The sequence below is a fragment of the Pseudomonas sp. 9AZ genome (assembly GCF_902506525.1).
Classification (GTDB): Bacteria; Pseudomonadota; Gammaproteobacteria; order Pseudomonadales; family Pseudomonadaceae; genus Aquipseudomonas; species Aquipseudomonas peli.
Genome location: NZ_LR733840.1, coordinates 3,505,366 through 3,561,264, shown reverse-complemented (window position 1 = coordinate 3,561,264; position 55,899 = coordinate 3,505,366). Strand labels below are relative to the sequence as shown.

General features: G+C 60.3%; 52 protein-coding genes, 1 other RNA gene and 2 pseudogenes (1 of these 55 only partly in view). 30 read left to right on the top strand and 25 right to left on the bottom strand.

All coding sequences use genetic code 11. The features are described 5' to 3' along the window. Positions 1-2,211, bottom strand: the 5' portion of a protein-coding gene (locus ALTER154_RS16655; RefSeq protein ID WP_160088662.1) for a sensor histidine kinase. The gene continues 744 nt to the left of window position 1, outside the view; 2,211 of the gene's 2,955 nt are visible here — the first part of the coding sequence; it begins with the start codon at positions 2,209-2,211; the stop codon falls past the left edge of the window. A 60-nt stretch (positions 2,212-2,271) separates the two neighbouring features. Then, on the bottom strand, positions 2,272-2,448 hold the full coding sequence (locus tag ALTER154_RS16650; RefSeq protein ID WP_003244646.1) for a hypothetical protein: 177 nt from the start codon (positions 2,446-2,448) through the stop codon (positions 2,272-2,274). A 145-nt stretch (positions 2,449-2,593) separates the two neighbouring features. On the opposite strand from ALTER154_RS16650, the gene ALTER154_RS16645 reads away from it, so the two are divergent. From ALTER154_RS16645 to ALTER154_RS16620, 6 genes are all read left to right on the top strand, one after another. Continuing rightward, positions 2,594-3,832 (top strand): parallel beta-helix domain-containing protein, encoded by a 1,239-nt coding sequence (locus ALTER154_RS16645; protein ID WP_160088660.1) that lies wholly within the window; start codon positions 2,594-2,596, stop codon positions 3,830-3,832. Beyond that, positions 3,832-4,941, top strand: a complete 1,110-nt coding sequence (locus ALTER154_RS16640; RefSeq protein WP_160088658.1) for an SO2930 family diheme c-type cytochrome — start codon at positions 3,832-3,834, stop codon at positions 4,939-4,941. The genes ALTER154_RS16645 and ALTER154_RS16640 overlap by 1 nt, the downstream gene beginning before the upstream one ends. Positions 4,942-5,109: 168 nt before the next feature. Next, complete coding sequence (locus ALTER154_RS16635) at positions 5,110-8,400, top strand: DUF2126 domain-containing protein (protein ID WP_160088656.1); 3,291 nt, start codon at positions 5,110-5,112, stop codon at positions 8,398-8,400. 61 nt (positions 8,401-8,461) lie between these two features. Next, a complete protein-coding gene (locus ALTER154_RS16630) occupies positions 8,462-10,954 on the top strand; it encodes a circularly permuted type 2 ATP-grasp protein (protein WP_160088654.1) in 2,493 nt (830 codons plus the stop codon). After that, the gene (locus ALTER154_RS16625) at positions 10,951-11,850 is read left to right on the top strand and encodes a transglutaminase family protein (protein ID WP_160088652.1); all 900 of its coding nucleotides are present in this window, start codon (positions 10,951-10,953) and stop codon (positions 11,848-11,850) included. Before ALTER154_RS16630 ends, ALTER154_RS16625 begins: the two co-directional genes overlap by 4 nt. Before the next feature lie 55 nt (positions 11,851-11,905). Beyond that, positions 11,906-12,754: a mechanosensitive ion channel family protein gene (locus ALTER154_RS16620; protein ID WP_160088650.1), complete on the top strand. Its 849-nt coding sequence runs from the start codon at positions 11,906-11,908 to the stop codon at positions 12,752-12,754. A gap of 40 nt (positions 12,755-12,794) precedes the next feature. Here the strand turns inward: ALTER154_RS16620 and ALTER154_RS16615 are convergent, their stop codons facing one another. The 7 genes from ALTER154_RS16615 to ALTER154_RS16585 all read right to left on the bottom strand — a co-directional run bounded on the left by ALTER154_RS16615 (position 12,795) and on the right by ALTER154_RS16585 (position 18,834). After that, positions 12,795-13,736, bottom strand: a complete 942-nt coding sequence (locus ALTER154_RS16615; RefSeq protein WP_160088648.1) for a DUF808 domain-containing protein — start codon at positions 13,734-13,736, stop codon at positions 12,795-12,797. 850 nt (positions 13,737-14,586) lie between these two features. Further along, positions 14,587-15,498, bottom strand: coding sequence for a glycerophosphodiester phosphodiesterase (locus ALTER154_RS16610; protein ID WP_160088646.1), 912 nt, complete (start codon positions 15,496-15,498; stop codon positions 14,587-14,589). Between the two features lie 170 nt (positions 15,499-15,668). Then, a complete protein-coding gene (locus tag ALTER154_RS16605; RefSeq protein ID WP_160088644.1) occupies positions 15,669-16,241 on the bottom strand; it encodes a HupE/UreJ family protein in 573 nt (190 codons plus the stop codon). Between the two features lie 32 nt (positions 16,242-16,273). Next, positions 16,274-16,888 (bottom strand): urease accessory protein UreG, encoded by a 615-nt coding sequence (ureG, locus tag ALTER154_RS16600; RefSeq protein WP_160088642.1) that lies wholly within the window; start codon positions 16,886-16,888, stop codon positions 16,274-16,276. A gap of 19 nt (positions 16,889-16,907) precedes the next feature. Continuing rightward, on the bottom strand, positions 16,908-17,582 hold the full coding sequence (locus tag ALTER154_RS16595) for an urease accessory protein UreF (protein WP_160088640.1): 675 nt from the start codon (positions 17,580-17,582) through the stop codon (positions 16,908-16,910). Then, complete coding sequence (gene ureE, locus ALTER154_RS16590) at positions 17,579-18,079, bottom strand: urease accessory protein UreE (RefSeq protein ID WP_160088638.1); 501 nt, start codon at positions 18,077-18,079, stop codon at positions 17,579-17,581. Before ureE ends, ALTER154_RS16595 begins: the two co-directional genes overlap by 4 nt. 164 nt (positions 18,080-18,243) lie before the next feature. Further along, complete coding sequence (locus tag ALTER154_RS16585; protein WP_160090197.1) at positions 18,244-18,834, bottom strand: TetR family transcriptional regulator; 591 nt, start codon at positions 18,832-18,834, stop codon at positions 18,244-18,246. A gap of 207 nt (positions 18,835-19,041) precedes the next feature. On the opposite strand from ALTER154_RS16585, the gene ALTER154_RS16580 reads away from it, so the two are divergent. Beyond that, positions 19,042-20,157, top strand: a complete 1,116-nt coding sequence (locus ALTER154_RS16580; protein ID WP_160088636.1) for a ferredoxin reductase — start codon at positions 19,042-19,044, stop codon at positions 20,155-20,157. Between the two features lie 17 nt (positions 20,158-20,174). Beyond that, a complete protein-coding gene (locus tag ALTER154_RS16575) occupies positions 20,175-21,263 on the top strand; it encodes a fatty acid desaturase (RefSeq protein ID WP_160088635.1) in 1,089 nt (362 codons plus the stop codon). 66 nt (positions 21,264-21,329) lie between these two features. Here the strand turns inward: ALTER154_RS16575 and ALTER154_RS16570 are convergent, their stop codons facing one another. Then, positions 21,330-22,058 carry a bifunctional 2-polyprenyl-6-hydroxyphenol methylase/3-demethylubiquinol 3-O-methyltransferase UbiG gene (locus tag ALTER154_RS16570; protein WP_256665652.1) on the bottom strand — a complete coding sequence of 243 codons (729 nt, stop codon included), beginning with the start codon at positions 22,056-22,058 and terminating at the stop codon, positions 21,330-21,332. A 121-nt stretch (positions 22,059-22,179) separates the two neighbouring features. Between ALTER154_RS16570 and ALTER154_RS16565 the strand changes: the two genes are divergently transcribed. After that, a complete protein-coding gene (locus ALTER154_RS16565; RefSeq protein ID WP_160088634.1) occupies positions 22,180-23,070 on the top strand; it encodes a triacylglycerol lipase in 891 nt (296 codons plus the stop codon). Here ALTER154_RS16565 and ALTER154_RS16560 read toward each other — a convergent pair. Together ALTER154_RS16560 and ALTER154_RS16555 are read right to left on the bottom strand one after the other, a co-directional pair. Further along, entirely contained in the window at positions 23,067-23,393 is a 327-nt protein-coding gene (locus ALTER154_RS16560) for a Rieske (2Fe-2S) protein (protein WP_160088633.1), read from the bottom strand. The genes ALTER154_RS16565 and ALTER154_RS16560 overlap by 4 nt on opposite strands. 126 nt (positions 23,394-23,519) lie before the next feature. Next, the gene (locus ALTER154_RS16555) at positions 23,520-25,712 is read right to left on the bottom strand and encodes a TonB-dependent hemoglobin/transferrin/lactoferrin family receptor (protein WP_160088632.1); all 2,193 of its coding nucleotides are present in this window, start codon (positions 25,710-25,712) and stop codon (positions 23,520-23,522) included. A gap of 130 nt (positions 25,713-25,842) precedes the next feature. On the opposite strand from ALTER154_RS16555, the gene ALTER154_RS16550 reads away from it, so the two are divergent. Genes ALTER154_RS16550 through ALTER154_RS16510 form a run of 9 tightly spaced genes read left to right on the top strand, consistent with a single transcriptional unit; the run spans position 25,843 to position 32,751 of the window. Then, complete coding sequence (locus ALTER154_RS16550) at positions 25,843-26,547, top strand: energy transducer TonB (RefSeq protein WP_160088631.1); 705 nt, start codon at positions 25,843-25,845, stop codon at positions 26,545-26,547. A 21-nt stretch (positions 26,548-26,568) separates the two neighbouring features. Then, positions 26,569-27,639: a hemin-degrading factor gene (locus ALTER154_RS16545; RefSeq protein ID WP_160088630.1), complete on the top strand. Its 1,071-nt coding sequence runs from the start codon at positions 26,569-26,571 to the stop codon at positions 27,637-27,639. 1 nt (position 27,640) lies between these two features. Beyond that, positions 27,641-28,282, top strand: a complete 642-nt coding sequence (locus tag ALTER154_RS16540; RefSeq protein ID WP_160088629.1) for a MotA/TolQ/ExbB proton channel family protein — start codon at positions 27,641-27,643, stop codon at positions 28,280-28,282. Next, complete coding sequence (locus ALTER154_RS16535) at positions 28,279-28,710, top strand: biopolymer transporter ExbD (protein WP_160088628.1); 432 nt, start codon at positions 28,279-28,281, stop codon at positions 28,708-28,710. The genes ALTER154_RS16540 and ALTER154_RS16535 overlap by 4 nt, the downstream gene beginning before the upstream one ends. Beyond that, positions 28,697-29,596 (top strand): hemin ABC transporter substrate-binding protein, encoded by a 900-nt coding sequence (locus ALTER154_RS16530; protein WP_160088626.1) that lies wholly within the window; start codon positions 28,697-28,699, stop codon positions 29,594-29,596. Before ALTER154_RS16535 ends, ALTER154_RS16530 begins: the two co-directional genes overlap by 14 nt. Further along, positions 29,593-30,630, top strand: coding sequence for an iron ABC transporter permease (locus ALTER154_RS16525; RefSeq protein WP_160088624.1), 1,038 nt, complete (start codon positions 29,593-29,595; stop codon positions 30,628-30,630). Before ALTER154_RS16530 ends, ALTER154_RS16525 begins: the two co-directional genes overlap by 4 nt. Beyond that, positions 30,630-31,397: a heme ABC transporter ATP-binding protein gene (locus tag ALTER154_RS16520; RefSeq protein ID WP_160088622.1), complete on the top strand. Its 768-nt coding sequence runs from the start codon at positions 30,630-30,632 to the stop codon at positions 31,395-31,397. Before ALTER154_RS16525 ends, ALTER154_RS16520 begins: the two co-directional genes overlap by 1 nt. A 10-nt stretch (positions 31,398-31,407) precedes the next feature. Continuing rightward, positions 31,408-32,289 (top strand): ChaN family lipoprotein, encoded by an 882-nt coding sequence (locus ALTER154_RS16515; RefSeq protein WP_160088620.1) that lies wholly within the window; start codon positions 31,408-31,410, stop codon positions 32,287-32,289. A 54-nt stretch (positions 32,290-32,343) separates the two neighbouring features. After that, positions 32,344-32,751: a nuclear transport factor 2 family protein gene (locus ALTER154_RS16510; RefSeq protein WP_160088618.1), complete on the top strand. Its 408-nt coding sequence runs from the start codon at positions 32,344-32,346 to the stop codon at positions 32,749-32,751. Positions 32,752-33,027: 276 nt separating this feature from the next. Here ALTER154_RS16510 and ALTER154_RS16505 read toward each other — a convergent pair whose 3' ends face one another. The 5 genes from ALTER154_RS16505 to ALTER154_RS16485 form a co-directional block, all read right to left on the bottom strand. Beyond that, entirely contained in the window at positions 33,028-33,828 is an 801-nt protein-coding gene (locus tag ALTER154_RS16505) for a cyclic nucleotide-binding domain-containing protein (RefSeq protein WP_090256024.1), read from the bottom strand. 106 nt (positions 33,829-33,934) lie between these two features. After that, a complete protein-coding gene (locus ALTER154_RS16500) occupies positions 33,935-34,207 on the bottom strand; it encodes a TfoX/Sxy family protein (protein ID WP_090256025.1) in 273 nt (90 codons plus the stop codon). Positions 34,208-34,245: 38 nt separating this feature from the next. Then, positions 34,246-34,986 carry a class I SAM-dependent methyltransferase gene (locus ALTER154_RS16495; RefSeq protein WP_256665651.1) on the bottom strand — a complete coding sequence of 247 codons (741 nt, stop codon included), beginning with the start codon at positions 34,984-34,986 and terminating at the stop codon, positions 34,246-34,248. Between the two features lie 11 nt (positions 34,987-34,997). Beyond that, positions 34,998-35,342, bottom strand: a complete 345-nt coding sequence (locus ALTER154_RS16490; protein WP_090256027.1) for a pentapeptide repeat-containing protein — start codon at positions 35,340-35,342, stop codon at positions 34,998-35,000. An 84-nt stretch (positions 35,343-35,426) separates the two neighbouring features. After that, entirely contained in the window at positions 35,427-36,989 is a 1,563-nt protein-coding gene (locus tag ALTER154_RS16485) for a bifunctional aminoglycoside phosphotransferase/ATP-binding protein (RefSeq protein WP_160088614.1), read from the bottom strand. 118 nt (positions 36,990-37,107) lie between these two features. Between ALTER154_RS16485 and mrcB the strand changes: the two genes are divergently transcribed. From mrcB to ALTER154_RS16470, 3 genes are read left to right on the top strand one after another with little or no spacing between them, the layout of a single operon-like run. Continuing rightward, positions 37,108-39,426, top strand: coding sequence for a penicillin-binding protein 1B (gene mrcB / locus ALTER154_RS16480; RefSeq protein WP_160088612.1), 2,319 nt, complete (start codon positions 37,108-37,110; stop codon positions 39,424-39,426). A 16-nt stretch (positions 39,427-39,442) separates the two neighbouring features. Continuing rightward, complete coding sequence (locus ALTER154_RS16475) at positions 39,443-40,141, top strand: M48 family metallopeptidase (RefSeq protein WP_160088610.1); 699 nt, start codon at positions 39,443-39,445, stop codon at positions 40,139-40,141. Further along, positions 40,141-40,470 (top strand): YqcC family protein, encoded by a 330-nt coding sequence (locus ALTER154_RS16470; RefSeq protein WP_160088608.1) that lies wholly within the window; start codon positions 40,141-40,143, stop codon positions 40,468-40,470. The genes ALTER154_RS16475 and ALTER154_RS16470 overlap by 1 nt, the downstream gene beginning before the upstream one ends. Positions 40,471-40,484: 14 nt before the next feature. Here the strand turns inward: ALTER154_RS16470 and ALTER154_RS16465 are convergent, their stop codons facing one another. Next, positions 40,485-40,928 carry a DUF4124 domain-containing protein gene (locus ALTER154_RS16465; RefSeq protein WP_160088606.1) on the bottom strand — a complete coding sequence of 148 codons (444 nt, stop codon included), beginning with the start codon at positions 40,926-40,928 and terminating at the stop codon, positions 40,485-40,487. A gap of 407 nt (positions 40,929-41,335) precedes the next feature. Here ALTER154_RS16465 and ALTER154_RS16460 point away from each other — a divergent pair, with 407 nt between their 5' ends. Beyond that, on the top strand, positions 41,336-43,060 hold the full coding sequence (locus ALTER154_RS16460) for an acetolactate synthase 3 large subunit (RefSeq protein WP_160088604.1): 1,725 nt from the start codon (positions 41,336-41,338) through the stop codon (positions 43,058-43,060). Positions 43,061-43,062: 2 nt separating this feature from the next. Continuing rightward, positions 43,063-43,554: an acetolactate synthase small subunit gene (ilvN, locus tag ALTER154_RS16455; RefSeq protein WP_090256033.1), complete on the top strand. Its 492-nt coding sequence runs from the start codon at positions 43,063-43,065 to the stop codon at positions 43,552-43,554. A gap of 83 nt (positions 43,555-43,637) precedes the next feature. Here the strand turns inward: ilvN and ilvY are convergent, their stop codons facing one another. After that, complete coding sequence (gene ilvY / locus ALTER154_RS16450; protein ID WP_160088602.1) at positions 43,638-44,519, bottom strand: HTH-type transcriptional activator IlvY; 882 nt, start codon at positions 44,517-44,519, stop codon at positions 43,638-43,640. Between the two features lie 125 nt (positions 44,520-44,644). On the opposite strand from ilvY, the gene ilvC reads away from it, so the two are divergent. Further along, positions 44,645-45,661 (top strand): ketol-acid reductoisomerase, encoded by a 1,017-nt coding sequence (ilvC, locus tag ALTER154_RS16445; RefSeq protein WP_160088600.1) that lies wholly within the window; start codon positions 44,645-44,647, stop codon positions 45,659-45,661. A gap of 156 nt (positions 45,662-45,817) precedes the next feature. Next, positions 45,818-46,630, top strand: coding sequence for a CDP-diacylglycerol--serine O-phosphatidyltransferase (gene pssA, locus ALTER154_RS16440; RefSeq protein WP_090256036.1), 813 nt, complete (start codon positions 45,818-45,820; stop codon positions 46,628-46,630). Between the two features lie 245 nt (positions 46,631-46,875). On the opposite strand, the gene ALTER154_RS16435 is transcribed toward pssA, so the two are convergent. From ALTER154_RS16435 to ALTER154_RS16420, 4 genes and pseudogenes are all read right to left on the bottom strand, one after another. After that, the coding region (locus ALTER154_RS16435) for an enoyl-CoA hydratase-related protein (protein WP_178126367.1) at positions 46,876-47,246 on the bottom strand (371 nt) is incomplete at its 3' end. A gap of 36 nt (positions 47,247-47,282) precedes the next feature. After that, positions 47,283-48,890 carry a carboxyl transferase domain-containing protein gene (locus ALTER154_RS16430; RefSeq protein ID WP_160088598.1) on the bottom strand — a complete coding sequence of 536 codons (1,608 nt, stop codon included), beginning with the start codon at positions 48,888-48,890 and terminating at the stop codon, positions 47,283-47,285. Positions 48,891-48,908: 18 nt separating this feature from the next. Then, positions 48,909-49,439: pseudogene (locus ALTER154_RS16425) on the bottom strand (acyl-CoA dehydrogenase family protein); the annotation flags it as partial. A 231-nt stretch (positions 49,440-49,670) separates the two neighbouring features. Then, complete coding sequence (locus ALTER154_RS16420; protein ID WP_160088596.1) at positions 49,671-49,949, bottom strand: HU family DNA-binding protein; 279 nt, start codon at positions 49,947-49,949, stop codon at positions 49,671-49,673. Positions 49,950-50,093: 144 nt separating this feature from the next. Here ALTER154_RS16420 and ALTER154_RS21360 point away from each other — a divergent pair. From ALTER154_RS21360 to ffs, 3 genes and pseudogenes are all read left to right on the top strand, one after another. Beyond that, positions 50,094-50,870: pseudogene (locus ALTER154_RS21360) on the top strand (MCP four helix bundle domain-containing protein); the annotation flags it as partial. 153 nt (positions 50,871-51,023) lie between these two features. Further along, positions 51,024-51,728, top strand: coding sequence for a methyl-accepting chemotaxis protein (locus ALTER154_RS21355; RefSeq protein WP_372239960.1), 705 nt, complete (start codon positions 51,024-51,026; stop codon positions 51,726-51,728). Between the two features lie 104 nt (positions 51,729-51,832). Next, positions 51,833-51,929, top strand: an RNA gene (gene ffs / locus ALTER154_RS16410) — signal recognition particle sRNA small type. A 483-nt stretch (positions 51,930-52,412) separates the two neighbouring features. On the opposite strand, the gene ALTER154_RS16405 is transcribed toward ffs, so the two are convergent. Both ALTER154_RS16405 and ALTER154_RS16400 read right to left on the bottom strand, forming a co-directional pair. Then, entirely contained in the window at positions 52,413-52,700 is a 288-nt protein-coding gene (locus ALTER154_RS16405; protein ID WP_160088592.1) for a DUF3509 domain-containing protein, read from the bottom strand. Between the two features lie 70 nt (positions 52,701-52,770). Continuing rightward, entirely contained in the window at positions 52,771-52,992 is a 222-nt protein-coding gene (locus tag ALTER154_RS16400) for a hypothetical protein (protein ID WP_090256116.1), read from the bottom strand. Positions 52,993-53,453: 461 nt separating this feature from the next. Here ALTER154_RS16400 and dnaX point away from each other — a divergent pair, with 461 nt between their 5' ends. Both dnaX and ALTER154_RS16390 read left to right on the top strand, forming a co-directional pair. After that, on the top strand, positions 53,454-55,541 hold the full coding sequence (gene dnaX / locus ALTER154_RS16395) for a DNA polymerase III subunit gamma/tau (protein WP_160088590.1): 2,088 nt from the start codon (positions 53,454-53,456) through the stop codon (positions 55,539-55,541). 18 nt (positions 55,542-55,559) lie between these two features. Further along, positions 55,560-55,886, top strand: coding sequence for a YbaB/EbfC family nucleoid-associated protein (locus tag ALTER154_RS16390; RefSeq protein WP_090385942.1), 327 nt, complete (start codon positions 55,560-55,562; stop codon positions 55,884-55,886). Positions 55,887-55,899 lie beyond the last annotated feature (13 nt).

Genomic DNA, 55,899 nt, shown 5'->3' with positions numbered 1-55,899 from the left:
GTCTTCAACCAGCAGTACCAGGCCGCTGTTACCCGGCGCCAGTGGCTCGTCGATGGCTGCTTTGTGCAGGTTGAGCCAGCGCGTTTGGCCGTCCAAGGCCAGGCGCTGTTTGTGCAAGTGTTCGTCGGGCAGTTCGATAAACCGCTCCAGCAGCCCACGCCAGGGCTCGGCCAAAGTGTTCAGGCGTGAGCCGACCACACGCTGCGCGGGGATTTCGGTGAGTTCTTCCATGGCCTTGTTCCACATCAGGATCTCCTGATCCTTGGCCAGCGAGCAAACGCCCATCGGCAGTTCCTGCAGGGTCTGGCGGTGATAGCGGCGCAGGGTGTCGAGTTCGGCGGCGAGACCGGTGAGGCGCGAGTGGTAGTCCTCGAGGCGGTTCTCGATAAAGTGGATGTCCTCGGTGACGTAGGTTTCGCTGCCGGCTTTATAGGGCAGGAAGGTTTCGACGATGTCCTGGGCCACGCTGGGGCCCATCAGCCCGGACAGATTGGCCTCGATGCGGTCGCGCAGGCGGCGCAGGGCATAAGGGCGACCTTCATCGAACGGCAAATGCAGGTCGCGCAGGGCTTGCTCCACCTCGTGCTGGGCGGTCTTTGCGCCCAGGGGTTTGGCCAGTTGCGCAGCGAATTCTTGCGGTGAGGCCGCCAGCAGTTCGCGGCGTTGCGGGCGGCGCACGTTATCTACAGCGCAGGCTTCTGCGGCACTCTTTTCTTCCGGGCTAGCTTCGGTGAACAGTGACACCAGAGTGAACACCAGCACGTTAGCGGCCAATGAGCCGATGGCCGCCAGGTGCCAACTGCTGTCATCCAGCACATAAATGACGTTGAACCAGGGCAGGTACAGGCCCTGCAGGTTGCCGAGCATCGGCAACAGCATGCTCACCACCCAGACGGCGATCCCCGCCAGCAGCCCGGCGATAAACCCTTTACGGTTGGCGGCAGGCCAGTACAGCACCGACAAAACGCCGGGGAGGAATTGCAGGGTGGCGACGAAGGCGACGATGCCGAGGTTGGCCAGGTCCTGTTCAGCACCGAGCAGTAAATAGAAGCCGTAGCCGGCCATGATCACCAGCAGGATCAGGGCGCGCCGTGTCCACTTCAACCAGCGGTAGATATTGCCTTCCGATGGCGGTTGGTACAGCGGCAACACCACATGGTTGAGCACCATGCCGGACAGCGCCAGGGTGGTGACGATGATTAACCCGCTGGAAGCCGACAGGCCGCCGACATAGGCAATCAGTGCCAGGGTCTGGCTATTCACCGCGATGCCGACGCCGAGGGTGAAGTATTCCGGGTTGGTGGTTGCACCCAGCTTGAGACCGGCCCAGAGAATCAGCGGCACCGCCAAGCTCATCAGCAGCAGAAACAGCGGTAGGCCCCAGCTGGCGCTGACCATGGCGCGCGGGTTGAGGTTCTCGGTAAAGGTCATGTGGTACATGTGCGGCATGACGATCGCCGAGGCGAAGAACACCAGCAGCAGGGTGCGCCAGGGGCCTTCTTGCAGCGGCGTGTGCAGGCTGGTCAGCGAGGACTGGTTCTGCACCAGCCACGATTGCAGGTCCTGCGGACCGTCGAACACGCCGTACAGGGCATAAAGGCCGATGGCGCTGATCGCCACCAGTTTGACCACCGACTCAAAGGCGATGGCAAATACCAGCCCTTCATGCTTTTCGCGCGTGGCGATATGCCGAGCGCCGAACAAAATGGTGAACAGAATGATCAGCCCGCAATAGGCCAACGCCACGCGCTCCTGCACCGGCTCGCGGGTGAGGATGCCGATGGAATCGGCCACCGCCTGGATTTGTAGCGCCAGTAACGGCAACACGCCGACCAGCATAAAGACTGTCGTCAGGGCACCGGCCCAGGTGCTGCGAAAACGGAAGGCAAACAGGTCGGCCAGCGATGACAGCTGGTAAGTTCGGGTGATGCGCAGAATCGGGTAGAGCAATACCGGCGCCAGTAGAAATGCCCCGGACACCCCCAGGTAACTGGCGAGGAAGCCATACCCATACTGATAGGCCAGCCCCACTGTGCCGTAGAAGGCCCAGGCGCTGGCATAGACGCCGAGCGACAGGGTGTAGGTCAGTGGATGGCGAATTATCCAGCGCGGAATCAGGCCGTGCTCACTGATCCAGGCCACGCCGAACAGGATAAGAAGGTAGGCGGCGCTGATCAGAATCAGCTGGCTCAGGCTAAAGCTCGTTAGCATCACGTTGGCTCTGAAGCGAAGAAGGTTAAGACGCGGTCACGCAGGTTGCGCCGCAGCAGGTCAGAGTTCATCGGCATCACGCTGACTCTGCAGGATGAAGGTCACTACGATGAGGATCAGCCACAGCAGGTAGGGGCGGTACCAGGCCCCATTGGGGTCGATCCACCAGTCCATGATGGCCGGGGAGAACAGGTAGATCCCCACCACCAGGATCAGCACCAATCGGTAGATATACATGCCGCATCTCTTCGCTTAATTGCCGGCGATGGTAACGGATGCATAATGCTCTGGGCTATTGGTCGGCCGGCGTGTGCAGAGCTTGGCTTTTCCTTATTAGTTGGTACTATCGTTCCACTTGATAAGAATAACGCTGGAGATTGCCATGCGCCTTGCCTCGCTTTCCTTGCTCGCCCTGTCCGTGCTGCTTGCCGCGTGCGGCGAAGAACCGGCCCCGGTGGCCAATCTGGATTTCCAGAAAGACCTGCAGACCCAACTGATCAAGGCCAAGCCCGGCAGCGTGATCGAAATCCCGGCCGGCACCTATCAGCTCGACCGCAGCCTGAGCTTGAAGGTCAGCGGCGTGACCATCAAGGGCGCAGGCATGGACAAAACCATCTTGAGCTTCAAGGGGCAGAAGTCCGGCGCCGAAGGCCTGCTGGTGGATGCCTCGGATTTCACCATCGAAGACATCGCTTTTGAGGACACCAAGGGCGATTCGCTGAAAGTGGTGGGCGGTAAGAACATCATCATCCGCCGCGTGCGCACCGAGTGGACCAACGGTCCGGCCACCGAGAACGGCGCCTACGGTATTTACCCGGTGCAGACCGAGAACACCCTGATTGATGGCGCGGTGGCCATCGGCGCATCGGATGCCGGTATCTATGTCGGCCAGTCGCGCAACGTGGTGGTGCGCAACAGCCGTGCCGAGCGCAACGTCGCCGGGATCGAGATCGAAAACACCATCGACGCCGACGTGTATGACAACGTCGCCACCGGTAACACCGGCGGCATTCTGGTGTTCAACATGCCCAACCTGCCGCAGGCCGGGCGGGTGACGCGGGTGTTCCGCAACAAGATCGAGGGCAATAACCACAAGAACTTCGGCCACAAGGGTACGCCGGTGGCCAGCGTGCCGGCAGGTTCCGGCGTGGTGATCAACTCCAACGATGATGTTGAGGTGTTCGACAACGACATTGGCGACCACAAGACCGCCAACGTGATCATCAGCAGCTACTTCAGTACCGGTTATACCGACCTGTCCACAGCCGAGAGTTTCGACCCCTATCCAGAAGGCATCCATATCCACGGCAACCGATTCGGCCCCGCCGGCGACAGCCCGGATCACCTTGAACTGAAAGCGCTCAAAGTCAGCCAGTTTGGCTTGAATGGCCGCCTGCCGGATATTCTCTGGGACGGTTACGTCAACCTCGACATTCTGGTGGACGGAAAGCTGCCGGCGGACCGGGCGATCTGCATCAATAACGGCGAGGCGGGGATGATCAACGTCGACGGGCCGAACAACTACAAAAACATCAGCACCGATATGACCGACTACCGTTGCAGCCTGCCGCCATTGCCTGCCGTCAAACTGGCCTCGGCTGATGCCGACCAGGGGGCCTGATGCATCGTCTGTTACTGGGAGCGCTGTTGCTCCTCGCCGGCTGCGAGCAGCCGGCGCCGCTGTACTTGCCGCAAGGTGACAACTACCCAGAAACACTCAGCGAGTGGGGCATGCTGCAACGCGCAGACGGCTTTATCGCGCCGGTTGCCGAGGCCTTGCCCTATGACCTGAATACCCCGCTGTTTACCGACTACGCACACAAACTGCGTACCGTCTGGATGCCGGCAGGTACAGCGGCGACCTACGGCGACGCGCACTTCGATTACCCGGTTGGCACAGTACTGAGCAAAACCTTCTACTACCCCAAGGACGCCCAGGGCCGCCTGCTGCTTAACGAGCGGGATGACCGCGACCCGCAGCGTGGCCTGGAGCTGGCGCGGGTGCAGTTGATCGAGACACGCATCCTGCTGAAACAGCAGGACGGCTGGGTGGCGTTGCCCTATGTGTGGGATGAACAGCAACAAGAGGCCCATCTGGAATGGGCGGGTGACAGCCGCGAGTTGAGCCTGCTGAATGCCGAGGGCAAAACCCAGGCAGTGGCCTATCAGGTGCCGGACGCCAACCAGTGCGCCGGTTGCCATGAGGAAACTGCAGGGCAGGGCGTCAATCCGCTGGGGCCGAAGGCGCGCCATCTGAACAAGGATTTTGCCTACGCTGATGGCACGCACAATCAGTTGCAGCACTGGCAGCAGCAGGGTCGTTTGCAGGGGGGGGCGGCCGAGTTGCAGGGCGTGCCGCAGAACGCGTTATGGCCGACGCCGCGCGCTGGCGAAAGCCTGGAGAAGCAGGCACGCAGTTATCTGGATGCCAACTGCAGTCACTGTCACAACCCCAAGGGCCCAGGGCGTACCTCGGGCCTGCTGCTCGATCCGGCCACGGCCATCGGCATCAGCTATGGCCTGTGCAAACAGCCGGTGGCTGCGGGTAAAGGCTCGGGTGATCGTCTGGTGGATATTCACCCGGGGCAGCCGGATAAATCAGTGCTGCTGTTTCGCGTGGAAAGCGTCGACCCGAGCATCATGATGCCGGAGCTGGGTCGCTCTGCTGTGCATGCCGAAGGCGTGGACGTACTGCAACGCTGGATTGCCAGCTTGCAAGGGGACTGTTGAGCGGCGCGACCTGTTTTCGTGCGCGGCTGCAGGTGTGGGGCATGCCTGGCCCTGTTGTGGTGCGCGTCAGTAGTGGGTGAATGCGCGAGGCCGCGCCAGTGCTGGCTTGGATCACTGGCATAAGTCTTGCGCTGCCTGGTTATCGCCCAGGCTCGCAGGAGGCCCGCTGTGTCGATTCATATCGCCTTGCACCATGTCAGCCACTATCGCTACGACCGCGCGGTCAATCTTGGCCCGCAGGTCGTGCGCCTGCGTCCTGCGCCGCACAGCCGTACCCGGGTTCTGTCCTACGCGTTGAAGGTCGAACCGGGCGCGCACTTTATCAACTGGCAGCAGGACCCCCAGGGCAACTACCTGGCGCGACTGGTGTTTCCGGAAAAGACCCGCGAGCTGAAGATTGAGGTCGATCTAGTCGCCGAGATGGCGGTGTTCAACCCCTTCGATTTTTTCCTTGAGCCTTACGCTGAGAAAATCCCTTTCGCCTATACCGAGGGCGAGCAGCTGGAGCTGGCGCCTTATTTGGTCAAGCTGCCGGCCGGCAAACTTTTCGCCAAATACCTGGCCAGCATCGAGCGCACACCGCTGCCGAGCGTGGATTTTTTGGTGGCGCTGAACCAGCGCCTTTCCACCGATATCAGCTACCTGATTCGACTTGAGCCGGGCGTGCAGACTCCGGAAGAAAGCCTGGAGAAAGGCTCCGGCTCCTGCCGCGATTCGGCCTGGCTGCTGGTGCAGCTGTTCCGCCACCTGGGCCTGGCGGCGCGCTTTGTTTCTGGCTACCTGATCCAGCTTAAAGCCGATGTGAAATCCCTCGACGGCCCATCCGGCGCCGAGGTGGACTTCACCGATCTGCATGCCTGGTGTGAGGTCTACCTGCCCGGTGCCGGCTGGATTGGTTTGGACCCGACCAGCGGCCTGTTCGCCGGAGAAGGCCATATTCCGCTGGCCTGCAGCCCCGAACCGTCCTCGGCGGCGCCTATCAGCGGCGGCGTGGATGAGAGCGAGTGCGAGTTCAGCCACGAGATGTGGGTCGAGCGTATCTGGGAAGCGCCGCGGGTCAGCAAACCTTACAGCGAGGCGCAGTGGCAGGCGATTGTCGACCTTGGGCAGAAGATCGATGAGGACCTGCAAGCGCAGGATGTGCGCCTGACCATGGGCGGCGAGCCGACCTTTGTTGCCCTGGACTACCCCGACGATGCGGAGTGGAACACCGCCGCCCTGGGGCCGAACAAACGCCGCCTCGCCACCGACCTGTTCCATCGCCTGCGCGAGCACTACGCAGCGCAAGCGCTGGTGCACTTCGGCCAGGGCAAGTGGTACCCCGGCGAGCAGCTGCCGCGCTGGTCGTTGAACGCCTACTGGCGGCGTGACGGCGAGCCGATCTGGCACAACCCGGCGCTGTATGCCGATGAACAAAAAGACTACGGCGTCGATGCGGCCAAGGCCGCAGACTTTCTCACCCTGCTCGCAGAACGCCTGGGCGTGGACGCTAAATATTGCGTGCCGGCCTATGAGGACCGCTTCTACTACCTGTGGCGCGAGCGCAAGCTGCCAATCAACGTCAGCGCCGAAGACCCACGCCTGGCTGACCCGCTGGAGCGCGAACGGCTGCGTAAAGTGTTCGAGCAGGGGCTGGATAAAGTAGTCGGGCATATCCTGCCGTTGGCCCGGCAGGCCAAGCAGCTGGGCTGGCAGAGTGGCAGCTGGTTTTTGCGTGATGAGCACTGCCGGCTGATCCCCGGCGATTCGGCGATGGGCTACCGCCTGCCGCTGGATTCGCAACCCTGGGTCAGTGAGGCCGACTACCCCTACATTACCCCGGAAGACCCGAGCCAGCGTTTCGCTCCGTTGCCGGCTGCGGCGCAGATCAAGCCGCAGTCGCGCGGTGTCTGGTCGGGCAGTCAGACCAGTACGAGCAAACGTCCGCTGCTGGGCCAGTCGGCTGCCGCTGTGGTGCGTACCGCGCTGTGCGCTGAGCCGCGTGATGGCAAGCTCTATCTGTTTATGCCGCCGCTGGTGCGCCTGGAAGACTATCTGGAACTGGTGGCGGCCATCGAAGCCACTGCTGCCGAGATGAAGTGCCCGGTGCTGCTGGAGGGGTACGAGCCGCCGCTGGACCCGCGCTTGCAGTTCTTCCGCGTAACTCCGGACCCCGGCGTGATTGAGGTGAATATCCACCCGGCCGCCAGTTGGGATGAGCTGGTCGAGCGCACCGAATTTCTCTACGCGCAGGCCCGCGAGTGCCGCCTCTCCAGCGAGAAATTTATGATCGATGGCCGCCACACTGGCACGGGTGGCGGTAACCATTTTGTGCTCGGCGGCGCGACGCCGGCGGATTCGCCGTTTCTGCGCCGGCCGGATTTGCTGCGCAGCCTGATCAGCTACTGGCACAACCACCCGTCGCTGTCCTACCTGTTTAGCGGTCTGTTTATCGGCCCGACGTCCCAGGCGCCGCGTATCGATGAGGCGCGTAACGATGCGCTGTACGAGCTGGAAATCGCCTTCGCGCAGATGCCCGACGTGGGTCGCGACTGCCAGCCCTGGCTGGTCGACCGCCTGCTGCGCAACCTGCTGGTGGACGTGACCGGTAACACCCACCGCTCCGAGTTCTGTATCGACAAGCTGTACTCGCCGGACTCGGCCTCTGGGCGCCTTGGTCTGCTGGAGCTGCGCGCCTTTGAGATGCCGCCCCATGCGCAGATGAGCCTGGCCCAGCAGCTGTTGATTCGCGCGCTGATCGCGCGTTTCTGGCGTGAACCCTACAAGCCCGCGCGGCTGGTGCGCTGGGGCACCGAGCTGCATGACCGCTACCTGCTGCCGCACTTTATCGAGCAGGATTTTGCCGACGTGCTGCAGGAGCTCGATGGCTGCGGCTATCGCCTGCACAGCGAATGGTTTGCCCCGCACTTCGAGTTCCGCTTCCCCAAATCCGGCGATTTCAACGTCAAGGGCATCGAGCTGGAACTGCGTCAGGCCCTGGAACCCTGGCATGTGCTGGGCGAGGAGGGCGGTGGTGGCGGCACGGTGCGTTATGTGGATTCCTCGCTGGAGCGTATGCAGGTCAAGCTCAGCGGCCTGCCGAGTGATCGTTATGTGCTGACCTGCAACGGCGTACCGGTGCCGTTGCGGCCTACCGGCAAGGTCGGCGAGTTTGTCGGCGGCGTACGTTTCCGCGCTTGGCAGCCGGCCAACTGCCTGCACCCGACCATCGAAGTACACGCGCCGCTGGTCTTCGACCTGGTGGACAGTTGGATGAGTCGCTCCCTCGGCGGTTGTCAGTATCATGTCGCTCATCCCGGTGGACGCAACTACGACAGCCTGCCGGTAAACGCCTATGAGGCGGAGAGTCGGCGTCTGGCGCGCTTCTTCCGCCTAGGTCATAGCCCAGGCAAGCGCCCAACACTGGCGCCAATCAACAATAATGAATTGCCCATGACCCTGGATCTGCGCCTTGTTTAACCCCCTTCACCCATAACGGGGCGAGGGGCGCGCTGCCTGTGATCGTCTTATTGAGCCTGCCATGCCCGACCTGCTTGCCGACTACCCCCTGACACCAGGGGCTTACCATGAACTGTTCGACGCCGACGGTCAGGTGCGCCCGCACTGGCGCCTGTTGCTGGAGCGTTTGCAGCGCAGCAGCCCAGCGCAGCTGGCCCAGCGCCAGGCTCTGCTGGCGCGGCAGATTCAGGAAAATGGGGTGACCTACAACGTTTACGCCGACCCTGATGGCGCCGACCGGCCGTGGGAGCTGGACTTGCTGCCCAATCTGATTCCGGCCGAAGAATGGCAGCAGATCGCCGCCGGCGTGGCGCAGCGGGCTGGTTTACTGAATGCCGTGCTGGCCGACCTGTATGGCCCACAGCAGCTGCTGGCCGACGGGCTGTTGCCGGCTGAGCTGGTGTTTGGCCACAACAACTACCTGTGGCCCTGCCAGGGTGTGCAGCCGCCTGGCGGCACTTACCTGCATCTTTATGCGGTGGACCTGGCCCGTGCGCCGGATGGCCGCTGGTGGGTCACCGCCGACCGCACCCAGGCACCGTCTGGCGCCGGTTATGCCCTGGAAAACCGGCAGATCGTCTCCCGTGCGTTCCCAGAGCTGTACCGCGATCTGCGCGTGCAATACCTGGCCGGTTTCTTCCGCACCCTGCAGGACACTCTGGCGCGCCAGGCTCCGGCCGGCAGTGAAACGCCGCTGGTGGTGCTGCTCACCCCTGGGCGTTTCAACGAGAGTTATTTCGAGCACCTGTACCTGGCGCGTCAGCTCGGTTACCCGCTGGTGGAAGGCAGCGACCTGACCGTGCGCGATGCCAAGGTCTACCTGAAGACCCTGGCTGGCCTGCGCCGCGTGCATGCGGTACTGCGCCGTCTGGATGATGACTTCTGCGACCCGCTGGAATTGCGCACCGACTCGGCCCTCGGCGTGCCAGGCCTGCTGGAAGCGGTGCGCCAGGGCCATGTGCTGGTGGCCAATGCCCTCGGCAGCGGTGTGCTGGAATCCCCAGGTTTGCCGGGATTTCTGCCGGCCATTGCGGAAAAGCTATTGGGCGAAGAACTGCTGCTGCCGAGTGTCGCCAGTTGGTGGTGCGGCGAGCCGCCGGTGCTGGACAAGGCCCTGGAACAGCTCGACGAGCTGCTGGTGCGCGCCAGCTTTCCCTCGCAGAGTTTTGCCCCGGTGTTTGGCCGTGATCTGGATGAAGCCCAACGCGACGAGTTGGCCGAACGCCTCAAGGCGCGGCCTTATGCCTATGTTGCCCAGGCGCTGGCGCAGCTGTCGCAGGCACCGGTCTGGCAGCCTGAAGAAGGCCAACTGGCACCGCGCGCCATCGGCATGCGGGTATTCGCTGTGGCGAGTGCCGAGGGTTACCGGGTAATGCCTGGCGGCCTGACCCGGGTAGCCGCCGAAGCTGATGCCGAAGTGGTGTCGATGCAGCGCGGCGGTGCCAGCAAGGACACCTGGGTGCTCGGCGAGCGGCATGCCGGCGGCGAACCCTGGCAATGGTTGCGCCCGCTGGGCGTGGCCGATCTGGTGCGCAGTGACCCTTATTTGCCTTCGCGGGTGGTGGAAAACCTCTACTGGTTTGGCCGCTACAGCGAACGCTGCGAGGACGGTGCGCGGCTGCTGCGCATTATGCTGGCGCGTTATGTGGATGACGACGATGACCCCCAGGCGCTGCAAACCGCCCTGAGCCTGGCTGAAAGCTTGGGTCTGCTGCCGGATGCCGACAGCGGCGAACTGCAGCAGCGTCTGCTTGAAGCGCTGCTGGGTGAGGACTGGCCGGGCAGCCTGCGTGGCAATCTGCAGCGTTTGCAGTGGGTGGCCGGCAGCGTGCGCGGCAAGCTGTCCCAGGCCAACTGGCAGGCCCTGCTCGAATTACAGCGCGAGGCCCAGGGGTTGAGCAGCGAGCAGGCCGACTTCGGCGAGTTACTGGATTTTCTTGACCGCCTGCTGCTGTCGCTGGCGGCGCTCTCAGGCTTTGCTTTGGATGACATGACCCGTGACGACGGCTGGCGTTTTCTGATGATCGGCCGCTGCATCGAGCGTCTGCAGTTTCTCTGCGACAGCCTGGCCAACTTCCTCACCAGCAGCGCGGCGCAGGATCAGTCGGCGCTGGAGTGGCTGCTAGAGCTGGGCAACAGCAGCATCACTTACCGCACCCGTTACCTGGCTTCCGCGCAGCTGATCCCGGTGCTCGACCTGTTGCTGCTGGATGAGCAGAACCCGCATGCCGTGCTGTTTCAGGTGCGCACCCTGCTGCGCTCGCTGGCGCGCCTGGGCGAGCGTTTTGAGCTGCCCAGCGAGCGCCGGCTGAAACACCTGGAAGGGCAGTTGGCGCGCTTTAGTCTGGCCAGCTTGGAGAATCCGCTGTTTGGCGCGGCGAGCGTACAGGAGGTGCTGGATGGTTTGTCTGGGCTGCTGGAAAGCATCAGCCAGGCCAGTGCGGACATCTCCGACCGTTTAGGCTTGCGCTTCTTTGTGCATGTCGACGCCAGCCAGCGGACGCAATCCTCATGAGCAGCGCCTTTTACCAGATACTTCACGACACCCATTACCGCTACGCCAGCCCGGTGTCGCTGGCCCAGCAGCTGGCGCACCTGTGGCCGCGTGCTTGCCCCTGGCAGCGCAACCATGAACAGCAACTGCTGGTCAGCCCGCAGCCGTGCCAGCGCCAGGATGCCCTGGATGTGTTCGGCAACCCGCTGACCCGCCTGGTGTTCGAGCGCCCGCATGACGAACTCAAAGTCAGTGCGCGGCTGCAGGTTGAAGTGCTGGCGCGCCCAGCGTTTGATCTGCAAGCGTCACCGCCCTGGGAAGACGCCTGTACCGCGCTGCGCTACAGCGGTCAGGCGCTGCTGCCTGGGGTGCTCGAGGCGACGCGTTTTCGTTTCGAGTCGCCCTATGTACACCTCAAGCAGGTGTTTGCCGATTACGCGGCGGATTGCTTTAGCTCCGGGCGGCCGTTACTGGCTGCGGTGGACGGGCTGATGCAGAAGATCTTTGCCGAATTCAGCTTTGATGCGGCGGCGACCCAGGTGGCCACGCCGCTGCTGCAGGTGCTGGAGGAGCGCCGCGGTGTGTGCCAGGACTTTGCCCACCTGATGCTTGCCTGTCTGCGCTCTATGGGCCTTTCGGCGCGCTATGTCAGTGGCTACCTGCTGACCCAGCCACCGCCCGGCCAGCCCCGACTGATCGGCGCCGATGCCTCGCATGCCTGGGTCTCGGTGTTCTGCCCGCAGCAGGGCTGGGTGGATTTCGACCCGACCAACAATGTCCGACCGGCGCTGGAACATATCACCCTGGCCTGGGGCCGCGATTTTGCCGATGTCTCACCGCTGCGTGGGGTGATTCTTGGCGGCGGCAGCCATGACCCCGAGGTACAGGTGACCGTGCTGCCGATCCCCGCGATCTAGCGCTTATGTAACGGCGTGCTAGCGTTTTCCAGTGAACACTCACTGGAGCTGCGCCATGGAAGAAACCAACCTGATTAATCTCGGCACCGAAAAAGTTGCCGATCTCTACAACCTGGTCGCGCAGTACGGCGCGGCGTTTGCCATCAAGATCATCTCGGCAATTGCCTTCTGGGTGATTGGCCGCTGGCTGATCGGTTTTGCCGTCGGCATGGTGCAGCGTGCCCTGGGTCAGCAGCGGGTCGATCCGACCGTGCTGCGTTATGTCGGTAACTTTATCTCGGTGACCCTCAACATCATTCTGGTCATCGGCATTCTCGGCTACTTCGGCGTGCAAACCACCAGCCTGGCGGCGCTGATTGCGGCGGTCGGCCTGGCCATCGGCATGGCCTGGTCGGGGCTGTTGGCCAACCTCGCGGCGGGTGGTTTTATTATCGTGCTGCGGCCGTTCAAAGTCGGCGACTTTATCAGCGCGGGTGGGGTGACCGGCACCGTCACCGAGATTGGCCTGTTCGTCACCGCGATCAATACCCCGGATAACGTGATGACCCTGGTGGGTAATAACAAGATCTTCTCCGACAACATCCAGAACTTCAGCCATAACGCGTTTCGCCGGGTTGATCTGCAGGCGCAGCTGTCCGGCGCGGCGGACTACAAAGCCGCTGCGGCGCTGCTCAAGGAGCGTATCGCTGGCATTGCCAACGTGCTGAAAGAGCCGGCGGTGGATGTGGAAATTATCGAATTCAATCTGGTCGGCCCGGTGCTGGCGGTGCGTCCGTATTGCCACACCGACCATTACTGGCAGGTGTATTTCGATAGCAACAAGATGATCAAGGATGCCCTCGGTGAAGGCGGCTTCCCGGCGCCGATGCCGGCGCAGACGGTGATCATGCAGCAGGCGGGGTAACAGAGGGTGCCGGCCGCTGGGGGATGCGGCCGGCGCGGGATCAGGCGTGCGCCTTGTTCGGTTTCACGGCTTTCCAGAGGCGAGTCGCCAGGCTGACCAGCAGCAGGGCGATGGCCCCGGCGATAATTCCGGCGACGGCATTCAGCAGGGTTGGCAGCAAGGCCGCGAGCAGGCCGCTGCTGGCCGCCACGCTCTGCGCCATTTGGTCGATCCACGCCTGCGCAGCATGAACGCCGTGGGTGAGGATGCCGCCACCGACCATAAACATCGCTGCGGTGCCGAGAATCGACAGGGTTTTCATCATATAGGGCGCGGTAAACAGAATGCCGCGACCGATGCTGCGTTGCAGGCGGCCGCCCCGCTGATTGAGATAGAGGCCGGCGTCATCCAGCTTGACGATACCCGCCACCAGGCCATAAACCCCGACCGTCATCAGCAGGGCGATACCCGAAAGTACCGCGACCTGCTTGCCGAAACTGGCCAGGGCCACGGTGCCAAGGGTGATGGCAATGATTTCTGCCGAGAGGATAAAGTCGGTGCGGATCGCGCCTTTGATCTTGTCCTTCTCGAACGCCAGCATGTCCACTTCGGGGTCGGCCACAGCCTGCAGCAGTTCTTGACGCTGCGCCTGATTATCGGGCTTGCTGTGGAGGAACTTGTGCGCGAGTTTCTCGAAGCCTTCGTAGCAGAGGAAGGCGCCGCCAAACATCAGCAACGGCGTTACCGCCCAGGGTGCAAAGGCACTGATCAGCAGGGCAGCAGGCACCAGAATCAGCTTGTTCTTGAACGAGCCCTTGGCCACCGCCCAGACCACCGGCAGCTCCCGTTCGGCCTGCACGCCGCTGACCTGCTGGGCGTTCAGCGCAAGGTCGTCGCCGAGTACCCCGGCAGTTTTCTTGGCCGCCACTTTGGTCATTACCGCCACATCGTCGAGAACGGCGGCGATGTCATCAAGCAGGGTTAATAGGCTAGCGCCGGCCATGCGAGGGATTCCTTTCTTGGGTTTCTGAGGCGAATCGCCTGGCAGAAGGGCAGGCGACGGTGCGCAGATTTATACGTGAGTCAGCACGTATCAGCCATAGGCGGAAAACCCAGTTTTGCCGCAGTGCACGAAAAAACGGTGGTACGGGTTAGTCGCTGCTATTGCCGCACGATCCACTGGCGCCACTGGCATAGGCAGCGAGCAGGCTGCGTAACAGGTCATTGAGAGGCATGGTCGTATCTCCTTGATTGGTGGAGTGACGTTACGCCTGTGCCCGGCGGCTGGGCTGTTGATTGTCTCGATTGGGGTCATAGCCGGAAGCCGCTTTGGCGTTATGCACAGCCATTGCGGCGGTGCACAGTTAGTTGTGCACAAAGACTGTGGAGCGAGCTGTGGATAAGGTGGGCGTAGGTGCTTGCAGGCCTAGTCGTGTGGCTGCTTGCGGTCTTTGTACGCTTTTTGATCAGTCAATTATTTACCGTTAAAACAACAGGTTAGCCTGGTTGTTCAGGGTGTTATGGGGTAGCGCTGAAGTTGTCCACGACTACTGTGGGTAGAGCTGTGGATAACTCTGGTATGACTGCCTGCAAGGCTTATAAAGCCTGGTTTATCGCCCTTTGATCGATTTTTAAGCAGCTTGTAGAGGTCTCGAAATACGTCATTTACGCTCTGCCGAGTCAAGCAATAATCGCGTTATTTCAAGGGTTTGCCGCAGGGCTGCGGTGCGCGGTGGATAACTTATCCCAGGTTGCTGTGGAGCGATCTGTGGATAAGCTGAGCACGCATGCGTTCAGGCCACAGCAGGCGTGGTCTGAACGCGGTAGGTTGTTTTTTATACAGAGTGGCGCGTTTAGTCTTCCAGGGCGCTGATCTGCGTCGAACGGCCGAGCACCTGCAAGGCACGATCCGGGTAATCGGTGATCAGTGCGTTTGCCCCCAGATCAATCAGGCGGCGCATATCGGGCTGTTCGTTGATGGTCCACAGCTGCACATTCAGCCCACGTTGTGTGGCGGTCTTGAGCAAGCTCGGGCTGGCAATGGGGAGACCATCGTGTGCTTCAGGAATCTGCAGCGCCTGGTAGGACGGCGACAGCAGGCTGCCCAGGCCGACCCAGTTGAGCGCCACCAGCAGGCGCACCGAGCCGGGGCCTGCAGAGGTGGCAACGCCCGGGCACTGTTCGCGGAACAGCTGCAGGCTGCGGTCATAGAAGCTGCCGACAATCACCTTGTCGCGTTGCTGGTGCGCTTCAAGGGCATCACACAGCTGCGCTTCCATGCCGACATCCGGCACCTTGATTTCAATCACCTTGGGGATGCTGGGGAAACGTTCGAGCACTTCGGTAAAGGTCGGGATCCGCACGCCCTGGCCACGGTAGGGGTAGCTTTGGCCGCCATCGGCGCTCCAGCGGTAACCAGCGTCCAGCGCTTGCAACTGCGCCAGGCTGTGCGCGGCCACCGGGCCTTCGCCATTGGTGGTGCGATTCAGCGTACGGTCGTGGATCACCACCAGTTTGCCGTCACTGGACAGGTGCAGGTCCATCTCCAGCATGTCCACGCCCAGGGCGCTGGCACGCTCAAAGGCAAACAGGCTGTTTTCCGGCCACAGGCCTTTACCGCCGCGGTGGGCAATCACCAGCGGTCGTTCGGCAAAGCTGCTAAGCACTGCGGCTGTTTGGGCCGGTTTACTGGTCAGGGCCAGTACGCCGAGGGCGATGGCCAGTAACAGCAGTGGAACAGAGAGAAAGCGGGCAGCGCGCAGCATGGTCAGGGTCCAGGGCAGTCAAGGGAGAGGAGGTTTAATACGCCTCGACTATGACAAACCCATGGCGGCTGGGCGAGAGGCGAAATGCGCCAGCCTAGCGACCTTTGCGGTCATGGGCGGTTGGTGTGGCGGATGTGGGTGGACGTTGGCCGTCCACCCGAGCCAGTCACTTAGCCTGCCAGCAACCAGGCGCCGGTGACTGCCGAAGCCGCGCCAAGCACGCGCACCACCGGTGCAGCGGCCTGGGGCAGCAGACGCACCAGGGCGTAGCCGCTGGCGTGCAGAGCAGCGGTTGCGACCACGAAGCCGGCGGCATAGCCCCATGGGCTGGCCAGCGCCGGCAGTTCCAGGCCGTGGGCCACGCCGTGGGTCAGGGCGAACAGTGCAGTCAGGGCGATGGAAATAACCATTGGCAGGCGGATGGCTACAGCGACTAGAAGACCAAACGCCAACACTGACGCGGCGATACCGGTTTCCATCAGCGGAATCTGCAAGCCGTTAAAGCCCAGCAGGCCGCCGATCAACATCGTGCCAACAAAGGTCAGCGGCAGCGCCCAGCGCGCCGCGCCGGATTGCTGCGCAGCCCATAGGCCGACGGCGAGCATCGCCAGCAGGTGATCGAGACCGAATACCGGGTGCGCCAGGCCGGCCATTAGCCCTGAGTGATCGTGGCCAGCGTGGGCGAAAGCCACTGCGGGGCTGAGAAACAGGGCGAGGGCGAACAGGGATTTACGCAGGTTCATGGGGTGTCTCCTTGACTGAATGTGAGGCGCAATCAGGCTGCGTTGAGCATGCCGTGTTGTTCGATAAAGGCGATGATCTGCTCAAGCCCCTGGCCGATTTTCTGGTTGCTGAAGACGAATGGCTTGTCGCCGCGCATCTTCAGGGTGTCGCGTTCCATCACGTCCAGCGAGGCGCCGACCAGCGGGGCCAGGTCGACCTTGTTGATCACCAGCAGGTCGGACTTGCAGATGCCAGGGCCGCCTTTGCGCGGTAGCTTGTCGCCGGCGGACACGTCGATCACGTAGATGGTCAGGTCCGACAGCTCCGGGCTGAAGGTGGCCGAGAGGTTGTCGCCGCCGGATTCGACGATGATCAGGTCCAGGCCTGGAAAACGCCGGTTGAGCTGGTCGACCGCTTCCAGGTTGATCGAGGCGTCTTCGCGAATCGCCGTGTGCGGGCAACCGCCGGTTTCTACGCCGATGATCCGCTCAGGCGCCAGAGCCTCGTTGCGCACCAGAAACTGCGCGTCTTCCTGGGTGTAGATGTCGTTGGTCACCACCGCCAGGTTGTAGCGTTCGCGCAGGGCCAGGCACAGGGCCAGGGTCAGGGCGGTTTTGCCAGAACCGACCGGGCCACCGATGCCGACACGCAGGGGTTGGCTGTTCATCTTCAAGTCTTCCTTATCATCAAGAACGGAATAAACGGCTGTACTGACGCTCATGCGCCATGCTCGCCAAGGCCAGGCCAAAGGCGGCGCTGCCCCAGTGTTGCGGTTCTAACTCGCTAGCCTGGCGCTGCGCCTGATCGAGCAGCGGCAGCAGTTGCGAGGTCAGACGCTGGGCGGCTTGCTGGCCCAGCGGCAGGGTTTTCATCAGCACCGCCAGCTGGTTTTCCAGCCAGCCCCAGAGCCAGGCGGCGAGGGCATCTTGTGGCTCGATCTGCCAGGCGCGAGCTGCCAGTGCCCAGCCGACGGCCAGGCCGGGTTCGTCGAGTTCGCCGAACAGCTGCTGCGCCGGCTGATCCAACTCTGGTAAGCCAGTGAGCAGCTGCTGCAGGGAGTAGCCCATCTGCCGGCTTTCCAGGCGCAGCTCGCGGGTTTCCCGGCTGGCGCGTTGCTGTTCGGCCAGGTGACGCAGCTGAGCCCAGTCCTCGTTGGCAGCAGCCTGGCAATGGGCAAGCAGCAGCGGTGCCTCGAAGCGCGCGAGATTGAGCAGCAGCTGATCGGCAATCCAGCGCTGGGCGCTTTCCGCGTTATCCACCAAGCCCTGTTCCACTGCCATTTCCAGGCCCTGGGAATAGCTGTATCCGCCAATCGGCAGCTGCGGGCTGGCCAGCCGGAGGAGCTGCCAGGCTTTATTCACTTGCGCGCACCGAATTGATGCAGGCGCGGCGCATAGCTGAATTCGGCATCGCCAGCATGGGAATGGTGATGGCCGCCGCCGTAAGCGCCTTGCTCGGGCTGGTAGGGGGCTTCGATCAGTTCCACCGTGGCGCCGAGTTGTTCGAGCATGGCCTTGAGCACGTAGTCATCCGGCAGGCGCAGCCAGCCATCGCCGAGTTGCAGAGCCACGTGACGGTTGCCCAGGTGGTAGGCGGCGCGCATCAACTCGAAGGCGTTGGCGCAGGTGACGTGCAGCAGCGGTTCGGTGCGGGCGATGACGCGTACGATGCGGCCGTCTTCGGCCTGCAGGCATTCACCATCGTGCAAGGCTGGTTGGCCGCGCTCGAGGAACAGGCCGACATCTTCGCCTGTGCGGCTGTAGCAACGCAGACGGCTTTTGCTGCGGGCTTCGAAGCTCAGCTCGAGTTCAGCATCCCAGTGCGGCTGGGCGGCAATACGGCGGTGAATCACCAACATGGGGCAGTTTCCGGCAGGTCAATGCCGGTTATAGAGCAAGTGCCTTGCCAAGCTGCTGCCTGGCCGCACAACGCGGGCTGTGTGGCGAGTGGTGTGCGTAACGAATGGGCATTCCAGGCTGCGCTTTGGTGCGTGCGCTATTTGCGTGCGCGATAGTGGTGCGCTCAGTGGTTGTGCTGCCCCAGGCCTTGCCAGTGCTTGGCGCCGATAAAGATAAAGCGTAGCTGCTCGATCATCTTCGCTTCGGGGGTGGCATGCCGCGGCAGGGCGCGTGCCGGTGGGTCGATCAGCTCGGGCAGTGTGGCAAACACGGTCTTAACCACCAGGTCGGCCAGCACGTTCTGCGCCGGGGTGTCGAAATGCTGCAATTTCGGCATCTGCGCTAGGTCCGCCACCAGGTCAGCGGTGATGCGTTCGCGCAGTGCGCCCACGGCCAAGCGCACGGGCAGCGAGCCACCGTACTGCTCACGGGCGAGAAACAGAAACTGTGAGCGGTTGGCCGCCACGGCATCGAGGAAAATCCGCACCGAGGCATCAATCACGCCGCCCAGCTCGAATTCGTGGTGGCGTACCTGGCGAATGGTTTCGCGGAAGGTTTCCCCCACTTCGGCCACCAAGGCCAGGCCGAGGGCATCCATGTCGTCAAAGTGCCGGTAGAACCCGGTAGGCACAATACCGGCGCAGCGCGCGACTTCACGCAGACTCAAGCTGCCAAAGCCACGGCCGCTGTCCATCAGGCTGCGGGCGGCGTCCATCAGGGCGTGGCGGGTTTGCAGTTTTTGTTCGGCGCGCGGTTGTAGTGGTTTCAAACTTCGAGGCTCGGCATGGCGTTCAGCGCTGCACTCTAACAAAGCGGTGTTGCAGGCGTCGAACCGCAGCGTGTATGACTTTGAGTGTACGAGTGTTGACTGAGTGCTTGTGATTCTGCCAGTCTAGTGAACAAATGTTCACTGGAGTCTGTCATGACCCTGATCCCTTTTGCGTGGATGCGCGGCTGTACGCGCTTGCTTGCGCCCTTACGGGTGCTGGCGGCGCAGGGCTGGTTGCGCGAAAGCGATGTCGATGCTGGGCTGAAACTGCTGCACCCGGCGCTGCGCTTGAACCGGGTATTCGCCCAGGTCGTTCAGCGCCAGTGGGTGGCGGATGACATGCTCGAACTGACCCTGCAGGCCAACGGCAACTGGCGTGGCGCGCAGCCGGGTCAGCACCTGCAGCTGTTCCTTGAACGCAATGGCGTGCGCCTGAGTCGCAGCTACAGCCTGACGGCGGTGCGGTCGAATGGCTGCGTGCAGGTCGCCATCAAGCATCATGCCGGCGGCCGGGTGTCACCCTATTTACTGGAACACCTGGCGGTGGGTGATGTGCTGGAGCTGGGGCCGGTGTATGGCGAATTGAGTTGGCCAGAGGCGCAGGAGGGGGTGTTGTTGTTGGCGGCAGGCAGTGGCATCACGCCGTTGCTGGGTCTTTTGCGCAGTGCTCTGGCGCAGGGTTTCAGTGCGCCGATTACCTTGCTGCATTACGTGCGGGAGCAGGGCCAGCGCGGTTTTGTTGCCGAATTGCAGGCCCTGCAGGCGCAGCACAGCAACCTGCAGGTGCGTTGGTCACTGACCGCTGCCGGTGTTGGAGCGGAAGGATCAGTTGGGCGTTTTACGGATAAGCATTTGGCCGATATTGCACAGTTGGATCAGCGCCGCGTTCTGGCCTGCGGCCCGGCGGGTTTTGTCGGCCAGGTGCAGCAGTGGTGGCAGGCCGCCAAATTGCCTGGCTTGCTGCAGGTAGAGGCCTTCACCGCGCCCGTGCTGCGCGCTGATGTCAGCCTACGCGAAGTACGCTTGGGGTTTGCCCGCAGCCATCAGCAGGCGACCGCCAATAATCAGCTCAGCTTGCTGGAACAGGCCGAAGCCCATGGCCTTAAGCCGGCCTATGGTTGTCGCCAGGGTATCTGTGCCAGCTGCACCTGCACGTTGCTGAATGGCACGGTGCGCGATTTACGCAGCGGTGTGTTGTTTAGTGAGCCCGGGCAACCCATTCGATTGTGCGTCAGCGCCCCCCATAGCGACGTCGACATTGATCTTTAACCTGCGAGGGAATCCCCATGCGTCGTGATCGCGAACTCTCCCTGGATGAAATGAACGCCTTCGGCAGCGAGCTGGACGCCCTGCGTCAGCGCACCCTGGCCGATCTGGGCGAGGTGGATGCACGCTATATCCGCAGGATTCGCGCAGCAGTGCGGTTCTGTTGCTGGAGCGGACGTGGCCTGCTGATGCTTGGTTGGTTTCCGCCGACCTGGCTACTCGGCACCCTGCTGCTGGGGCTGGGCAAGATTCTGGAGAATATGGAGCTGGGGCATAACGTCATGCACGGCCAATACGACTGGATGAATGACCCGGAGTTTGCCGGGCGCAGCTACGAATGGGATATCGCCGGCCCGAGTGACTTCTGGCGGCACACCCATAACCACGTGCACCACACCTGGACCAATGTGCTGGGCATGGACGATGACGTGGGCTATGGCGTGGTGAGGCTGTTTCCCGAGCAGCGCTGGAAGCCGTTCTACCGTTGGCAGCCGCTGTGGGTGACGCTCCAAGCGCTGTTGTTCCAGTACTCGGTGGCGATCCAGCACCTGCGTCTGGACAAGGTCTACAAGGGCAAGCTGAGTAAGGCCGAAGTGCGCCCACTGATCAAACAGTTCAACGCCAAGATACTGCGTCAGTGGGGCAAGGATTACCTGTTCTTCCCACTGCTGGCGCTGCTGATCGGCGCCAATGCCATGGCAGTGCTCGCCGGTAATGCCGTGGCCAACCTGATCCGCAACCTGTGGACTTTCACGGTGATTTTCTGCGGTCACTTTACCGAGCAGGCGGCGGTGTTCAGCAAGGAGTCGGTGGTCGGCGAGAGCCGGGGTCACTGGTACCTGCGCCAGCTGCGCGGGTCCAGCAACCTGAATGGCGGACCGCTGTTCCATATTCTGACGGGCAACCTCAGCCACCAGATCGAACACCACCTGTTCCCCGATCTGCCGGCGCGGCGCTATGCGGCGATGGCGGTGGAGGTCCGTGAGATCGCCGAGCGTTATGGTCAGGTCTATAACAATGGCAGCTTGTGGAGCCAGTTTTCGACAGTGCTCAAGCGGATCTGGATCTACCGCAGTCGCCCGGTCGAGGCTATGCCGGCTGACGCTTAACTGCGCGATCCAAGCTGCGTAGGGTGGATGAAGCTGTTTTCATCCACCATTCACCTTGGGTGACAGTCAGCGCGTAAACACGCACGTCAGATAACGGTTGCTAAAGCCGTAGCGCAGCATCGAATACAGCCGGCTGATCAGGTACAACGGGCGTTTGCGGTAATACAGCAGCACCGCATTGCCGACCCCTTCGCTGCGGTGCTGTTTCTGTTGATCGGCCTGTTTCGAGAATAAACCTTTGAACTGCCACCACTGAATCTGTTCCAAGTGCTGCCGGGCATGCAGCCCTTGCTGGCGGAACAGCACATAAAAGCTGCGTTTGCTGAAGTCATGCAGGTGGTGCGGGTTACCGTCGAGGGTCGGGGTGATCGGCACCGAGGCGATGACCTTGCCGCCTCCGGCCAATAAGCGCGCATAGTTGGCCAGCAGCACCTGCGGACGCGGCAGGTGCTCGATGGTTTCCAGGCTGACGATGCAATCAAAGCCCTGCTCGCTGCTGAACTGTTCGGCATCGGCACATTCATAACGCAGGTTGGGCAGGTGGTAATGCTCGCGGGCGTAGGCAATGGCCGCCGGGTCGATGTCCACGCCGGTAACCTGTTTGTCCGGGTTGCGCTCGGCCAGCAGGGCCGTGCCATAGCCGCAGCCACAGGCCATATCCAGCACGCGCTGGCCGCTGAGGTGCAGGGCTGCGAACTCATAGCGCTGCATATGAATCTGCAGGCTGGCCTGGTCGTCCGGGTTCAGCGGATTGAGATCCTTCGGGTAAATCCGTTCGATGGTATGCATGGTCATGGCAGCGCAAAGAGAAGCCAGGACTATAGGCCAGGTGGCCCACTATTCCCACGCGCTGTATTGGCATGCTTCGTGGTTCAGTACTTTCTTTCTCGGCGGTATGACACAAGGATGGTTTGCAATGTCGACATCTTCTGCACCCCGTTATCCCCTGGTCCTGGTGCCAGGTTTACTCGGCTTTATCAGCCTGCTCGGTTATCCCTATTGGTACGGCATCGTCACGGCGCTGCGCCGCATCGGTGCAACAGTCTTCCCGGTGCTGGTGTCGTCGGTGCATTCCACCGAGGTGCGCGGCGAGCAACTGCTGCTGCGCATCGCCGATGTGTTGCAGCAGACCGGCGCAGAAAAGGTCCATCTGATCGGTCACAGCCAGGGCGCCCTGACGGCGCGCTATGCGGCCGCGCTAAAGCCCGAGTGGGTAGCGTCCGTCACTTCGGTGGCCGGGCCCAACCATGGCTCGGAGCTGGCGGACTTTCTCAAACGCAAAGCCCCGCACGGCAGCTGGCGCGAGCGTTTGTTGGCGCGTCTGCTACGTGGCGTGGCCCGTTGCATGGCCTGGCTGGAGCGCGGTTATAAAGGCGAGCCACTGCCGATGGATGTGGCAGCGGCGCAGCAGTCGCTGACCAGCGACGGCGTGGCAGCCTTTAATGTGCAGTATCCGCAGGGCTTGCCCGAAGTCTGGGGCGGTGAGGGCGCTGCCGAGGTTAACGGCGTGCGCTACTACTCCTGGTCCGGCACCATTCAGCCGGGTATTACCGATAAAGGCGGCAACCGCTTCGACGGACCGAATGTCGCCTGCCGGATGTTTGCCAAAACCTTTCAGCGCGAGCCGGGGCAATGCGATGGCATGGTTGGGCGCTACAGCTCACACCTGGGCACGGTGATTGGTGATCAGTACCCGATGGATCACTTCGACATCATCAATCAGACCTTCGGCCTGGTCGGCAAAGGCGCCGAGCCGGTAAAGCTGTTTGTCGAGCACGCACAGCGTTTGGCGGCTGCCGGACTCTAGAGTTCGTTTAGCTCGACCCAGATGCCCTGATCGTCTTCGCGGATGGCAAGCTCTTGCAGCGATTGCCCGGCGCAGGGGCCGGCGACGCATTCGCCGGATTCGATGAGAAACAGTGCGCCGTGGGTGGCGCATTGGATCAGGCTGGCGCTGTGATCGAGAAACTGGTCGGGCAGCCATTCCAGTGGGATGCCACGGTGCGGACAGCGATTGCGATAGGCATACAGCTGGCCGTCCTTGCGCACAGCAAACAGCTTCTCTCCCGCTATCTCAAAGCCCCGGCTCTGGCCTTCGGCCACTTCATCCGGTGCACATAAACGCAACATAGGAACCTCCCCGACAGGCCGGCATTATGCCGCCCTGGCGTGGAAGTGAAAGTGGAGGGCGCATCCTTGCGCCAAGTGGAACTCTGTTTCGCGACTAGTTGCTCGCGAGGTAGACGTGTTGCTGGGTCAGATTTCCCAGACCAGATTGACGGCCGCGTGGCGGCCCGGCTGGCTGAAGCGGCCAAGGCTTGGGCTGTTTTCAGTCAGGCCGCGCACATCACCCCACTGCCAGTACTCTTTGTCGGTCAGGTTGAACAGGCCGGCATTCACGGCGAAGGCATCAGTCATTTGCCACCAGCCATTGAGGTCGAGTACGCCATAACCCGAGGTCTGCGCATGGTTAGCGGTTTGGGTCATGTCGACGCGGGTTTTCGCCGCCACCAGGGTCCAGCTCAGTTCGCCACCAAACGTGCCGCTTGGCTCGCTGTAGCCCAGGCCGAACACCCCCTTGAGCGGGTCGACGCTGTTGATCGGTTGGCCTGTGCCTTCATCCTTGCCACGGGCATACGCCACGCTGCCACGGGCTTTCCAGCCAGCCGGCAGACCCAGTTGATCGAGGAACAGCTCACCTTTGGCTTCTGCACCGCGAATGGTTACGCGATCACGATTGACGTACTGGAACTCGCCGAAGGGGAAACCCGGCACGCTGGAGGGCCGGCTGACCTGCTCAATAAAGTCGTCGTACTGGTTGTAGAAGAGCGCCGCGCCAAAGCTGCCGATGGCGTACTGACCGCGCAGGCCCAGTTCGAAGCTGTCGCTGGTTTCCGCCTTCAGGTTGGTATTGGCCAGGGTGCGGTACATGCCGGGGTTGGCGAACTCGCCGAAGATCTCGATTGCCTGTGGCGCGCGGAAGCCTGCAGCGTACTGACCGTAGACGCTGTGGACGTCGTCGAGCTGGTAGGTCACGCCAAACTTGGGCGACAGCGCCGAATCCTTGAAGTCGCTTGGGTTGCGCTCGGTGGCCTGGCTGTTGAGGTACTTATTGGTGACGTGTGGGCTCATCTCATAGTGGTCGTAGCGCAGGCCCGGTAGCAGGGTCCAACGGCCGATGCTGATGCTGTCCTGAGCAAACAGGGCGTATTCCTTGGTGGTCGGATCGGGGAAGTCGCTGGTGGGTAGAACAGGCGTGGTGACGCCGGTGGCCAGTACGGTCTCGCCGCCTTCGCGCAGGTCCGCGTTCTTCAGGTGTTTGATATCCAGACCATAGACCAGCGCATGTTCTGTGCTGCCGATGCTGAAGGCCTTGTCCAGCTTGGTATTGAACGCCCAGAGTTTTTCTTCGTAGTACGAATCTCGTGTGCGGTAGCGTGGCTGCCCGCCGACCACGCGGTCCTCGAACGTTTGCTGACGCGTCTGGCTGTCCTGGTAGCTGAGCTGGCTGTGGATCTGATCCACCAGCAGGGTGTCGAGTTGCTGGGTATGGGCGAGGGAATAGCGCTCACGGTCGACGCGGTCTTCAGCATCCTGAGTACGGATGGTGGCCGTGTTGCTGTAGTTGCTCAGTACCTGGGTGTCGGTGTCGTCCTGGTGCCGCTCATAGGTCAGCTGCAGGCGGCCGCTGTCGCTGTAATCCCAGCCGAATTTGCTCAGCAGATTGTCGGTACGGTAATCCAGCGGATTGGCCTGCTCGCGGGTTGCGCCGATACCACCCTGGCCGCTGTGGGTGTCCGTGGCCTGGCCGCTGCGTCGACCCAGGTGCAGCAGGCCGTCGACCTGGCCCAGGCGTGCGGCAAAGGTGGCGCTGCGCTGCCAGCTGTCATCGCTGCCGTCATAACCGGTTTTCAGGCGGGCGTAAGCGTCATCGCCTTCGTCCAGGTAGTCGCCGGCATCCTTGGTCAGGAAGCTCACGGCGCCGCCAATCGCATCGCTGCCATACAGCGAACTGGCAGGGCCGCGGATGATTTCCACCTGCTTGACGGTGTCGAGGTCGACGTAATCGCGCTTGGCGCTGAGGAAACCGCCAAAGGAGAATGCGTCCGGCATACCGATGCCATCGACCTGGGTCAGTACGCGGTTGCCGCCAATGCCTCGGATGGTAAATCCCGACAGGCCGAAACGATCACCGCTGCCACCGACGGACACGCCGGGCTCGTAGCGCACCAGGTCCTTGATGTTCTTGATGTTCTGCTGGTCGATCTGCCGTTCGGTTTGTACCGACACTGTGCTCGGTACCTGGTCGAGGGTCTGCTCGGTACGGGTGGCCGTGACGGTCACGGTATCGAACTGGTTCGGCGCTTTCTCGGCGCCAAGGGCCAGCGATGGGCTGAGTAGCAGCAGGGCAAGCCAGGGGCGGCGGGCAAATGGAGGGTTTCTGTGCATGGAGACTCCAGGATCGTACGGGTGGTTTCTGTGACCACCGGGTTGGCATCGGCGGCAAACCTAAACGACATTGACATGCGAATGCAAATAATTATCAAATAGATCTAATTCGATTTGATTGGGCTTTTGCATGCTGCGTTTGTCGCTGTTTCTGCTGCTGTCGCTGGCGCTGCATGTCGCCGGTTGGCTGCTGCATGGCGAGGCGCAACCGCCTGCGTTGAGTGCGGCGCAAACCCGCGAAGCGCCCCAGGTATTACGCCTGGCTGCCGTGCTGCAACAGGCCGAGCCGGCGCCGGCCAAGCTGCCTGAGCAACCGCAACCGCAACCGCAACCGCAACGCCAGGCAGTCGTGCCTAGAAAGTCTCCGGCACCTAAGCCTGTCGTGCAGGCGCCAGTGGCCAAGGCAACGCCAGCGGTAGCGGCACAGCCAACTCAAAACCAGCCGGTGCAAGCGCAGCCAACCGAGTCAACCCGTCAGTCGGCTGCGGTGCGTGCAGCGGCTCAAGCCGCGCCAGCCAAGCCGGTTGCCACAAAGCCGGTTGCTGAAGTGCTTAGCCGCAAACCGAGTTTCCGCGAGCCGCCCCGTCAGCCGAATTACCCGTCCCAGGCGCGGCGGCGTAATCAGCAGGGTGTGGTGCTGGTCGAGGTGCGTCTGGATGAGCGCGGCCAGCAACGCAGCCTGAATGTGCTGCGATCTTCGGGTGTGGACAGCCTCGATCGCGCCGCCCTGGAGGCGGTTGCTAAGTGGCGTTTTCGCCCCGAAACCACCGGCGGTCAGGCTGTGCCTAGCCGTGTACAGATCCCTATTCAGTTCGCCTTGACGGCGAGCCGTTGATTAATCAGTGAGGAGTTTTCCATGAGTACACACGCCCAATCCGTCGCGCCCAGTAATGATCTGTATCTGGCCTGGCAGGTGCTGCGCAGCGAGCAGCCACGCCTGCGCGCTCGCGATGCCGCCGAGCGTCTGGCCGTCAGCGAGGCCGAACTGGCGGCCAGCCGCCTCGATGTCGATGCTGTGCGCTTGCAGCCGGACTGGGCGCAATTACTGCCGGCACTGGGCGAGCTGGGCTATGTGATGGCGCTGACCCGCAACGAGCATTGCGTGCATGAACGCAAGGGTCATTACCGTGAAGTGACGGTCACCGGTAATGGTCAGATGGGCTTAGTGGTGTCGGCTGATATCGACCTGCGCCTGTTCCTCGGCGGCTGGGCCAGCGTATTTGCTATCGAGGAGCAAACCGGCAAAGGCACCCAGCGCAGCATTCAGGTGTTCGACCGCCAGGGCATTGCGGTGCACAAGGTGTTTCTCACCGAAGACAGCCAGCTAAGTGCCTGGACGCCACTGGTGGAGCGTTTCCGCATGGCTGAGCAGAGTGCCGAGCTGGAACTGATGCCTCTGCCCCAGGTGCAGCCCGCGCAAGCTGATGCCCAGGTAGACGCGAATGCTCTGCGCGTGGGTTGGTCGACCCTCAAGGACACTCACCACTTCTTCGCCCTGCTGAAAAAGCACGGCACTACACGCACCCAGGCCCTACGTCTGGCCGGAAGTGAGTGGGCCGAGCCGCTGGATGTGCGCGAGCTGCCCAAACTGTTGGAGCAAGCCGGTGCGCGTGAAGTGCCGATCATGGTGTTTGTCGGTAATCGCCACTGCATCCAGATTCACTCCGGTCCGGTGCGCAACCTGCGTTGGATGGACACCTGGTTCAACGTGCTCGATCCCGAGTTCAATCTGCACTTGCAGACCACTGGCGTGACCGAGCTGTGGCGGGTACGCAAGCCCAGCACCGATGGCGTGATTACCAGCTGGGAAGCCTTCGACGCCAATGGCGAGTTGGTGGTGCAGCTGTTTGGCGCGCGCAAGCCGGGCGTCCCGGAGCGCGAAGATTGGCGCGCCCTGGCCGAAAGCGCGCCAGCGCTGGAGTGCTGAGATGAGCCAGTGGTGGAGTGCGATGGGGCCGCTGGGCTGGCCGCTGGCGCTATGTTCGCTACTGGCGCTCGCACTGATTCTGGAGCGCCTTAGCGTATTTCTGCGTTTGCAGCCGCTGAGCACTGCCGCCGGGCGTGCGGCTGTCAGCGCCTGCCGCACCTGTGAACGTGAGCACTGCAAAGGTCGCGCGCGTGGTTGGCGCTATGGCCTGGCGTTGTTGCTCAAACACAGCGCCTTGCCGGCGGTGCAGCGCGAGGAGCTGCTCGGTTGCTGGTTGCTGGAAGAGCGTCAGCGCCTCAATCGACAACTGCGCTTGCTGCAGCTGATCGGCATGCTGGCGCCCATGCTCGGGCTGCTCGGCACAGTGCTGGGCATGCTTGAGATGTTTGCCAATATCGCCGGGCAGAACAGCCCGGTCACCCCTGCGCTGCTCGCCGATGGATTGTGGCAGGCGCTGTACACCACGGTGTGGGGCTTGCTGATCGCCATACCGGCGCTGGCGGCAGGACAAGGCTTTGCCTTGTGGGCCGAGCGTTATCTGGAGGGCGTGCAGGCGTTGCTCAATCGCTGTCAGCTGGCATTGGATGGTCTGGAGCTAGAACTGCCGCGTAACCAGCCAGCTGCGCAGTGGGTGTTGTCGTGATCCGTCTGCCGGCTGCCAGCAATTCTCAGGGCAATCTGTTGCCCGATCTGACACCGCTGCTCGATGTGATTTTTATCGTGCTGGTGTTCTTTCTGCTGACCGCGCAAACGCCACTGCTGGAGCTGCCTTTGCAGTTACCGCAGAGCCGCGAGGCGCTGCCCACGGCGAGTGCCGGCAACGGCGAACGCATGCAAATACAGCTCTCAGCCGAAGGTGCTTGGCGCTTTAACGGCGTGCAGCAGGCGGATTTCAACAGGCTGCGCACTGAACTGACTGCAGCCTTTGTCGCCGACAACACGGTAGGTCTGGACCTGGCGCTGGATCGTCAGGCGCCGCTGTCGGCATTTCTCGATCTGATGGCCTTGTTGCAGCAGCAGGGCATTCAGGACAGTCGCATTCTTCTAGAGGCCAACCATGAAACGCCTTAATACTTTGTTCGCCCTGGGCGCGAGCCTGTTGTCCTGTGCCTCGGCGATGGCCGCCGAGCCGTTGCCGCAACGCTGGATCAGTTCCGGCGGCTCGCTCAGCGAGTGGGTGGTGGCGTTGGGTGGCGAAAGCCGTTTGGTCGGGGTGGACAGCACCAGTCAGCATCCAGAATCGCTGCGCGCACTGCCGAGCATCGGTTATCAGCGCCAGCTGGCGGCCGAGGGCATGCTGACGCTGCGCCCGGATATGCTCATTGGCAGTGAAGAGATGGGCCCGCCGCCGGTGCTGGCGCAGTTGCGCGGCGCCGGGGTGTTGGTGGAAATGCTCTCGTCCAAGGCGGATCTGAGCAGTTTGCAGACCAGCCTGCAGCGCATCGGCACTCTGTTAGGTGAGCCGCAGCGTGCTGATCAGGCCTTTGCGGCCTATCAGCTGCGCTTGCAGCAGCAGGCCGACTGGCTGGTAACAGCGCAGCGTAGGCAAGCAGCGCCGGGTGTGCTGCTGTTGCTCGGCCATGCCGGCGGTAGCCCGATGGCGGGCGGCAAGGACACTTCGGCCGATTGGCTGATCGAGCGTGCCGGTGGGCGCAACCTGGCCAGCCACAGCGGTTTCAAGGCGCTGTCCACCGAAGCCCTGCTGGCGCTTGATCCCGAGGTGGTGATCATCGCCGACCGCAGCCTGTCCGGTGACGCCGCGCGTGAGGCAGTGCTGCAGCAGAACCCGGCGCTGGCGGCGACCCGGGCGGCACGTAATCAGCGCTTGTTGATGCTCGACCCGACGCTGCTGGTCGGTGGTCTTGGACCGCGTTTGCCAGATGGGCTGGCGGCCTTGTCCGCAGCCTTTTATCCTGCCAGTCAACCTCTGGTCGCCGAAGCTAAGCCCACGCCATGAATCCTGTTATTCGTCCGCGCTCACTGTTTATCGCACTGAGCCTGTTGCTGGCGTTCGCGCTTTGGTTATCCCTGGCGCTGGGGCCAGTCAGTCTGCCGCTGCTCGACACCCTCAAGGCGGCGTTGCGCCTGCTGGGTTTGGCGCAACCGGGTAATGATCTGGCTCAGGCCGAATTGATCCTCGGGCAGATTCGTCTGCCGCGCACCCTGCTCGGGCTGCTGGTCGGCGCGGTGCTGGCGCTGTGCGGGGTGGCGATGCAAGGGCTGTTTCGTAACCCGCTGGCCGATCCTGGGTTGATCGGCGTATCCAGCGGCGCGGCGCTCGGCGCGTCGATTGCGATTGTCGGCGGCGCTGCCCTTGGCGGTTTGCCGGAAGCCTTTGCACCTTATCTGTTGTCGTTGTTCGCCTTTATCGGCGGCCTTGGAGTGACGGCGCTGGTCTATCGTCTGGGCCGGCGTGACGGCGAAACCAATGTGGCGACCATGCTGCTGGCCGGCATTGCGCTAACCGCATTGGCCGGCGCGGCCATCGGCCTGTTCACCTACCTGGCCGATGACGCCACCTTGCGCACCCTGACGTTCTGGAACCTGGGCAGCCTGAATGGCGCCAGCTACGAGCGTCTGTGGCCGTTGCTGTTGGTCACGGCCGCCGTGGCGCTGTGGCTGCCACGACGGGCCAAGGCGCTGAATGCTTTGCTGTTGGGCGAGTCCGAAGCGCGCCATCTGGGCTTTGCTGTTGAGCGGATTAAGGCCGAACTGGTGTTCTGCACCGCCCTGGGCGTCGGTGCAGCGGTGGCGGCGGCGGGGATGATTGGCTTTATCGGCCTGGTGGTGCCGCATCTGGTGCGTCTGCTGGTGGGGCCGGATCATCGCGTGCTGTTGCCTGCGTCAGCGTTGGCGGGGGCCAGCCTGCTGCTGCTGGCAGATTTGGCTGCACGACTGGTGCTGGCGCCGGCTGAACTGCCGATCGGCATTGTCACGGCGTTGATTGGCGCGCCGTTCTTCCTTTACTTGTTGCTGCGAGGGCGTACCTGATGCTGCGCGCGGAAAATCTGGCGGTACAGCGCGGCCCGTGCACGGTGTTGGCGGATATCAACCTGGAACTGCGTCCGGGTGAAGTGCTCGGCGTGCTGGGGCCCAATGGCGCCGGCAAGAGCACCTTGCTCGGTGCGTTGTGTGGCGAGCTGCAGCCGAGCCACGGCGATGTATGGCTCGACCAGCGGCGGCTGCAGGACTGGCCCGGTAGCGAGCGAGCGCAACGCTTGGCGGTGTTGCCGCAGACCTCCACGCTGAATTTTGCCTTTCGCGTGGAAGAAGTGGTCGGCATGGGCCGTTTACCCCACGCCAGTGGACGTGTGCGTGATGCGCAGATCATCAAGCAGGCGCTAGAAGCTGCTGATGCCTTGCACCTGGCCGGGCGTAGCTACCTGGCGTTATCCGGCGGCGAGCGCCAACGTGTGCACCTGGCGCGTGTGCTGGCGCAGCTCTGGCCCGGTGGGGAAGGGCAGATGCTGCTGCTCGATGAACCTACCTCGATGCTCGATCCACTGCATCAGCACACCACGCTGCAGGCCACCCGCGCCTTTGTTGAACAGGGCGCAGCGGTGCTGGTGATTCTTCACGATCTCAATCTGGCCGCGCGTTACTGCGATCGCTTGTTGCTGTTGGAACGTGGCCGCCCTCATGCGCTCGGTAGCCCTGAGGACGTGCTGCGTGCCGAACCGCTTCAAGCCGTATTCGGTCTTGAAGTGCTGGTGCAGCGGCATCCAGAACGGGGTCATCCTTTAATTGTTGCTCGTTAAGGTCTTGTTTATGCGTATTGCGTTATTGCTGGCTGCCGCGCTGTTGAGTGCCTGTCAGGCCTCGTTACCGGCTTTACCCGCCTGGCAAAGCCCGGAAGGATTACAACATCCTGAGCTTGGGCAGATTGTTGAGCTGCGTACTGGCGCGCGGCTGACGCCTGAGCAACTGCTGACGCGCTTGGCCGCGGCACCCAAAGTGCTGGTCGGCGAGCGGCATGACAATCCCGATCACCATGCGCTGCAGCTCTGGCTGTTGCGGGCACTGGCAGCGCAGCGGCCGCAAGGCAGTCTGCTGCTGGAAATGCTGACGCCGGATCAGCAGGTCAAGGTTGGTCATGTGCGCGCTGCTATCGCGGCAGGGCAGGCGCCGCAGGACATCTTGGGTGCTTTGAACTGGCAGCCAGGCTGGGCTTGGTCGCTGTATGGGCCGCTGGTGCAGCATGCGCTGCGTCAGCCTTATCCGTTGCTGGCAGCCAACCTTGAGCGCCGCGAAGTCATGCAAATTTACGCTCAGGTGCCGCAGCTGCAAGGCCAGGCTTCTACAGCGCAGCCAGTGCATGAGGCGCTGTTTGAACAGATTCGCCAGTCGCACTGCAACCTGCTGCCGGAAAGTCAGTTGCCCGCCATGCTCGCCGTGCAGCAACAGCGTGACCGGCGTATGGCCGAAGCCCTGCTGGCTGCGCCGGCGCCAAGTCTGCTGTTTGCTGGCGCCTTCCATGTGCGCCGTGAGTTGGGTGTGCCGCTGCATCTGCAGGATTTAGGTGCAGCCGAAGGTGTGCAGGTGCTGATTTTGGCAGAGGTCGGCAGCCAGGTTGACGCTGAGTCGGCCGATTACGTCTGGTACACGCCAGCGCAACCTGAGCAGGACCACTGCGCAAAACTGCGACCCTAGCCCGATTTGCCTGCGGCTGAGCAGGTAGTCTGCGGTTTTCACCGGAGACTGCTGATGCCAGCCGCTGCCCACGCCCTGCTTACCCGCTACTTCAACGCCCTCAACGAGCGCGACAGCCGCGCCTGCCTGGCCCTGCTCAGCGACGATGTGTTGCTGGACATCAACCAGGGCCCGCGCGAGCAGGGCGTACAAGCCTTTGCCGATTACCTGGAGCGCACCCAACGCTGCTACCGCGAAAGCATCGATAACCTGCAGATACTCACCGAGCCGAGCGGGCAGCGCGCCGCCTGCGAATTCACCCTGAGCGGCGAATACCTGAGCACCGATGATGGCCTGCCAGACGCCTGTGGGCAGAGCTATCAGCTGACGGCGGCGAGTTTCTTCGAGATTCGCGACGGCAAGATCTGCCGCGTAAGCCAGCATTTCAATCTGCCTGAGTGGTTGGCGCAGGTCGATTTCTAAAGGCTGGTAAGCGTACTTTTCGATAGGCAAAAAAAGACCCGGCAAGAGCCGGGTCAATAACCGTGATTAGCCTGATGAGGAGATAATCTGAAGAGGCCGACTGAAGGTCTCTTAAGCTTATCGGCTGATCTCGCGACCAGTTGCGATAATAATAACAATTCTCATTTTCAAGTCAATGCCTTCAAACAAACTTTTTTATCTGCATGCCTACTACCTACTCCGCCCATAAACAAACAACCCGACACGAGGTCGGGTTGTTTAGGCTGCAAGCGGGTTTCAGGACACTTCGGCCGGTAGGCGCAGCTGCGTGACTTCCTTGTTCAGCAGGTCGATACGCTTGGCCATGCTTTCGATCAGGCTGTGGGCAATCCGCGGGTTGCTTTGCATCAGGCTGAGGAACTGCTCTTTGGGAATGACCATCACGGTGCAGGGCTCGCTGGCCAGCACCGTGGCGCTGCGCTTCTCGCGGGTGAACACCGCCATGGCGCCGAAGATTTCATCCTTCTGCACGTCACCGACCTTGTGCCCGTCGACGTACGCCTCGGCATGGCCTTCGATGATGATAAAGACGTTGTCGGCGACGTCGCCCTGATGGATCAGCTCTTCACCTGCCGCAAAGTGCTGGAAGCCGGTGGACGGGCGAATTTCAGGCTGTTTCAAACGTGCGAGGGCATCGGACAACAGGGCAGTGTGGCCGATCAGGTACTGGATAAACAGTTCCTGGCGTTGTTCGCTGGCATAGATGTGTTTGAACACGTCGCTGCGTGAATAGGGAATCAGACTCAGCTGTTCTTCACTGCTGTAGCGGCAGCTGGGCATGTCCAAGCCTTGGCGCAAGCCTACCAGGTCGCCTTCCTGCAGATAAAACAGCGGACGCTCATCGACAACGGCATGCAACAGGCCATTTTCAATGATGAATAACTGATTGCCCGGCAGCATCTTGGCCAAGTCTTCTGCGCGTTCAAGCTGTAGTGGCGATCCAGCAGGTGCAAGCCCATCGAGCAATTGAGTGGGGATGCTTTGTAGTCGGTTGATCAGCTGATCGGCGTAGGCCGGTTGCTCCCCGAGTAAATACATGAGCGAATATCCTTGAACTGGCTGGGCATACTAAACCGCACGAACGTCCCTAAAACAATAGTTGCCAGCGCGCTTCAGGTAAATCAAAAGCCTGAGAGGTTGTGAGCTAGCTCTTGTTGTGGGGTGAACTTTCATTGAGCTGGCCATTGAGTTCGGCTTTATGCCCAGGTGGCAGTTCGTTCCAGTGCACATCCAGCAGTGCGCCTTCAATCGCATACAACAGCACTTTAGATGCCCTGAAACCCCTTGCGCGAACGGCCCGGTAGGCGCTGACGGCCCCTAGCCGCCGCAGGTCATTCGCGCTGTGGATACCGACTGCGTGTAACCACTGAGCTGAGGTTTTGCCGAGGTTCTTCAAATGTTGCAGTTCATCGTTCATCAAGCCTCCTTGCGCTGTTGAGCCGTTGTGCGGTGGAGTCAGTTTGGCGTACCTGCCAGAAAGTGTAGCGGCCAGCGGACAAAGCGTGGCTGTTTGGCATCACCCCAGATTTGCTGCAGTTCGGGCAGTAATTGGGACACCGGATCCGTAGCATTTTCCTGCTCATAGCGCTGAACCGCCGACCAGGTACGCAGGTAGTCCAGCAGGTGTTCCAACGTCCAGCTGCTTTCGATCGCCGAGGCCGGCGGAGTGCATGGGGTAAAGGGATTGTCGATATCGCTGTAGCCGACATCGACACTGGCGCGGCCTGCAGGCCAATAGCCGCCGAGGGTATTCCAGTAAAGATCGTCGATCAGTGCGTCCAACTCATCGTCAATGCGCATCAGGCTGTAACACCAGGCACAGAACACGCCGCCAGGCTTGAGCAGGCGACGCACTTCGCTGAAGAACGCTGGAGTGGCGAACCAGTGCAGTGCCTGCGCTACCACGATCAGGTCCAGGCTGTGATTAGGCAGCGGTTGCGCATGCGCTTCGGCGACGAACCGTTGCACCCCCGCGTAATTCTTGCCGGCTACCACTTGTTTAAGGCTGGCATCACTGGCCAGCACCTGCTTGAAATGCTGCCGCAGTGGGCGACTGGCCTGCCCGCTGCCGCACGCAATGTCCAGTGCCCGTTGGTGTGAGGCGCATTGCGCGGCCAGCCAGGAAAACAGACTGGCTGGATAGTGCGGGCGAAAACTGGCGTAAGCATCTGCTCGGGCACCGAACAGTTGGCTCACGTCGTTGCCGCTCACCGGGTGTTATAGCGCAGGCGGGTGCCGAAATTAACCGACATCAGAATCTCGTCAGCTGTCAGTTCGACTGGGAAGTAAGCGCCAGAAATCTGCGCGTGGGCCAGGCTGGCACCTTGCAGTTGAGCGTCGCGCAGGTCCAGGCCGCGTAAATCGGCGCCGCGGAAGTAAGCGTTGGTGAAGTTGATGCCCTGTGCGTCAAGGGCGCGCAGGTCAAGCCCGCGAAAGTCACCGTCGCTCAGGTCGACTATGACATCCTTGGGCTTCTGAGCATTGAAGGCTGAGATTTTTTCATTGTGGATCAGGGCATACAACGGGTTATCCAGTTGTCTGGGCTGACTCATGGGGCATCTCCATATGAGGGTTATCCTCAGTATAGAAGTCGCGGCGCGCTCTGCTCGCGCCGCGGATGCGTTTCCCTGAACTGATTAAACGCCCGGCAAGCGCTGGCGAATACGTGCGATCAGGGTATCCAGGCTGGCGCTTTCGTGGGTGTCGACGCGCTTGCTGTGCAGCAGCTCCTGCTCACTCAGTGCTTCGCGGCTGGCGTGTTGGGCCTTGACAACGTCCATGGTGGCGTCGGACGGGTCGTTGCCGGCGGCGTTGCGTTGCTCCAGCCAACTGGCAATTACTTCATCTGGGGCGTGGCATTCCAAAATAAGAAAAGGCGCGCCGCAGTTCTCTGCGACCTGGCCCGCCGCATCGCGCTGTGCGTGCTTCAGGTAAGTGGCGTCGATCACGACCGGAAAACCAGCGCGCAATGTGGCTTCGGCGAGCTGGTGCAGGCGTTGGTAGGTAGCGGCACTGGCGTCTTGGGTATAGATGCCGGCGCTGAGCTTGCCGAGGTCGGTATCTTTCTGTTCACCGAACAGGCGTTTGCGTTCCACATCCGAACGCAGGCGAACAGCGCCGAGCGCCTCAACCAGACGCATGGCCACATGGCTTTTGCCGACAGCGGAAACACCGTGGGTAATGGCCAGGAAGCTTGACGGGATGGCGCTGTAGCTTTCTGCCAGGTTGGCGTAGTTGCGGTACTGGCGCAGGGTCACGGCCTTTTGCACAGCATCGGTCTGATGGGCCAGGCTAAACAACGCAACCTTGGCGCGTACCAGGGCGCGATAGGCTTTGTAGAAATTCAGCAGCTCCAGAGCGGCGTAATCACCGGTGTGCTCCAGCCAGGCATTGACGAAGCGCCAGGCATGGGCCTTGAGGCCCCGGTCTTCCAAGTCCATCGCGAGGAAAGCGGCGTCCGAGGCGATGTCGATCAGACGGAACGGTTCGTTGAATTCAATGCAGTCGAACAGCACCACCTGATCGTCCAGCAGCGTGGCATTACCCAGATGGATGTCGCCGTGGCATTCGCGAATCGAGCCATTGGCCGCGCGTGCGGCCAGCAGCGGTTCAAGGCGCGCGCAGTTAGCTTCGGTCCAGGCTTCAAGAGCTTCCAATTGCTGCAGGTCGGCTGCGTCGCTGAGCATTGGACGGATCTGTTCGAAGTTCTGCCGCATGGGAGCGACGATTGCTTCAGGGGTACATAGCGTATGGCTGGCTGCGACGGCTGGGGTCGAACCGTGGAAGTCGGCAATCTGTTTGGCCAGGGCATCGATATGCGCTTCGCTCAGTTCACCACGCGCCTGCACCTCACTGAGTAGCTGGCTTTGTGGGAATTGACGCATTTTCAGCGCGTATTCGATAACAGGACCGTCGCTGCCAAATTGCGGTGCATCGACGCTGCCGCTGATCGGCAGTACTTCCAGGTAAAGACCCTGGGTTAGGCGTTGGTTGAGGCGCAGCTCTTCCTTGCAGAAGTGTTCGCGTGCGCTCAGCTCGGTGAAGTCGAGAAAGCCGAAATTCACCGGTTTCTTGAGCTTGTAGGCAAAGGGGCCGGTGAGCACCACCCAGGAAATATGGGTTTCGATGACCTGGAACTGCTCTACAGGATGAGGGTAGAGGGCCGGGTTCTGCAGTGCGGTGATCAGAGCTTGGCTCACGGGCGATCCTTGGCGTTGTGCTGATATAAGAGGCGGCCATTATGGCCGCTCAACGCCAGTCTGCAAACCGCTGAGCTGGCCTGCTGGCAAGTGGGCAAAGTGCGTATAATGCCGCGCCATGACTCGTACCCGATCTTCTCGTCCCCGTTCTAAACGCCGTTCCGGCGGTATGCGCCCCTGGTTGGGCTGGGCTATCAAGCTCGGTCTGGTTGGTTTGGTGGTGCTTGCCGTGTTTGCGGTTTATCTCGATGCTGTGGTGCAGGAGAAGTTCTCCGGCAAGCGCTGGACTGTGCCCGCCAAGGTCTATGCCAGGCCGCTGGAGTTGTTCGTTGGGCAGAAACTGGCCAAGGATGACTTCCTCAAGGAGCTGGATGCCTTGGGCTATCGCCGTGAAAGCGCGGTGGCTGGCCCCGGCGGTGTGTCGGTGGCGGGCAACAATATCGAGCTGCATTCACGCGGCTTTCAATTTTATGAGAGCACTGAGCCTTCGCAGCGCGTGCGCGTGCGCTTCTCCGGCGACTATGTCGCGGGCCTGACTCAGGCCGGCGGCGGTAACCTGGCAGTAGCCCGGCTTGAACCGTTGCTGATTGGCGGGCTGTATCCGGCGCACCAGGAAGACCGCGTGCTGATCAAGCTGGAGCAGGTGCCACCTTATTTGGTGGAAACCCTTGTGGCGATTGAAGACCGTGAGTTCTTCAATCATTTCGGCGTGTCGCCCAAAGGCATTGCCCGCGCCGTATGGATCAACGCCACTGCCGGTCAGCTGCGTCAGGGGGGCAGTACCCTGACTCAGCAGTTGGTAAAGAACTTCTACCTGACCAACGAGCGCACTCTGGTCCGCAAGGCTACCGAAGCCATGATGGCGGTGTTGCTGGAGTTGCATTACGACAAGAAGGATATCCTTGAGGCTTACCTCAACGAGGTTTTCCTTGGTCAAGATGGCCAGCGTGCAGTGCACGGTTTTGGCTTGGCCAGCCAATACTTCTTTAGTCAGCCTCTCTCCGAGTTGAAACTTGATCAAGTCGCACTGCTGGTCGGTATGGTCAAAGGGCCAACCTACTACAACCCGCGGCGCAACCCGGAGCGGGCGCTGGAACGGCGCAATCTGGTGCTTGATGTACTGGCCGCACAGGGTGTCGCCAGTGTTGAAGAAGTGGATGCCGCGAAGCAGAAACCGTTGGGTATCACGCGGCGCGGTAGCTTGGCAGACAGCTCGTTCCCAGCCTTCCTTGACCTGGTCAAACGCCAGTTGCGCGAGGATTACCAGGAGCAGGATCTCACTGAAGAAGGTCTGCGCATTTTCACCAGCTTCGATCCGATCATGCAGCTGAAAGCCGAAAGTGCGTTGGCCGGCACGCTGAAGCGCTTGTCTGGGCGCAAAGGGGTTGATCAGGTGGAAGCGGGCATGGTGGTGACCAGCCCAGAAAGCGGTGAGGTGCAGGCCATTATTGGTAGCCGTCAGCCACGCTTTGCCGGTTTCAACCGTGCTCTGGATGCGGTGCGGCCAATTGGCTCGCTGATCAAGCCAGCCATCTACCTGACCGCGCTGGAGCGGCCGAGCCAATACACTCTGACCAGTTTGCTTGAAGATCAGCCGTTCTCGATCAAGGGCCAGGACGGTCAGGTGTGGCGCCCACAAAACTATGACCGTAAGGCCCATGGCACCATTTACCTGTACCAGGGCTTGGTTAACTCCTACAACCTGTCAACCGCAAAGCTGGGGCTGGAAATCGGCGTGCCGGAAGTGCTGAAGACGCTGAGCCGTTTAGGTGTCGAGCAGGAATGGCCGGCCTATCCGTCGATGCTGCTGGGCGCTGGTGGGTTGAGCCCGATGAGCGTGGCGAGCATGTACCAGACCTTGGCTAATGGCGGCTTCAATACGCCGTTGCGCGGTATTCGTGCGGTGTTGACGGCGGAGGGGGAACCCCTCAAGCGCTACCCGTATCAGATTCAGCAGCGCTTCGACAGCGGTGCCATTTATCTGCTGCAGAACGCCATGCAACGCACGATGTCAGAAGGTACTGGGCGCTCGGTCTACAGCCAACTGCCGCGTTCGTTGGCACTCGCCGGTAAGACCGGCACCAGTAACGACTCCCGTGACAGTTGGTTCGCCGGCTTCAGCCAGGATGTCCTGGCCGTGGTTTGGTTGGGGCGTGATGACAATGGCCCGACACCGCTGACCGGTGCTACCGGTGCGCTGCAGGTGTGGACGGACTTTATGCGTCAGGCCGATCCGTTGCCGCTGGATATGCCTGTGCCGGACAACGTGGTGCTGGCCTGGGTGGATGCGAGCAGCGGCCAAGGTACGGACCCGAGTTGTCCGAATGCAGTACAGATGCCGTATATTCGCGGCAGCCAGCCTGTCGCCGGGCCGGCCTGTGGTATTCAGGCACCGGTCAATGAAGTGATGGATTGGGTACGCGGCTGGTTGGATTAAGCGAAGAGGGTGTGACGTGAATAAGTGGTTGATTCCAGCTGTAACGGTTTCGCTGGTACTGGCGGGTTGCAGCAGTGTGCCGCGTGGCTCGATTCCGGTAGTTGAAGGTGGAACTGCGGTCGCCGGCGCGCAGTCAGGTACGCCTGGCAGCTATGGCGCCCCAGTTACACAGCCTCAGGCCCTGCCGGAAGACTCCGGCGTGGTCGTGATGGTGCCAGGTGGTGGTGGGAGTTCTGCGCCGATTCAGTCGTTCCCGGCGACCAATGCACCGTTGGACACCGGCACAACATCGCAGCCTTGGAGTGCTTCGGCGCCTGCTACGACTCAAGGTGGCTATGTCGCTCCTGCGCCCAGTGGCATTCCAAGTGGTGGTTTGGCCATGGATGAGCAGCTTGACGGGCCGGTTCTGGCCTTGTTGACGACTGCCCAGCAACAGCAGGGCGGTGGCGATCTGAACGGTGCCGCTTCCAGCCTGGAGCGCGCTCAGCGCATTGCGCCACGTGAGCCGCAGGTGCTCTACAAGCTCGCCGAGGTGCGCTTGGCTCAAGGTGATGCGGCGCAGGCCGAGCAATTCGCTCGGCGCGGCCTTAGCTATGCCAGCGGCCGTCCGGCGTTGCAGGCCAGCCTGTGGAACCTAATTGCTCAAGCGCGCGAGCGTCAAGGCGATGCTGCCGGTGCTGCGCAGGCCCGTGAGCAGGCGCGAGTTAATCTCTAATGGATGCGCGTGTGCTTGCGGTAGCGGAGCAGCTGTTGCTCATTGAGCGAGAGTTGCGCGTGCAGGGTTGGTGGGACGCGCAGGCGCCCAGCGCGCAGGCGTTGTCCAGTCAGGAGCCATTTTGTGTCGACACGCTTGCGTTCGAGCAGTGGCTGCAGTGGATATTCTTACCGAGAATGAAGCAAATGGTGGAGGCGGGGGCCGCATTGCCCCGTGTTTCCGGAATTCAGCCGATGGCCGAGCAGGTGTTTGGTGGCCAGGCCAAAAAGGCCAGAGAACTGATCAAGCTGCTGGGTGAGTTCGATCAGTTGATTGCTGGCGCGACCTGAGTCGCGCCAGCGACTTACTTGCAGTTTTCGGCGATCGCCTTCTGTGCTTCGCTGATACGGCTTTGGCGCTCTTCTTCGCTTAGGCGACGCACCTCACCCTCTACCTCCATACGTATGCGTGGATTGTTTTCCAGCTGCGAAAGGTTGGTGCGCACATCTGCGCAGTACTTCTTGCGCTCTACTTCTTTGGCCGCAATATCCTGTTTGACCTTTTCATCGATTGCTGCCTGCTCGGGGTCGGCGATACTCTCGAAGGTAGGTGCTGCTTTCTTTTCTTCCGCAACAGCAGGCTTTGGCGGTGGTGCTGCAGTGTTGACGCTGGTGGCGTCTTGGCCTTGTGGCGGCTGTGCGCTGAAGTGCGTCACGCCTTGGGCATCGACCCACTTATAAACCTGGCTGGCCATGGCGGTGGCGCTCATGGCGAGCAGCAAGCTGCTGGTGATCATCATGCGGCGCATGCGGTTTCCTTATGTTGAGCTGCGGTGCCTGCTGACTACTATAACCAAATTGTCTGAATCGTCATCCTGCGCTGCGTCACAGCAGAAGATTGCAGATTCAATCACGGATTACTTGACTTGGTCGCGCCGAATCCCAACAATTCCACGCTCGCTGTAGTGGAGTCCGCCGCAAGCAGGCTTTAGCTCAGTAGACATGAGGCGCACACCCGCGCCGACCTGTTACACCCGCAACGCGTTACCTCGCGCTGGGTGGGAAAACCCCGCAACACTTTGGGGAGTTCCCAATACTTGCTCAGTTGTAGCTGACGTAGTCGGCGACCACCGTCGCTCATGCTCTGCTGGCAGTAAACCTATCTTAGGCCGTCCTCCTTGTTGGGCGGTTTTCTGGCGTTTTAGAGGTGAACAACGTGGAGCTTTTATCCGGCGCTGAAATGGTCGTCCGCTTTTTGCGTGACGAAGGCGTTAAGAACATCTATGGGTACCCAGGCGGTGCTCTTCTACACATCTACGATGCCCTGTTCAAAGAACCGGAAGTGCAACACATCCTGGTTCGTCACGAGCAAGCGGCTACTCATATGGCTGACGGCTATGCCCGCGCCACCGGTAAAGCCGGTGTGGTGCTGGTAACCTCGGGTCCTGGTGCAACCAATGCCATTACTGGTATTGCCACTGCCTATATGGACTCCATTCCGATGGTGGTTTTGTCCGGTCAGGTGCCAAGCACCATGGTCGGTACTGATGCCTTCCAGGAAACCGACATGATCGGTATCTCCCGGCCGATCGTGAAGCACAGCTTTATGATCAAGCACGCTTCGGAGATCCCAGAAGTCTTGAAGAAGGCCTTCTATCTGGCGCAATCCGGTCGTCCTGGTCCGGTGGTCGTGGATATCCCGAAGGACATGACCAACCCGGCTGAGAAGTTTGAGTACGTCTATCCGAAGAAGGTCAAGCTGCGCTCCTACAGTCCGGCTCTGCGCGGTCATTCCGGGCAGATCCGTAAGGCCGCTGAACTGCTGCTGACTGCTAAGCGTCCAGTCATCTACTCCGGTGGTGGTGTGATCATGGGCGGTGCTGCAGCGCCGCTGACCGAGCTGGCGCAGATGCTCAACCTGCCAGTCACCAACACCCTGATGGGCTTGGGCGGTTATCCAGGGACTGATCGCCAGTTCCTCGGCATGCTCGGTATGCACGGCAGCTACACCGCCAACCTGGCAATGCACCACGCCGATGTGATTCTGGCGGTTGGCGCACGCTTCGATGACCGCGTGATCAACGGCGCGAGCAAGTTCTGCCCGAATGCCAAGATTATCCACGTTGATATCGATCCGGCCTCCATCTCCAAGACCATCAAGGCCGATATCCCAATCGTCGGTCCGGTTGATAGCGTGATGACCGAGATGGTCGCGATCCTTAAAGAGATCGGCGAGCAGCTGAACAAGGACGCCCTGGCAAGCTGGTGGAAGCAGATCGAAGAGTGGCGTGGCGGTCGCATCATGTTCCCTTACGACAAGGGCGACGGCAGCATCATCAAGCCGCAGACCGTGATCGAGACGCTGTCCGAAGTCACCGGTGGCGACGCGTTTGTGACCTCCGACGTTGGTCAGCACCAGATGTTTGCTGCCCAGTACTACCGCTTCAACAAACCGAACCGTTGGATCAACTCCGGCGGCCTGGGCACCATGGGCTTTGGTTTCCCTGCAGCTATGGGTGTCAAGTTGAGCTTCCCGGATGACGAAGTCGCCTGCGTAACCGGTGAAGGCAGCATCCAGATGAACATCCAGGAGCTGTCGACCTGCCTGCAGTACGGTTTGCCGGTGAAGATCGTCAACCTGAACAACGGCGCGCTGGGTATGGTGCGCCAGTGGCAGGACATGAACTACGGTAGCCGCCACTCGCATTCCTACATGGAATCGTTGCCAGACTTCGTCAAGCTGGCCGAGGCTTATGGCCATGTCGGCATGCGCATCACTGATCTCAAGGATCTAAAACCGATGATGGAGGAAGCCTTCGCGATGAAAGATCGCCTGGTGTTCCTCGACATTCAGGTTGATACCAGTGAGCACGTCTATCCGATGCAGATCAAAGACGGTGCAATGCGCGATATGTGGCTGAGCAAGACGGAGCGTACCTAATCATGCGACACATTATTTCCCTGCTGCTGGAAAACGAGCCCGGCGCATTGTCCCGCGTGGTCGGTCTGTTCTCGCAACGCAACTACAACATCGAAAGCCTGACTGTGGCGCCAACTGAAGACCCGACCCTGTCGCGTCTGACGTTGACCACTGTGGGTCATGATGAAGTGATTGAGCAGATCACCAAGAACCTCAACAAACTGGTTGAAGTGGTCAAGTTGGTCGACCTGTCGGAAAGCGCTCACGTCGAGCGCGAGCTGATGCTGGTAAAGGTCAAGGCCACTGGTGCTCAGCGCGCTGAAGTGAAGCGTACCACTGACATTTTCCGCGGGCAGATCGTCGATGTGACCAGCAGTGTGTACACCATTCAGCTGGCCGGCACGAGCGACAAGCTGGACAGCTTTATCCAGGCCATCGGAACTGCGTCGATTCTGGAAACCGTGCGCAGTGGCGTTACCGGCATTGCCCGTGGCGACAAGGTGTTGAGCATCTGATTGCGTTGCACTGATAAAACGAAAAGCCCTCAGCGAGATCCCTGAGGGCTTTTTGCGTTTCTGGGGTGGCACGTAGTCGGAACTTAGCGTTGGCGATTCCAGAAAGCGTTAATGAGCGGATCTTTAAGGCGCTTCTCCAGCGCGAACAGGCCGATGTCGTAGGCGGTTAGCGGTGGTTGAATATCGTAGATGCGGATGCGTGCGGTCAGCGGGCTGTTGTCGAGGACGATTTGCGGAACCACACCAATGCCAAAACCCAGGCTGACCATGCTGACGATGGCTTCGTTGCCGCTCACCTGGGCGTAAATGCGCGGTTTGATATTGTGGTTTTTTAACCATCGATCAGTGCGGGTCCTGGCAAGGCCTTCTTCTGAGAGAATCATCGGCACGTCTTTCCAAGTGTCCGTGCCGGGGCGCTTCAGTTGTTCCTCGGTTAACAGCTGGGGTGACAGCGGGCCGATAAAGCACAGTGCGGAACGAGCAATGGATTGAAACGCGACGCCAGTGGGCAAACTGTCTGGGCGGGCGCCGATGGCCAGGTCTTCCAGTCCTTCTTGCACACGTTCTACGGCCTTGGCCGGGTCGCCAGTGTGCAGCTTCATTTCAATGCGTGGGTAGTCCTGGCGAAAGCTGCTCAAGATGTCATAGAGAAAGCTGTAGCTAGCGGTTACCGAGCAATATAGGGAGAGCTCACCGTGCAGGATCAACTGGTCCTGCTTAAAGGTCTGGCGGATAGCTTGCCAGCCGTTCATGACCTCACTCGCATACTCGCGGAACTGTTGCCCCTCGCGGGTCAGGCGGACTGAGCGGTTGTCTCGCAGAAAAAGTGGCGCGCCCAGTTCGTCCTCGAGTTGCTTGATGCTGCGGCTGAGTGCAGAAGGGCTGACGTGTTGCTCGCGGCTGGTTTTGCCGAAGTGCAGGTTGTCGGCCAGGGAGAGAAAGAGTCTGAGTGCGTGACTATCCATGATCGTTTCAAATATCGGCATGTTGTGTTGCAAATATATCATTTTACGCAATGGGGCGGATCACTTAAGGTGTCTTCGTCGCGGTGCATGCACCCCATCCCTTTTCGATTAAAAGAGCCAAGAACATGAAAGTTTATTACGACAAAGATTGTGACCTCTCGATCATCCAGGGTAAGAAAGTTGCCATCATTGGTTACGGTTCCCAGGGCCACGCTCAAGCATGCAACCTGAAAGATTCCGGCGTTGACGTGACTGTTGGCCTGCGCAAAGGCTCGGCCACTGTTGCCAAGGCTGAAGCCCATGGCCTGAAAGTGACTGACGTTGCTTCTGCTGTAGCTGCTGCCGATCTGGTCATGATCCTGACCCCGGATGAGTTCCAATCCTCGCTGTACAAGAATGAAATCGAGCCGAACATCAAGAAAGGCGCCACACTGGCCTTCTCCCACGGTTTCGCGATTCACTACAACCAGGTTGTGCCGCGTGCTGACCTCGACGTGATCATGATCGCGCCGAAGGCTCCGGGCCACACCGTACGTTCCGAGTTCGTCAAGGGCGGCGGTATCCCTGATCTGATCGCTATCTATCAGGACGCTTCCGGCAATGCCAAGAATGTTGCTCTGTCCTACGCTGCTGGCGTGGGTGGCGGCCGTACCGGCATCATCGAAACCACCTTCAAAGACGAAACTGAAACCGATCTGTTCGGCGAACAAGCCGTTCTTTGTGGCGGTACCGTTGAACTGGTTAAGGCCGGTTTTGAAACCCTGGTTGAAGCGGGCTACGCGCCGGAAATGGCTTACTTCGAGTGCCTGCACGAACTGAAGCTGATCGTTGACCTCATGTACGAAGGCGGTATCGCCAACATGAACTACTCGATCTCCAACAACGCCGAGTACGGCGAGTACGTGACCGGTCCGGAAGTGATCAACGCTGAATCGCGTCAGGCCATGCGCAATGCTCTGAAGCGCATCCAGGACGGCGAATACGCCAAGATGTTCATCAGCGAAGGCGCAACTGGCTACCCTTCGATGACCGCCAAGCGTCGTAACAACGCTGCACACGGTATCGAAATCATCGGTGAGCAACTGCGCTCCATGATGCCGTGGATTGGTGCCAACAAAATCGTCGATAAAGCCAAGAACTAAGGTTTTGTGACGTAAGAAAAAACGCGGCCAAGGCCGCGTTTTTTCATGGTGCGGCAAGGCTTCTGGTATAAAGCCTGAGTGTTGCATGGGTGCTGGCGTGAACCCTGATCGTCAGCGTCTGTCGAAATTCTCCAAATCCGTTGCAAGGTATTGTTCATGAATGAACGTCCAGATGAGCCGCAGTCTCCCGCCGACGCCGAAAGTTTGCTGCCAATCGATGAGCATATAGAAGAAGGCCATGACGCCGAAGGGCGCAAAGTCCGTCATCGCGGTATTTATCTGCTACCCAACCTGTTTACCACGGCCAATCTGTTTGCCGGCTTCTACGCCATCATTAATGCTATGAACGGCAACTTCTATGTGGCTGCCGCCGCAGTGTTTGTTGCCATGGTGCTGGATGGTCTGGATGGGCGTGTTGCGCGCCTGACCAATACCCAGAGCGCTTTTGGTGCCGAGTACGATTCGCTGTCCGATATGGTCGCCTTTGGTGTGGCGCCTGCCTTGCTCGCGTTTGAGTGGGCGCTCGGCAGTATGGGTAAGGTCGGCTGGATGGTTGCCTTCATCTATGTAGCCGGTGCTGCGCTGCGGTTGGCGCGCTTCAATACGCAGATTGGCAGCGTCGACAAACGTTATTTTATCGGCTTGGCCAGTCCGGCTGCTGCGGGTGTGGTGGCGGGTACAGTGTGGGCCTTCAGTGATTTCGGTATCAAAGGCTCCAATATGGCTTTTGTGGTTGCAATCCTAGTGGCTGCTGCCGGCATGCTGATGGTCAGCAATATCAAGTACAACAGCTTTAAGGATCTCGACCTGAAAGGGCGTGTGCCGTTTGTGGCTATTCTGGCGGTGGTGCTGGTATTTGCGGTGGTGTTCAGTGATCCGCCTCGGATCCTGCTGATCATATTCCTGGCTTACGCGGCCTCGGGGCCTATTCAGTACTTGCTGCGCCTACGTCGCGGCAATAGCGCGTAGTTACAGCGCAGTGGTTTCGACAAAGCCGTTGAAGCGTAAGCTTCAGCGGCTTTGTCGTTTCTGCAGGCGGCGCGCAGTTGGTTTGCGTGGCTGCAGCCTTTGATTTCATGGGTATAGAAACAAAAGCGCAATAATCATTGACCTTCGTTTGCCAGTCCCTATAATGCGCACCTCTTCAGGCGTAAGTAGCTCCTTAAACTTCTTATAAAACAAGAAGTTAGATTTAAAAAGGGCTTGCAAAGCANTCGCAGCAGCTGATCAAACCCAGCGCCCCGCCAAAGGCCGCGCCTTGCACCACGGCCAAGGTCGGGATCTTCAGCTGATACAGGTTGTGCATCAGCTCGGCCAGCTCACGCGAATCAGCCAGGTTGGCGTTATAGTCCAGGGTCGCCGCGTGCTGCATCCAGGCCAGATCCGCGCCGGCGGAAAAGTGCTTGCCACGGCCGCGCAGCAGTAGGAAGCGCAGGCTTTTGTCGGCCATTACCGCGTCGAGGGCGAGAATCAGCTCGCGGATCATTTCGGCGTTAAATGCGTTGTTCTTCTCCGCACGGTTGAGCCAGAGAGTGGCAAAGCCGCGTGGGTCTGTTTGCAGTTCGAGGGTGCTGAAATTGGTCATGGTCTGTCGCTCTAGAATCCGGGGCAGGGCGTTGCCTTACATGCGGAACACGCCGAAGGTGGTCGGCTCGATTGGCGCGTTAAGGCTGGCGGACAGCGCCAGGCCCAAGATGTCGCGGGTTTGCGCCGGGTCGATAACGCCGTCATCCCACAGGCGGGCGCTGGAATAGTAAGGGTGGCCCTGGCGCTCATACTGTTCGAGGATCGGCTGCTTGAGCTTGGCTTCATCCTCGGCGGAAAAGCTCTGCCCGGCGCGGGCGGCCTGCTCGTGTTTGACCTGCACCAGCACGCCAGCGGCCTGTTCGGCGCCCATCACGCCGATGCGCGCATTCGGCCACATCCACAGAAAACGTGGATCGTAGGCGCGGCCACACATGCCGTAGTTACCGGCGCCGAAGCTGCCGCCGATGATCACGGTGAATTTCGGCACCTTGGCGCAGGCCACGGCGTTTACCAGCTTGGCGCCGTGTTTGGCGATGCCGCCGGCTTCGTACTTCTGACCGACCATAAAGCCGGTGATGTTCTGCAGGAACAGCAAAGGAATGCCGCGCTGGCAGGCCAGCTCGATAAAGTGCGCGCCTTTTTGTGCGGATTCGGCGAACAGGATGCCGTTATTGGCGAGGATCGCCACCGGATAGCCGTGGATATGCGCAAAACCGCACACCAGGGTTGCGCCAAACAGCGCTTTGAACTCATCGAATACGCTGCCATCGACGGTGCGGGCGATTACTTCACGCACATCGAAGGGCTGCTTGGCGTCTGCCGGAATCACCCCGTACAGCTCTTCGCAGTTGTACAGCGGATTGATCGGCGTACGGTTATTGAGCACGCCGAGCTTGCGCCAGTTCAGATTGCTGATGCTGCGCCGGGCAAGGGCCAGGGCGTGTTCGTCGTTATCGGCGTAGTGGTCAGCCACGCCTGAAGTTTTGCAGTGCACATCGGCACCGCCAAGGTCTTCGGCGCTGACCACCTCACCGGTGGCGGCTTTTACCAGCGGCGGGCCGGCGAGGAAGATGGTGGCTTGATTGCGCACCATGATCGCCTCATCCGCCATAGCCGGCACATAGGCGCCACCAGCGGTGCAGGAGCCCATGACCACGGCGATCTGCGGGATGCCCATGGCCGACATATTGGCCTGGTTAAAGAAGATCCGCCCGAAGTGCTCGCGGTCCGGGAATACTTCATCCTGGCGCGGCAGGTTAGCGCCGCCGGAATCCACCAGATAGATACACGGCAGGCGGTTCTGCTGGGCGATGGTCTGCGCACGCAGGTGCTTTTTCACCGTCAGCGGGTAGTAGCTGCCGCCTTTTACCGTGGCGTCGTTGGCCACGATCATGCATTCCACACCCTCGACCCGGCCGATACCGGCCACCACGCCCGCCGCCGGCACTTCTTCGCCGTACACCTCGTGGGCGGCCAGCTGACCGATTTCGAGGAACGGCGAGCCGATATCCAGCAGGCGGTTGATCCGTTCACGCGGCAGCAACTTACCGCGCGAGGTGTGGCGTTCCTGGGCCTTGGCGCCGCCGCCTTCGTGAACGCGGGCGAGCAGGGCGCGCAGGTCGTTGACCTGGGTGAGCATCGCCGCGTGATTGGCGGCGAACTCCGGTGAACGGGTGTTGATCTGGGTGTGCAGAATGGCCATCTGGCGCGCTCCGTCAGGCTATTTGGTTTCGTTGAACAGCTCGCGGCCTATCAGCATCCGGCGGATTTCGCTGGTGCCGGCACCGATCTCGTAGAGCTTGGCGTCGCGCAGCAGGCGGCCGGCCGGGTATTCGTTGGTGTAGCCGTTGCCGCCCAACAGCTGGATGGTATCCAGGGCCATCTTGGTGGCCATTTCTGCTGTGTAGAGGATCACTGCGGCGGCGTCCTTGCGCGATTCCTCGCCGCGGTCGCAGGCCTTGGCCACGTTGTACAGGTAGGACTTGGATGCGTTCATGCCGGCATACATGTCGGCCAGCTTGCCCTGCACCAGCTGGAATTCGCCGATCGATTGCTTGAACTGCTGGCGTTCGTGCACGTAGGGCAGCACCACATCCATGCAGGCAGTCATGATCCCGGTCGGGCCGCCGGAGAGCACGGTGCGCTCGTAGTCCAGGCCACTCATCAGTACGCGCACACCGCCGCCTTCGACGCCGAGGATGTTCTCTTCTGGTACTTCACAATCCTCGAACACCAGTTCGCAGGTGTTGGATAGTGAAACGATGCATCGCCGATGGTAGTGTGGGGTTTCCCCATGTGAGAGTAGGTCATCGTCAAGCACCTATACCAAAACCCCCGATCGTGAAAACGGTCGGGGGTTTTACTTTATGCCGCGAAAACAAAACATGCCCAGCTCAGCCTTTGATAGGCAACTAAACAGGGCGTACGGTCATGAGCAATATTTACGAAACTCAAGGTGCGCTCTTTGAGCGCACCTGGCCCTTCAATTGATGGCGGCACTCAACGCTTTTGCCGGTACAAACTTAACGACTTTCTTTGCTGCGATTTGTAAGGTTTGTCCCGTTTGAGGGTTGCGGCCGGTGCGAGCGGGGCGCTCACTCACTTTTAGCTTACCGATACCCGGTAGCGTGATTTCGTCACTGTTCTCCAGTGCGTCGCTAACAATTTCACTTAACTGTTCCAGTGCTGCGCGCACGGTGCTTTTCGGTGTGTCTATGGCCTCGGCAATGTCGCTGATTAGCTGTTCTTTGGTTATAGCCATGGTTCTACTCCTTGGTTGTATAGATAGCGGTTTAGATCGTATCGCGGTGCGGCATAGGCCGTTGAAGTGAAACTGGCGCTTTTATCCGATCTAGCGCCAGTAGTCTATGCTGATGCTACTTGGCAATTCTCTTGGAGAACCAGCATGCTTCGTGCCTTCGCGAATTTAGGGTTTCGTTGGAAGATTGCGCTACCGATTATGTTGCTGGCGATTTTGTTGGTTTCGATGGGCGCCTTGGGAATGCGGGGCATTACCCAGGTTGCAGATTCAAGCACGAAACTGACTAATCGTTTTTTGCCAGGTATCAGCCTGCTTCTAAATGCCGATCGCGATCTTTATCAAGCCTTTGTTGCTGAGCGCAGCTTACTTGATGAGGGGGCGGGAGCGCATGCTGAGGCTTTGACTGCATCGCACTCAGAAAATATCCAGCAGGCTTACGAGCGCGTACATAAATTCGCAGATATGCAGCCGGGTCGAGAGGCGATGCAATTGGTTGCAGAGTTTGATAAGGGTTTCGAGCAATGGAAGGCCACATCTCAAAAGGTACTGCAGTTAGCAACCAGTGACCCCCAAGCTGCCAGCGAGTTAAGTTTTGGCGGCAGTGAAGAACAGTTTGAATCGATGCGTACAGCTATTGATAAGCTGGGTGAAATGGATGATGCAGCGGCTAATGCTGAAGGGCTTGCTGCTATCAGATTGGGCGAGACATTAAGCTGGCAGCAGGGTGTCATTATTGCTATCGGTTTAGGTGTCTGTCTGGTGCTGGTGGTGGGCTTTCCAATTCTGGTCACTGGGCCGCTGCACAAACTTTTGAATCGTATCGAGCAGATTGCTGATGGCGATGGTGATCTCCGAGTGCGCCTGGATGTCTTGTCGAGTGATGAACTCGGTAAGCTGAGTCACGCGTTCAATCGATTCCTTGATAAATTACAACCGCTAATCAAAGAGGTTGGAAGGGTTACCGGAGAGGTTGAAAGCTCTGCGCAGAATCTTGCTGGATTAGCTGCAGCCAATGATCGGTTGATTAGTAGTGAGCATGCTGCAGTCGATCAGGTCAGCACAGCTGCAACCGAGATGAGCTCAGCCGTGAATGAAGTAGCGCGTAATGCGCAAAATGCAGCTGATGCTGCGCGTGGTGCGGAGGTTCAGTCACGCGAGGGTGCACAAGTGGTCGGCGCCACGATCAACTCAATTCGCCAGCTCGCGCAAGAGGTGGAAAGTGCGTCGTTGACCATTCAGGCGCTTGAGCAAGAGGCATCAAATATCGGTGCTGTATTGGCTGTTATTCGAGGTATTGCAGAGCAAACCAACTTGTTAGCCCTCAATGCGGCCATAGAAGCTGCGCGCGCTGGAGAGCAGGGGCGCGGTTTTGCGGTTGTTGCTGATGAGGTGCGTGCATTAGCGGCGCGTACGCAGGAGTCTACTAAGGACATCCAGGTAATGATCGAGCGCCTTCAAATCGGCGTGCAGAATGCGGTTAAGGCCACCCACTCCGGGAGCAGTAAGGCAAGGCAAAGTGTTGAGCAGGCAGCTGGGGTGGATCAGGCGCTGACTGATACCAGTAATTCTGTTCAGCGCATCAATGATATGACTGCACAAATCGCTACTGCCTGTGAAGAGCAGAGCAGTGTTACTGAAGAGATTGCGCGCAACATCAGTGACATTCGAGACCTGTCGAATGAGGCGGCTCAAACCTCTGAGCAGAGTGCAGAAGCCAGTCAGCGACTATCTGAGTTGTCGCATGGTTTGAGTAAGCTGGTTGGTCGGTTTCGTGTCTAAGTCACGTGCATTTTAATGGTCTAAGTGCTTGAAACGGTTGTAACTTCAACTCAAGCCAGTACAATGGCGCGGCTCGCTTCAGTCGAGCTGCGTTATGGTGGCCCTGCCGGTCCCCTCGCAACGATCAGCCGTGAACCCGGTCAGGCCTGGAAGGGAGCAGCCGCAGCGGTGACATTGTGTGCCGAGGTGTGGCTGGTGGGGTTGCCTCCAGTTACTAAACTGGTTGATTCGTAAAGGTTTCTCACTCCAAACCACGCGGTGGTACAAGGGGTGATACAACCAATGTCCAGCATCCCTTCTTATCTTCTATTTTCACTCCAATCGGTCTATTACATCCGATCTGTGGTGCTTGACGTCTTTTGTCCGTTGTTTCATCGCAGGGAAATTCGGCGTTTTCCCCAGGCCCGCTGTAGGCGCGAAGCGTTGATCCGTGGGCGCGAGCTTTTGCTGCAAGTTCAGCGGCTTTTCACCGAAGCATTCCAAGGCATTAAGCCGTCGGTTGGGCGCCTGCGTGGCGAGTGGGAGTCTGGAGGGAAAAGGCTCGCTATCTGGGCTTCATGGTTGCGTCAGCAGCAATTGGAGTCTTTGGCTGCGGCTCCATTTGCACCGCTTCCTGAAACCACTCAGAGGGCCCCGGTAATGCAGGCGTTGGAGGCCCTACTGAAAGTAAGGCACAAAGAGCTTTTAGTGTGTGTGGTAGCTAAGCACGCTGTCCTGTTCCTTTAATGCTTTACGCATGTCTGCAGGAATGCTGCCCGAGCGCATTGCAAGCTCTAGGCGAATATCTTCAAGGCTTTGAGCGAACGCTTGCGTGTCGGTCAGTTGGGCTGCGCTCAGCACACGGCTGTATGCAGTGGCTTCGTTTGCATCCAGCAAAGAGAGCACAACCCCACCGTCTGGGCGGGGAGGGCTGAATATGGCGCGCAGCGGGGTAAACAGTTGTTCAACGAGTTCGCGGTTAATCTTGTCCATGACCATGCTCCATCCAGAGGGTGATCACTTCTGACCCCTGAGATGCTCGATGGTTCGTGAATCTTGCTAATCAAGCAGTCAGTGACTGCCGAGCGCGCTCGATGACTTGTTCCAGGTGCGCGCCACTGTACTGGCCGGGGTAGAGGCGCTGGCTGTGCTTGGCGATGCCGGCATCGTTGACGATAGTGAAGCTGAAACTGCCTTTGCGAGCAGCCAGGATGCGGCAATCAAACGGTGCAAATGCACTGGAGAGGGTGCGAATGGCATCCTGAATTTGGTGTTGAGTGTTCATTTTTTGGGTGTTTCCTAAAACAGCGGGCGCGTCATTGCGCTAAATAAAGCTCCAGGCTGTCGACTTAATGTGTCGATCGCATGTGCAGATAGGAGCTGGACTGCGCGCACAAGTTCCCATAATGGTTACGGAGTGCGGGTCGGTACGTCGGAGGCGGGCTTGAGTCAGCGCTTGCGCGGGACGGCCAGATCAGTCAGCAGGTTGGGATATGGGTTAGAGCTGTGCGGCATTACCCGTGGGTGATGCGCTCTTACCTGGAAACCATCGAGGGGGCCAAAAGGCCTGATTGACTTACAGCGTGGTACTAACTGGGCGATGATACCCGTCTGGTTAATTTTTCGCCAGTTTATTTGCAGGCAATGCTGCAGACTGGCCATTTGTGGGCTGCGCATCGGATGCAATTTGCCCCATGCTCCGTTAGGATTAGCCCCACTTTTGCTTTCCTCTCGTGACGGGTTTCGATGAGTTATCAGGTTCTTGCACGCAAGTGGCGTCCGCGCTCGTTCAACGAAATGGTTGGCCAGACGCATGTGCTCAAGGCGCTGATCAATGCGCTCGATAGCCAACGACTGCACCATGCCTATTTGTTCACGGGCACCCGTGGTGTGGGCAAGACGACGATTGCGCGGATTATTGCCAAGTGCCTGAATTGCGAGACCGGCATCAGTTCGACGCCTTGCGGAGTCTGTTCGATTTGCAAAGAGATCGATGAGGGGCGTTTTATCGACCTGATCGAAGTCGATGCCGCCAGCCGTACCAAGGTCGAAGACACCCGCGAGTTGCTCGACAACGTGCAGTATTCGCCGAGCCGTGGACGCTTCAAGGTCTACCTGATCGACGAAGTGCACATGCTTTCCACGAGCTCTTTCAACGCATTGCTGAAGACCCTGGAAGAGCCGCCCCCCCACGTCAAATTCCTCCTGGCGACCACGGATCCGCAGAAGCTGCCAGTCACGGTGTTGTCGCGCTGCCTGCAGTTTTCACTGAAGAACATGCCACCGGAGCGGGTGGTCGATCACCTCACCCATGTCCTGGCTGCGGAAAATATCCCGTTCGAAAATGACGCGCTCTGGTTGCTCGGGCGCGCGGCCGACGGTTCGATGCGCGATGCCATGAGTCTGACCGATCAGGCTATTGCCTTTGGTGAGGGTAAGGTGCTGGCCGCCGATGTGCGCGCCATGCTTGGCACCCTCGACCATGGCCAGGTCTACGGTGTACTGCACGCCCTGCTGGAGGGCGATGCGCGCGCTTTGATTGAGGCTGTGCGTCATCTGGCTGAGCAGGGGCCTGACTGGAATGGCGTGCTGTCCGAGATGCTCAATGTGCTGCACCGAGTAGCCATAGCCCAGGCCCTGCCCGAGGCGGTGGATAACGGTCAAGGTGATCGCGAGCGCGTGCTTGAGTTGGCTCGGGTTCTGCCCAGCGAAGACGTGCAGTTCTATTATCAGATGGGCTTGATCGGGCGCCGCGATCTGCCGTTGTCTCCTGAACCGCGCAGTGGCTTCGAGATGGTTTTGTTGCGCATGTTGGCCTTCCGCCCGGCGGATACCCATGATGCGCCGAGGGTGGCGCTAAAGCCGCTGGGGATTAGCCAGGCCACTGCTGATCCCGCGACCAACCCAGTGGCCGGTGCTGCAATTGCAGCACCGGCCAGTATTCCTGTTGCCGCGTCTAATGCACCGCTACCTGTTCTTCTTGTTGCTGATGTAACGCCTATGGCAGTGCCTGAGGTATCGGCTGCTGATGTACTGAATATGCAAGTCGAGCCTCAGATTAACGATGTGGTTGCATCGCAGCCTTCGCCGGTCGAGAGTGCACCTGCACCTGCACCTGCACCTGCACCTGCACCTGCACCTGTAGTAGTTGTTGATCTACCCTGGGAAGAGCCGGTTCAGGCGCCGGTTGCTGAGGTGGTTGAGCCTGTCGCCATTAATGCCCCCGAAGTGATTGCTGAAGTGATGCCGCCTGCAGAACAGGAGTCGCAACTGGCAGAGTCCGTGCCGCAGGTTGATACGGATGACGATGAGCCCCCGTTGGGCGACTACGACTATGTCGAAATGGACGCCGAATCGTTTGATTATGATTTTGACGCTGTCGAGCACGCTGCGCCGATCGAGCCGGAAGTGTTGCCGGCTGCCCAACCCGCAACCGGGCTGGCGGCAGACTGGTTAGAGTTGTTCCCGAAGCTTGGCTTGTCCGGCATGACCGGCAGCATAGGGGCTAACTGCACACTGATCAGTGTTGAAGGTGATAACTGGTTGCTGCACCTGGATCCTGCGCATTCGGCGTTGTTCAACCCGACCCAGCAGCGGCGCCTTAATGAAGCCCTCAATCAGTTTCACGGGCGTGAGCTCAAGGTGTTGATCGAGTTATGCAAGCCTGAGCAGGAAACGCCGGCGCAGGCAGCGGCAAGTAAGCGCGCCAATCGCCAGCGCGAGGCCGAGGCCTCGATCCATCAGGACCCGGTTATTCAACAAATGATTCAACAGTTTGCCGCGGTTATCCGCGCGGACAGCATTGAACCCCTAGATACTCCCGTTAACCCCTAATTACCGAGGACTTACACCATGATGAAAGGTGGCATGGCCGGCCTGATGAAGCAGGCTCAGCAAATGCAGGAAAAAATGCAGAAGATGCAGGAAGAGCTGGCAAACGCCGAAGTAACCGGTCAATCCGGTGCAGGGCTGGTCAGCGTGGTCATGACTGGGCGTCACGATGTTAAACGTGTCAGCTTGGATGACAGCTTGATGCAGGAAGATAAGGAAATCCTTGAAGACCTGATCGCCGCTGCGGTCAACGATGCCGTGCGCAAAGTAGAGCAGAACAGCCAGGACAAGATGTCAGGTATGACTGCGGGTATGCAGCTGCCACCGGGCTTCAAAATGCCGTTCTAAACGCATCCGGTCT

Bases quoted from the DNA above. Each gene is read 5' to 3' on its own strand.
- ALTER154_RS16490 (WP_090256027.1), bottom strand. From the start codon at position 35,342: ATGAGTCAGCCCAGACAACTGGATAACCCGTTGTATGCCCTGATCCAC.
- mrcB (WP_160088612.1), top strand. From the start codon at position 37,108: ATGACTCGTACCCGATCTTCTCGTCCCCGTTCTAAACGCCGTTCCGGC.
- ALTER154_RS16585 (WP_160090197.1), bottom strand. From the start codon at position 18,834: ATGGACGCCGCCCGCAGCCTGATGGACAGCGGCCGTGGCTTTGGCAGC.
- ureE (WP_160088638.1), bottom strand. From the start codon at position 18,079: ATGTTGGTGATTCACCGCCGTATTGCCGCCCAGCCGCACTGGGATGCT.
- ALTER154_RS16550 (WP_160088631.1), top strand. From the start codon at position 25,843: ATGCTGCGTTTGTCGCTGTTTCTGCTGCTGTCGCTGGCGCTGCATGTC.
- ALTER154_RS16430 (WP_160088598.1), bottom strand. From the start codon at position 48,890: ATGGCCATTCTGCACACCCAGATCAACACCCGTTCACCGGAGTTCGCC.
- ALTER154_RS16565 (WP_160088634.1), top strand. From the start codon at position 22,180: ATGTCGACATCTTCTGCACCCCGTTATCCCCTGGTCCTGGTGCCAGGT.
- ALTER154_RS16580 (WP_160088636.1), top strand. From the start codon at position 19,042: ATGACCCTGATCCCTTTTGCGTGGATGCGCGGCTGTACGCGCTTGCTT.
- ALTER154_RS16500 (WP_090256025.1), bottom strand. From the start codon at position 34,207: ATGAACGATGAACTGCAACATTTGAAGAACCTCGGCAAAACCTCAGCT.
- ALTER154_RS16575 (WP_160088635.1), top strand. From the start codon at position 20,175: ATGCGTCGTGATCGCGAACTCTCCCTGGATGAAATGAACGCCTTCGGC.
- ilvN (WP_090256033.1), top strand. From the start codon at position 43,063: ATGCGACACATTATTTCCCTGCTGCTGGAAAACGAGCCCGGCGCATTG.
- ALTER154_RS16560 (WP_160088633.1), bottom strand. From the start codon at position 23,393: ATGTTGCGTTTATGTGCACCGGATGAAGTGGCCGAAGGCCAGAGCCGG.
- ALTER154_RS16545 (WP_160088630.1), top strand. From the start codon at position 26,569: ATGAGTACACACGCCCAATCCGTCGCGCCCAGTAATGATCTGTATCTG.
- ALTER154_RS21355 (WP_372239960.1), top strand. From the start codon at position 51,024: ATGAGCTCAGCCGTGAATGAAGTAGCGCGTAATGCGCAAAATGCAGCT.
- ALTER154_RS16405 (WP_160088592.1), bottom strand. From the start codon at position 52,700: ATGGACAAGATTAACCGCGAACTCGTTGAACAACTGTTTACCCCGCTG.
- ALTER154_RS16400 (WP_090256116.1), bottom strand. From the start codon at position 52,992: ATGAACACTCAACACCAAATTCAGGATGCCATTCGCACCCTCTCCAGT.
- ALTER154_RS16630 (WP_160088654.1), top strand. From the start codon at position 8,462: ATGCCCGACCTGCTTGCCGACTACCCCCTGACACCAGGGGCTTACCAT.
- ilvC (WP_160088600.1), top strand. From the start codon at position 44,645: ATGAAAGTTTATTACGACAAAGATTGTGACCTCTCGATCATCCAGGGT.
- ALTER154_RS16650 (WP_003244646.1), bottom strand. From the start codon at position 2,448: ATGTATATCTACCGATTGGTGCTGATCCTGGTGGTGGGGATCTACCTG.
- ALTER154_RS16510 (WP_160088618.1), top strand. From the start codon at position 32,344: ATGCCAGCCGCTGCCCACGCCCTGCTTACCCGCTACTTCAACGCCCTC.
- ALTER154_RS16570 (WP_256665652.1), bottom strand. From the start codon at position 22,058: ATGACCATGCATACCATCGAACGGATTTACCCGAAGGATCTCAATCCG.
- ALTER154_RS16620 (WP_160088650.1), top strand. From the start codon at position 11,906: ATGGAAGAAACCAACCTGATTAATCTCGGCACCGAAAAAGTTGCCGAT.
- ALTER154_RS16515 (WP_160088620.1), top strand. From the start codon at position 31,408: ATGCGTATTGCGTTATTGCTGGCTGCCGCGCTGTTGAGTGCCTGTCAG.
- ALTER154_RS16420 (WP_160088596.1), bottom strand. From the start codon at position 49,949: ATGGCTATAACCAAAGAACAGCTAATCAGCGACATTGCCGAGGCCATA.
- ALTER154_RS16640 (WP_160088658.1), top strand. From the start codon at position 3,832: ATGCATCGTCTGTTACTGGGAGCGCTGTTGCTCCTCGCCGGCTGCGAG.
- ALTER154_RS16555 (WP_160088632.1), bottom strand. From the start codon at position 25,712: ATGCACAGAAACCCTCCATTTGCCCGCCGCCCCTGGCTTGCCCTGCTG.
- ALTER154_RS16390 (WP_090385942.1), top strand. From the start codon at position 55,560: ATGATGAAAGGTGGCATGGCCGGCCTGATGAAGCAGGCTCAGCAAATG.
- ALTER154_RS16470 (WP_160088608.1), top strand. From the start codon at position 40,141: ATGGATGCGCGTGTGCTTGCGGTAGCGGAGCAGCTGTTGCTCATTGAG.
- ALTER154_RS16540 (WP_160088629.1), top strand. From the start codon at position 27,641: ATGAGCCAGTGGTGGAGTGCGATGGGGCCGCTGGGCTGGCCGCTGGCG.
- dnaX (WP_160088590.1), top strand. From the start codon at position 53,454: ATGAGTTATCAGGTTCTTGCACGCAAGTGGCGTCCGCGCTCGTTCAAC.
- ALTER154_RS16625 (WP_160088652.1), top strand. From the start codon at position 10,951: ATGAGCAGCGCCTTTTACCAGATACTTCACGACACCCATTACCGCTAC.
- ALTER154_RS16645 (WP_160088660.1), top strand. From the start codon at position 2,594: ATGCGCCTTGCCTCGCTTTCCTTGCTCGCCCTGTCCGTGCTGCTTGCC.
- ALTER154_RS16520 (WP_160088622.1), top strand. From the start codon at position 30,630: ATGCTGCGCGCGGAAAATCTGGCGGTACAGCGCGGCCCGTGCACGGTG.
- ureG (WP_160088642.1), bottom strand. From the start codon at position 16,888: ATGAACAGCCAACCCCTGCGTGTCGGCATCGGTGGCCCGGTCGGTTCT.
- ALTER154_RS16465 (WP_160088606.1), bottom strand. From the start codon at position 40,928: ATGCGCCGCATGATGATCACCAGCAGCTTGCTGCTCGCCATGAGCGCC.
- ALTER154_RS16505 (WP_090256024.1), bottom strand. From the start codon at position 33,828: ATGTATTTACTCGGGGAGCAACCGGCCTACGCCGATCAGCTGATCAAC.
- ALTER154_RS16525 (WP_160088624.1), top strand. From the start codon at position 29,593: ATGAATCCTGTTATTCGTCCGCGCTCACTGTTTATCGCACTGAGCCTG.
- pssA (WP_090256036.1), top strand. From the start codon at position 45,818: ATGAATGAACGTCCAGATGAGCCGCAGTCTCCCGCCGACGCCGAAAGT.
- ALTER154_RS16530 (WP_160088626.1), top strand. From the start codon at position 28,697: ATGAAACGCCTTAATACTTTGTTCGCCCTGGGCGCGAGCCTGTTGTCC.
- ALTER154_RS16610 (WP_160088646.1), bottom strand. From the start codon at position 15,498: ATGCTGCGCGCTGCCCGCTTTCTCTCTGTTCCACTGCTGTTACTGGCC.
- ALTER154_RS16605 (WP_160088644.1), bottom strand. From the start codon at position 16,241: ATGAACCTGCGTAAATCCCTGTTCGCCCTCGCCCTGTTTCTCAGCCCC.
- ALTER154_RS16615 (WP_160088648.1), bottom strand. From the start codon at position 13,736: ATGGCCGGCGCTAGCCTATTAACCCTGCTTGATGACATCGCCGCCGTT.
- ilvY (WP_160088602.1), bottom strand. From the start codon at position 44,519: ATGGATAGTCACGCACTCAGACTCTTTCTCTCCCTGGCCGACAACCTG.